This is a genomic window from Luteimonas abyssi, from assembly GCF_001482195.1.
In the GTDB taxonomy this organism is placed as follows: Bacteria; Pseudomonadota; Gammaproteobacteria; order Xanthomonadales; family Xanthomonadaceae; genus Luteimonas; species Luteimonas abyssi.
In genome coordinates, this window is sequence record NZ_KQ759763.1 from 559,105 (window position 1) to 616,775 (window position 57,671).

Here is a 57,671-nt window from a genome sequence, read left to right on the forward strand (position 1 = left end):
GCCGTGATTTCCGTGCGCCGGATGCTCGGTGCCGGGGACGGGAGCGTGTCGGTGTCGACGCGCCAGAACAGGCGTGTGCCTGTCCGGCTCAGCCCGACCAGCGCCAGCAGGCTGCTGCCCAGCACCGCGGCGAACACCCAGCCGGCATCGTCGAGCGGCGTGGCGTCCAGCAGCAGGAACTTGCCGATGAAGCCCGACAGCGGGGGCAGTCCGACCACTGCGATCGCGGCGATCATGTACAGCACCCCGGTCAACCGACGCAGCGGCTGGCCGGGTTCCAGCAGACGATCGCCCAGGCGTCCACGCTCGCGCTGGACGATGTGCGCGATCAGGAACAGTGCCGCGGCGGCGAAACAGCTGTGGGGCAGGTAGTACAGGCCGGCGGCGATGGTGCCCGGCTGGGCCAGCGCGAAGGCGACGAACAGTGTGCCGGACGACATCAGCACCAGATAGGCAGCGCCGATGCGCAGACGTGTCGCGCCCACTACGCCCAGGCCGGCCAAGGCGAGGGTGACCAGGCCGAAGGTGAGCAGGGTGTCCTGCGCGAATCCTGCCATCTCGCCTGCGCCTTCGCCGAAGACGAGGGTGGTCAGCCGCAGCACCGTGTACAGGCCGACCTTGGTCATGATGGTGAAGAGTGCGGCGACCGCGGCCGGCGCGCGTGAATAGGTTTCCGGCAGCCACAGGTACATGGGCAGCAGTGCGGCCTTGGCACAGAAGACCACCAGCATCAGCCCGGCGGCAGCGCGGACCATGGCCAGGCTCTCCTCCGGGACTTCGGCGATACGGACGGCGATCTCGGCCATGTTCAGCGTACCGAGCATGCCGTACAGCAGTCCCAGTGCGATCAGGAACAGCGTCGAGGCGACGATGTTGAACACGACGTAATGCATGCCGGCGCCGATCCGTGCGCCGCGCCCGCCCGAAAGCAGCAGGCCGTAGGAGGCGATGAGCAGGACCTCGAAGAACACGAAGAGGTTGAACACATCCCCGGTCAGGAAGGCGCCGTTGAGACCGGCGAGCTGGATCTGGAACAGTGCGTGGAAGTGCAGGGCGCGCTGGTCCCAGCCTGCGCAGGCATAGAGCAGGCAGGGAATGGCCAGCAGCACGGTCGTCAGGACCATCAGTGCGCTCAGGCGGTCGGCCATCAGCACGATGCCCAGCCGCGAGGGCCAGTCGCCGAGCAGGTAGACGGTGATGTCGCCGCCGTAACTCTGCGCGAACATCAGGACCGACGCCGCCAGCAGGACCGCGATGCCGATCCAGGCGCCGGTCCGGAGCACCGTGGTGCTGTGGGTCCGCTCGAGCAGCAGCAGGATCGCGCCGGTGACGAGGGGGATGAGAATGGGAGCGAGCAGGAGATGCGTCATTGCGGTCGACCCGGCTCCTGTCCGTCGACGTGGTCGCTGTGGAGGTCGCTGTGGTGACGCATCGCGACCACCACGGTGACCGCGGTCATCGCGAAGGCGATCACGATCGCGGTCAGCACCAGGGCCTGGGGCAGCGGGTCTGAGTAGTTGCTCAGCAGCGCGTCACGGCCTTCCTTGAGCACGGGCGGCATGCCGACCACCGGGCGTCCGGCAGCGAAGATCAGCAGATTGGTGGCATACGAGAGCAGGGTCAGCCCGAGGATGATGTCGAAGGTCCGGGTCCGCAGCAGCAGATAGACGCCGGCCGCGGTGAGTACGCCGATGGCGCTGGCGATCGCGAATTCCATCAGGGTGCTCCTTCCATTGCCCGCAGGCGGTGTTTGACCGTACCCATCGTCGACAGGATCAGCAGTGCGCCGGAGAACACGACCACATAGACGCCGATGTCGAAGACCAGAGCGCTGGCGATCGGAAGTTCACCGATGATCGGAAGGTCGAGGTCGATATGGCCGCTGGTCAGGAACGGCAAGCCGAACGCCAACGATCCAAGGCCACCGACGATCGCCACCAGCAGACCGATGCCGACGCCGCGCAGGTAGTCGAAACCGAAGGTCGCTTCCACCGCGCGCGCGCTTTGCAGGACGTACTTGATCAGCATCGGTACCGCGATGGCCAGGCCGGCGATGAAGCCACCGCCGGGCGCGTTGTGGCCGCGCAGGAAGAGGTAGATCGACACGGTGAGCGCGAGCGGGAACAGCAACTGAGTGAGATCGGCGGCGATCGGCATCTGTGCCGGCGGCCCGGGGATCACCTCGTCGGGTTGCAGGCGCGCCCAGCGCAACAGCGCATGCACGACCAGCGCGGCCGCCGCGAAGACCACGATTTCGCCGAACGTATCGAAGCCGCGGAAGTCGACCAGGATCACGTTCACCACATTGGCGCCATAGGCTTCGGGCAGCGACCGCGCGAGCAGCTCGCCGGCCACGGTCTGGGACGGCGTCATCAGCATCGTGTACGCCAGCAGGGCGACACCGATGCCGGCTGCAATCGAAAGGCTGGCGTCGCGCCAGCGACGGAATGGTGTCCGGCTCTGCTTCGACTGTTTGGGCAGATAGTTCAGCGCCATCATCAGCATCGCGATGGTGACCATTTCAACCAGGATCTGGGTGAGTGCGAGGTCGGGCGCGGACAGCAACACGAACGCGACGCTGACCATCAGTCCCACGGCGCCGATCACGATCAGCGCGGTCAGCCTGCGCCCGTGCACGACCACGGTGCCGACAGTCGCGGCCACGAGCACCGCCCACACCAGCCAGCCCACGATGGGCATCGACGTCGGCGCCTGCAGGGTCTCGGCGGTGCCGCCCAGGTGCGGAACGAAGGGCACCGCACCGACCGCAAGGACGACCACCACGAGCCAGAACAGGCTGCGTCGGATGCCGCCGGCCGCCACGCGCTCCGTGAAGCGGCCGGCCATGCCGAACAGCGCATCGATCTTGCCTTCGAAGAACTGCTTGCCCCAGGAGCGCAGGATGGCGTCGTGCAGGGCGAACAGCCGGCGCAGGCCGAAGTAAAGGAGCAGGCCGCCGACGACGCCACCGATGCTCATCGCCAGCGGCAGATTCCAGCCGTGCCAGATCGAGATGCTGAATTCCGGTGCGGCCGGCCCGAGGGTGCCCAGGACCGCCGTGCGCAGGGCCGGCTCGACCACGAGCGCCGGCAGGATGCCGACGGCCAGGCACAGCACCACCAGCACCGCCACCGGGATGCGCATCCAGCGCACCGGCTCATGCGGCTCGGTGTCCAGATCACGGGGGCCGTGGCCGAAGAACGTGTCGTGGACGAAGCGCAGGCTGTAGGCGACGCCCAGCACGCCGGCCAGGCCGGCGGCGATGCTGACGAACACGCCGAAGTGGCCGACGCCTTCGAGCTCCACCGCCTCGGCGAAGAACATTTCCTTGGACAGGAAGCCGTTGAGCAGGGGGATGCCGGCCATCGCCAGCGAGGCGATGATCGCCAGGGCGCTGGTCCAGGGCAGGAACCGCCTGAGATTGCCCAGCCTGCGCATGTCGCGGGTGCCGCATTCGTGGTCGATGATGCCCGCGGCCATGAACAGCGACGCCTTGAACGTGGCGTGGTTGAGGATGTGGAAGACGCCGGCCACCACCGCCATCGGCGTGGACAGGCCGAACAGCATCGTGATCAGGCCCAGGTGCGAGATCGTCGAGTACGCCAGCAGGCCCTTGAGATCGTGCTGGAAGATCGCGTACCACGCGCCGACCAGCAGGGTGATCGCGCCGATGGTGGTGACCACGTAGAAGAACAGTTCGGTGCCGGCGAGTGCCGGATGCAGGCGCGCCAGCAGGAACACGCCGGCCTTCACCATCGTGGCCGAATGCAGGTAGGCCGACACCGGCGTCGGTGCGGCCATGGCCTGCGGCAGCCAGAAGTGGAACGGGAACTGCGCGCTCTTGGTGAAGATGCCGCCGAGCACCAGCGCCAGGATCGCCGGGTAGAGGGCGCTGTCGCGGATCAGGTCACCCGAGGCCAGCACCACGTCGAGATCGAAGCTGCCGACCACGCGGCCGATCAGCAGTGCGCCGCCGAGCAGCGCCAGGCCGCCCATGCCGGTGATGGTCAGTGCCATGCGTGCGCCCTGGCGGGCATCCTCGCGGTGGGTCCAGAAGCCGATCAGCAGGAACGAGCTGATCGAGGTGAGCTCCCAGAACACCACCAGCAGCAACAGGTTGCCGGCCAGCACCATGCCGAGCATGGCGCCCATGAACAACAACAGATAGGAGAAGAAGCGCGGCGCGCAATCCTCGGCGCTGAGGTAGTACCGCGCGTACATCACGACCAGCGCGCCGATGCCCAGCACCAGCCCGGCGAACATCCAGGCCAGGCCGTCCAGACGCAAGGCGATATCGAGCCCGACCGATGGAATCCAGGGCAATACCGACCGGACGATCTCGCCTCCCATCACGGTGGGCGTCAGCGTGGCCAGGGCGGCCAGGCCGAGGAGGGGGCCGAGCGCGGCGACCCATGCAATCGTGCCTCGCGACAGCGTGCGCGGCAGTGCCGCCACCGCTGCCGCGGCCAGAAAGGGCAGCGTCAGGAGGATATCGAGCGTCAGGGGCATGCAGGGAATACGTGATTCGCGAGCAAGGCATCGGATTCTAGCAGGCACATGGTGACCGGCCATTCATCAATTCGGGTGTGGGGATGGCGTACACCGGCTCGGTGTCGGGAGGGGCGCACCCGTGTCGCGTCGCGATCAAGGATGCCGCCCGGACGGCTATGCTGTAGGGATGTCCGCTCCGTTGCAGCCCGCTTTCCCTTCGACAGGCGCCGCGCGCCGATGAGCGACGCCTCGGGAAGCGGCGGCGCGGGCAGGCGTGCGCTGGTGTTCGGCGCCAGCGGGCAGATCGGTGCTGCGGTGTGCCGTCGCCTGCTGGCTGCAGGATGGTCGGTGGACGCGGTATCGCGGACGCCGCCGCCGCGGCAGGCACAGGCCCCCGTGGGTCTGCGCTGGCGTGGCGGGGGCTTTCCCGAGTTCGTCGCGGACGCCGCATGCGATGCGGTCTTCAGTTGCGGCCCGCTGGACCTCTTCGCCGATTGGTACGCCGGCTGCGATCTGGCGCACGCGCGCGTGGTGGTGTTCGGGTCGACCAGTGCGGACACCAAACAGACCGCCGCGGATGCCGGCGAGCGAGCGTTGTCCGCCACGTTGCTCGAAGCGGAAGCGAAGGTCTTCGACGCCGCGCGCCGTCGTGGCGCTGGGGCCACTGTCCTGCGGCCCACTCTCGTGTACGGCGTCGCACGCGATGCCAATCTCAGCCGCATCGCCGCGTTGGCCGAGAAGACCGGTGTGTTCGTTCTGCCGCGGAGTGCGACCGGCCTGAGGCAGCCGGTCCATGTGGACGATCTGGCCACGGCGGCTTGCGCGGCCGTCGATGCGGCCGAGGCAGCGGGTCGTGTCTATGCCCTGCCCGGTGGCGAAACCCTCCCCTATCGGGAGATGGTCGCCCGGATGCTTGACGTGTTGCCGCGGCGGCCGCGCCTGTGGCTGCTGCCGGCGCCGCTTTTCCGTATGGCGCTGACGGCTGCACATGCCACCGGGCGCCTGCGCGGTCTGCCGGCTGGAGCGGTAGCCCGGCTGGGCGACGATCTGGCCTTCGATGCCGAGCCGGCGACGCGCGATCTCGGCTACGCGCCGCGTCCGTTCCGGCCCGAAGCGGGCCAGTTCATTCCTGTGCGATAGGGTGCGTCGCACGGCCGCCGTGGCGGCGAGAGTCCACTGACGACTTCACGAGCCTCGGTATGGAGACGGGCCGCTCGAGCCTGTCGGGTGCCCAGGCGTCGCCGAACCATTCGTGTGATCCGCGTCGTCGTGCCGGAGGACCGTGCAGCGGGCCATCCTGCCACTCGGTCGCAAAATCGAGAAAGTTTCAACTCCGTGCAGGCAGTGTGAAATTTTCGTGTTAGGTTCCCATTCAGGCTTTGGATGAAGCCGCGTCATGGAGACCCCAGCCAGGGATCGGGGGGAGGGGGTGGTCTTTCCGCAACGTTCTTCAAACGTAGGGGAGAGAGTGATGACGCATTTCCGCAACAGTATTTCTGTACGTCGCAACCGGCTGTTCGCCGCCATGGCCACCGCCGTGTGCTGTTCCACCAGTTTTGCGGTATTGGCGCAGGACGCCGAGGTACCGGCCCCGACCGAGGGCCAGACCGCGGCGACCCTGGATACGGTGACGGTCACCGGCACCCGCCTGCGCAGCCAGACCATGACCGCATCGAGTCCGGTCGCCGAGATCCAGGCCGAGGAGTTCCAGTACTCGGGCGCGACCAAGGTCGAGGATCTGGTCAACCAGTATCCGCAGCTCGGCCTGTCGTTCGACAACTTCCAGAACAACCCGTCCCAGGGCTATGCCACGGTCTCGCTGCGCGACCTCGGCGCAAATCGCACATTGAGCCTGGTCAACGGACGCCGCATTCCCAAGGGCACCGGGGAGACACCGGATCTGAGCATCGTGCCGTCCGCGCTGGTGCAGCGGGTGGACGTGCTGACCGGCGGTGCCTCGGCGGTCTACGGGTCCGACGCCATTGCCGGCGTGGTGAACTTCGTGCTCGACGACCAGTTCGAGGGCGTCAACATCAACTTCGGTTACTCGGCCTACCAGCACGACAACGACAACCGCTACATGCAGGAACTGATGGATGCGGCCGGTTACGACTATCCGACCGGCGGCTCCGGCTTCGACGGCATTTCGCGCAACATCGATCTGTCCATCGGCGGGCGGTTCGGCGAAAGCGGTCACGCGATCGCGTGGGCGACCTGGCGCAAGAACGAAGCCCTGTACCAGGGCGAGCGCGATTACTCCGCGTGCGCGCTGTCGAATGCGGGCACCGCGTGCGGTGGCTCATCGGCTGCGGATCCCGCCAACTTCACCGTACTGGCGCCATCGCTCACCGGCGGCAATACGGCGGCCTACCTGGGCGACGACGGCGGTTGGGTCGCAGGCACCGGTGCGCTGTACAACTTCGCGCCGGTCAATTTCTATCAGCGGCCCGACACCCGCTACACCGCGGGCACCCGCGTCCAGTACGAGATCAACGACCACTTCCGGCCGTACCTGGAGGCGATGCTGGTCAACCGGCGCAGTTCCACCCAGATCGCACCGACCGGCACCTTCAACACCGACGTCGATGTGGCTTGCGACGACGAACTCATCGGAACGCTCTGTGGGGATCTCGGCATCACCGACGACACGGTCACCGTGCTGGTCAACAAGCGCAATGTCGAAGGCGGCCCCCGGTCGACCAGCCGCGAAACCACCAGTTACAGCATCACCAGCGGCCTGGCCGGGCTGATCAGCGACAACTGGAGCTACGACGCCTCGTTCATGTACAACCGTAGTTCGGTCACCGCGGAGAGCCGCGGCGACTTCGTGACCGACCGCGTGCGTTCCGCATTGCTGGGCTGTCCGGCAGGCGCGTTCTCGGGATGCCAGTTCTACGACGTCTGGAACGACGCGGTCACGGTGGAGGCCGCGGAGGCGCTGCAGGGCGTGGGGATCGTCAACTACGTCACCTCGATGAAGGTCTTCAACGCATACGCCTCGGGCGACCTCGGATTCGGCCTGCCGTCGGCCAAGGGCCGTCCGATCGGCCTGGTGGCCGGCTACGAGTGGCGCGAGGAGACCTACAGCCGCACGCCGGACACGAACATGCAGACCGGCAACTTCACCGGCCTGGGCGGTCCGACCACTGAGGTCTCGGGCGACATGTCGGTGGACGAGCTGTTCCTGGAAAGCGCGGTGCCGCTGCTGGTCGATGCCGGCGCGCTGAGCAGCCTGGAGATGCAACTGGGCTACCGCTACTCGGACTACGACACCTCGGGCGGCGTGAACACCTACAAGCTCGGCCTGGGCGCGAGCTTCGACGATGGCCGCTACCTGGCCCGCGCGGGCTGGAACCGGGCGATCCGCGCGCCCAGCATCACCGAGCTCTACAACGAGCAGAGCATCGCGCTGTGGGGCGGCGCCGACCCCTGCGCGGGCGCGTCGCCCACCTGGACCCGGGAGCAGTGCGCGCTCACCGGTGTGGCGGCTGGGCAGTATGGGTTCGTGCCGGCCAATCCGGCCAACCAGTACAACCAGATTTCCGGCGGCAACGAGGATCTGCAGCCCGAGACCGCACGCACGTGGACGGTCGGCTTCGCCGCCAACCCCATCCGCGATCTGAACCTGAGCCTGGACTACTACCGGATCGAGGTGACCGATGCGATCAGGAGCATCGGTTCGCCGGTCATCCTGAACCTGTGCGCGCAGGGTCAGGACGCGATGTGCGGCCTGATTCGTCGCAACCCGACCACCGGCGACCTCTGGTTGGGCAGCAACCCGGAGACCTCCGGAGTCATCGTCAACACGCTGGGCAATTTCGGCAGCTTCGACTACCGGGGCCTGGACTTGACCGCGTCGTACGCGTGGACTCTGGGCCCCGGGCGGCTGACCACATCGCTGACGGGCTCGTATCTGCTCGAACAGACGGTGCAGCCGGTGCCGGGCGACGAATCCAGTGCGTACGACTGCGCGGGGATCATCAATCCCTCCTGCAGCGCACCGGAATGGCGGCACGTGTTGAGTGCCCGGTACGGGTTCGACCGCTACACCATCGGCATGCGCTGGCGCTACATCGGCGGGATGGACTACGAGGAAATCGACGGCCGGCCCGGCACCACCGACCAGCTGCTGGTCGGCAACGGCGGCCAGCTGGGCAGCTACAGCTTCTTCGACCTGTCCGGTTCGGTAGACCTGTGGGACCTGGCCACCTGGACGATGGGCGTCAACAACGTGTTCGACAAGGCGCCGCCGCTGGTCGGCGGGGCGCTGTCGTTGAACGGCAACTCGCTGGGCGGCTACGACCAGGCCGGACGCTTCATCTTCACCAGCCTGACCTTCCGGTTCTGATCGCCCCTGATCGTCGATAGGCCGATTACCGGCACGCCGTGGACGTCTGTCCTCGGCGTGCCGGACCGCCGGCTGCCCGGCTCCGTTCGCGCATCTGCCCGGCAGTGTGGAGCGTTTGCCGTGTGCGGCGAGCCGTTGAACTGCGTGCGAGACGCGAAGACTGTCAACGCCCTCCACGCGAGGGTTCGTCGACACCGCCTCGCCCTGCGCCGGGTTCGACCCCGGCCGCGACGCAGGCACCCGGCGCGGTGTCGTTGAGCGGCGTGCGCGCCTTCCGCCGCGTGCGCAATGCGATCGTCAGGACGCCACCGAGCACCATGGCGCCGCCCACCCACATCGCCGGCCCGGGCCGATCGCCCCAGAACACGATACCGAGGGCCACCGCGAGCACCGGGGTGAACAGCAGGTACGGGGTGACGTCGGCCACCGGGTGACGTTGCACCAGGACGAAGAACAGCCCGTGTCCCAGCAAGGAGCCGAACACCGCCGCGTAGACGGCGCCGCCCCATCCGATCCAGCTCGCCTCGCGGAGTGCGCCAAGGGGGTCGGGTTCGAACATCAGGCTGATCGCGAACAGCGGCAGCACGCTGAGCACCGCGATCCAGCCCTGCTGGTTGACCATGTCGAAGCCGCGCAACCTGCGCATCAGCACCGTGCCCAAGGCCAGCAGCGCGGCCGACACCAGCATCACCATCAGCGCGAGCGGCGACCGCAGGACCAGCGGGTCGAACCCGAGGACCAGCACGCCGGCGAAGCTGATCGCGATCGCCAGGCCGGTCCGCCACGCGAAGCGCTCGCCCAGCATCCACCACGCGAGCAGTGCCGCCATCGGCACATAACTCTGCATCACGATGGCCGGCGACGACAGATTGCCGGCCAGGTGCAGCGCCAGAAAGCTGGAGCCGAAATGCAGGACACCGACCAGCATCGCCACCGTCAGCAGGCGCGGCCATTGCCCGGGCGGCGGCCGGCGCAACCACCAGACCAGCAGTGCGACCAGGATCGCCATGCGCACCGCGGTGAACAGGAACGGCGGCAGTTCCTGCAAGGCATGCGCCGAGGTGAGGAAGTTGATCGCCCAGCACAGACAGATCAGCAGGAGCAGGCCGATGTCGCGCGGGCCGAGCCCGGGGTTCACCGCCTACCGCCGGTGGTGGGCAGCGGATGGGCGCACCGGACGCCATCCGCGCGCGCGGTGCCCCGGCCAGTCATGGCCCCGCTTCGCCGCACGATGCCGCACGGGGCCGCCGCCACGCTCATGCGATCACCAGCGCAGTCCCAATCGCCGGTAGCCCTTGGCGAGCACCCAGGCAGGTCCGATCAGCAGGTAGCGCAGGTCGGTGAGGAAGCTGGGCTTCTTGCCCTCGTACAACCTGCTGTGACCGACGAACTGGGCGATCCAGGCCACGACGAACACGCCGATGGCGAGCCACAACAGTTGACCGGCACCGATGCGCGCGTGGAGGGCCTGGGTGAGCATCGCCATCGCCAGGAACACCACGGCCATGCCCAGGCCAAGTGCGCGCGAGGCGCGGAAGTAGAACAGCCAGGCGGCGAACATCGCCATCGCCGCCCAGATGCCAGGCCGGAACAGGCCGCCTTCGGCGACGGGGATGCACCACAGCAGGGCGATCACGCTCCACAGGATCATCGGCACCGCGAACACGTGGATGATCTGGTTGGTGTCGTTGCGGTGATCGGCGGAGTAGCTGGCGAACCAGCGGTCGATCGGGCGTGCGCCCACGTCGTCGTGTGTCGCGTCCATCGTGCCCTCCGGGGATCAGTGCGCGCCGGTTTTGGAGAATAGCTGCAAAACCAGTACACCGCTGGCCAGGTCCCGGCCGTGTGCGCAGCCATCAGGGCCTGTCCCCCGGAGTCCGTCGGACGTGCCGCGCTCCGCGCCGTCCGGTTGGAACGGCGCGGGTCCGGCGCGACCGATCAGTCGACCGAAATGCCGGCCAGCCGCTGCAGTGCCTCGGCATAGCGGGCGCGGGTGCGTGCGATGACTTCGGCCGGCAGGTTCGGGCCGGGCGCGGTCTTGTCCCAGTCCAGCGTTTCGAGGTGGTCGCGCACGATCTGCTTGTCGTAGCTCGGCGGACTGGTGCCCACCTCGTATTCGTCGGCCGGCCAGTACCGCGAGGAGTCGGGGGTGAGCATTTCGTCCATCACGTACAGCCGGCCGTCGGCGTCGGTGCCGAACTCGAACTTGGTGTCGGCCAGCAGGATGCCGCGCTCGGCCGCGTACTCGGCGGCATAGCGGTACAGGCGTAGGGTGGCGTCGCGGATCTGCTCGGCCAGCTCTGCTCCGATACGGTGCACCATGGTGTCGAAATCGATGTTCTCGTCGTGCTCGCCCACCGCGGCCTTGGTCGACGGGGTGAAGATCGGCTCGGCGAGTTGCTCGGCCTGGCGCAAGCCATCGGGCAGGCGAATGCCGCTGACCCGCCCGGTCCGCTGGTAGTCCTTCCAGCCGCTGCCGATCAGGTAGCCACGGGCGATGGCCTCCACCGGCACCGGGCGCAGGCGGCGGGTCACCACCGCGCGCTGGGCGTACAGGGCCGGATCCGCGCCGTCCGGGAGCACACTCGACACCGAGATCCCGGTGAGGTGGTTGGGCATCAGGTGGGCGGTCTTGGCGAACCAGAAGTTGCTGATCTGGCACAGCATCTCGCCCTTGCCCGGGATGGGGTCGGGGAGCACCACGTCGAACGCGGACAGGCGGTCGGTGGCCACGATGAGCAGATGGTCGCCGTCGCCTTGGGCATCGGGCGGCAGCCGTGCGTCGGGCACGTCGAAGACGTCGCGCACCTTGCCGCGGTGGCGCAGGGGCAGGGTGGGCAGGTCGGCTTGGATCAGCGTGGTGGACAAGGGCGTGGGCCCGGGTCTTGAAGGTCGGCCAGTGTAGTGCGGTTATCGCGCGCGTGCATGCACGTCATGTGGAGGGTCAAGCCGCCCGCGCGACGCCGCCGCGATTACACTTGGCGGCCATGAAACGCTACTACGGCAAATTGCTGGGCTTCGTCGCCGGATGGTTGCTGATGCGCCATCCCGCCGGCGGCGTGCTCGGCCTGGCGATCGGGCACGCGTTCGATGCGGACTGGCTGCTGCCGCAGCGCGCGGCGCCCTACAAGGTGCTCGGCCTGACCCGCGACGCCAGCGATGAGGACGTGGACCGGACCTACCGCAAGCTGATGTCCCAGTACCACCCCGACCGGGTGGCGAACGCGGCACCGGAACTGCGCGAACAGGCCGCGCAGCGCGCAGCGGAAATCAACGCCGCCTACACCCGCATCCGGGGCAAGCGCAGGCGGCGCTGAACAGGGGCCGGCGCGGGGTCAGAAGCGCAGGCTGAGGGTGGCGCGCACCGTGTCGAAGTCGAAATCGGTGTCGCTGCGGCGCATGTCGGTGCCGCGCGGATCGACGATCAGGAAGGGGTTGGTCGCGGGGGCGCTGCCGGGGCCGGTGCGCACGCGATAGTCGTCGTCGTCGAGGCTCGTCATCAGGTATTCCAGGCCGAGCGACAGGTTCTCGGTGAGCAGACGCTCGTAACCGATGCCGTACTGGTAGCCGTTCGCGTTGTGACTGCCATTGCCGTCGAAGCTGTTGGCGGCGTTGCTGGTGGCGAAGCGGTTCTGCACCCGCGCCCGTGCGAAGCCCGCCGTCAGGTAGACCAGGTTCTCCGATTCCGCGCCGAAGGCGAAGCCGGCGCGGCCGCGGATCGCGCCCATGGTGTCGATCTTGCGGGTCATCGTGTAGAACGCCGGCGTGGTGCTGTAGGCCGACACCGCATCACGGATGTCGACCTTGCCGATCTCGCCCAGCACGCCGAACACCCACTGGCCCGCCTGCCAGTCGTAGCCGCCCCGCAGGCCCCACTCGGCGCCGCCGAAATTGCTGCTGCAGCCGGTGTCTGGGGTCGGACCCTGCGCGGCACCATTGCAGAACCCCGGCGAGAAGGCGTCGGCCCCGGCCGCGGTCCGGACCGTGTCGTCGTAGGTGCCGTCCAGGTTGGTGTCGAACAGGAAGCGGTCGCCTCCATCGTCCGGGGACGAGGCGCGACCCAGGTAGACACCCACGTGGCCGCCGGTCCAGGCGTCTGTCGATTGCGCGAAGGCGGGCGCGGCCGCGGCGGGTGCGGCGATCACGCACACGGCGAGGGCGAGACGGGCGATCTTGTTGTGATGGTGCATCGGGGAGCTCTCCTGAGTCTGGCCCTGGGGTCGGGCCGGTCCGGACCGGCGGGTCTGCCGGTCGCGCGCCGAGGGAAGGCGCGCTTGCAGGGGTACGCGACGCGATGTGTTCAGGATGCAGACGGGTATCGCATCGCGCATGGCCGCAGGCAGCGGAGGTTCATGGATGCAACGGCGGCGTGACGATCGCCGACCGCTAGAATGGGCGGTCCGGCGCCCGCGCCGGTCTCCCGTCTTCTCCTCGCGGACCCGCCATGCAGCCTGCCGTCATCGCTCCTTCCATCCTCTCTGCCGATTTCGCCCGTCTGGGCCAGGAGGTCGACACCGTGCTCGCCTCCGGGGCCGACTGGGTCCACTTCGACGTGATGGACAATCACTACGTGCCGAACCTGACCATCGGCCCGTTGGTGTGCGATGCGTTGCGCAAGCACGGCGTGACCGCACCGATCGATGTGCATCTGATGGTCGAACCGGTCGACCGGATCGTGCCCGACTTCGCCAGGGCCGGTGCCAGCCTGATCAGTTTCCATCCCGAGGCCAGCCGTCATGTGCACCGGACGATCCAGCTGATCAAGGCCGAAGGCTGCCAGGCCGGCCTCGTGCTCAACCCGGCCACGCCGGTCGAGGTGCTGGATTACGTGCTCGAAGAGCTCGATCTGGTGTTGCTGATGTCGGTCAATCCGGGCTTCGGCGGACAGGCGTTCATTCCGTCCACGCTCGACAAGCTGCGTCGTGTGCGCGAGCGCATCGGTGCCAGCGGCAAGCCGATCCGCCTGGAAATCGACGGCGGCGTGAAGCCCGACAACATCGGGGCGATCGCCGCGGCCGGCGCGGATACCTTCGTGGCAGGCTCGGCGATCTTCGGACAGCCGGACTACGCCGAGGTGATCGCCCGCATGCGCAACGAAATCGACGCCGTCAGCCGGTAGGCCAGGGCGCATCTCCTCTTGCGCCCGGGCGCCGATCCGCAGACCGTCTTTCGGCCGTCCCGGAGCCGGAATGCAGGCAAGGAAAAAGCCGGGAGCGCATCTGCGCTCCCGGCTGGAAGAGTTGGAGGCAATCCCGCCTCCGCCCGTCGTCCCTGAGATGGACTCCCATTCTCCGGACGCGGCATGACCGCGGTATGACAGGCGGCGCGGGCGGCCTCGCCGTTGTCGCCGGCGCAGGCATACACTGCCGCACGGCACTCCGCCGCCTACACGATCCAGCCCCCATGGTCGCCTCGCACTGGTTCCTGATCCTCAACGGGAAGTCCGCCGGAGACGACGATGTCCGCGCTGCGGTCGAGGTCCGTCGGGAGGCGGGCGAAACGCTCGATGTGCGGGTGACGTGGGAGGCCGGCGATGCGGCGCGCTACGTGCACGAAGCGATCGCGGCGCAGGCCACGCACGTGATCGCCGGCGGCGGCGACGGCACGCTCCGCGAGGTGGCCGCCGCACTGGCCTCGGCCGGTGACGATGCCGATGCACTGCCGGTGTTGGGCATCCTGCCCCTGGGGACGGCCAACGATTTCGCCACTGCGGCGGCGATTCCCGACCAGGCCGGCGACGCGCTGTCGCTGATCGCGATGGCGCGACCACGACCGGTCGACTTGCTGTGCGTGCGCGCCGACGGCGTCGATCATTGGTGCGCCAACCTCGCCAGCGGCGGATTCGGCACCAGGATCACGGTGGAAACGAACGAGGGTCTGAAGAAGATGCTCGGCGGCCTGGCGTATCTGATCACCGGCATTTCCCGGCTGGGCCGGATCGAGCCGACCCGGGCGCGGGTGCGTGGCCCGGATTTCGATTGGTCGGGCGCGTTCATCGCGCTGGGGGTCGGCAATGGTCGTCAGGCCGGCGGCGGCCAGGTCCTGTGCCCGGATGCGTTGATCGACGATGGCCTGCTCGATCTCACCCTCGTGCCCGAGCTCGACGGTGAGGTGGCCGGCACGCTGGGCTCGGTGATCAGCGAGGGCAAGGCGGCGGCGCTCGAGCGGGTGGCGGTGCGGGCGCAGTTGCCGTGGGTGGAGATCGAGGCGCCCGGATCGCTCACGCTGAACCTCGACGGCGAACCCGTCGATGCGCGGGCGATCCGGATCGACTGCGTCCCGGGGCGGCTGCGGATGGTCCTCCCCGACGACGCGCCGGTGCTCGGTGCCGCCGGTACGCCGGGTGCGTCGCCGGCCGGGGATTCCGGCGAATGACGGCGTGCGTCGCATGTCCGGTGGCGAGCCTTTAAAGTACGCGACATGCACCTGCCTCTTCCGATCGCGATGACCGGCCACGCTTGGCGATGGTGACGCGCCCGCGTCGTTGCCCGTCCGTCCATCGTGGAGCCCCCGCTTGATCACCCAGCAGCAGTTCGATCGTTTCGCCACCGAAGGCCACACCCGCATCCCCGTCGCGCGCGAGGTCCTGTCCGATCTCGATACGCCGCTGTCGGTCTATCTGAAGCTCGCCGACGGCCCGTACACCTATCTGTTCGAGTCGGTGGAGGGCGGTGAGCGGTTCGGCCGTTATTCGATCATCGGCCTGCCGGCGACGCGCGTGATCTGCTTCCGCGGGCACGAGATGACGGTCAGCGAGCATGGCGATGTCGTGGAGACGCGTCCGGTCGAAGACCCGTTCGCGGAAGTCGAGCGCCTGCGCACGGCGGAGTCGGTCCCGCAGGTCGAGGGCCTGCCGGCGTTCACGGGCGGTCTCGTCGGCTGGTTCGGATTCGAGTGCATCGGCTACGTGGAGTCGCGGCTGGCCGACGCCGCGGAGGCGCCCGCGCGCCGCGACGAGCTGGGCACGCCCGACATCCTGCTGATGCAGTCGGAAGAAGTGGCGGTGTTCGACAACCTGCGGGGTCGCCTGTACCTCGTGGTCCATGCCGATCCCCGGCAACCACAGGCCTGGGCACGCGCCAACCGCCGCCTGGATGCACTGGCGCATCGTCTGCGCCACGGCGGCGCAGGCTATCCGGAAACCCTGCAGCCGGCCGCGCTCGACGAGGGCGATTTCGTCTCGGGCTTCACCCGCGCGGGATTCATCGACGCGGTCGAGCGCTCGAAGGAGTACATCCGCGCCGGCGACATCTTCCAGGTGGTGCTGTCGCAGCGATTGTCGGTGCCTTTCCATGCGCGGCCGGTGGATGTCTATCGCGCCCTGCGTGCGCTCAACCCATCGCCCTACATGTATTTCCTCGACGTGGGCGGGACCCAGGTGGTCGGCTCCTCGCCCGAGATTCTGGTCCGGCAGCAGGGCGGCACCGTGACCGTGCGGCCGATCGCCGGCACGCGTCCGCGCGGCGCCACGCCCGAGGCCGACGCGGCGCTGGAGGCGGAGCTGCTGGCCGATCCCAAGGAGCGCGCCGAGCACCTGATGCTGATCGACCTCGGTCGCAACGACGTGGGGCGCGTTTCGGAGGCGGGCAGCGTGGAGGTCGGCGAGCGCTTCACCATCGAGCGCTACAGCCACGTCATGCACATCGTCAGCGAGGTCACCGGGCGCCTGCGCGCGGGGATGTCGTACGCCGATGTCCTGCGGGCGACGTTCCCCGCCGGTACGGTGAGCGGGGCACCGAAGATCCGTGCGCTGGAGATCATCCGCGACCTGGAGCCGATCCGCCGCAACGTCTACTCCGGTGCCGTCGGCTACATCGGTTGGCATGGCGACGCCGACACCGCCATCGCCATCCGCACCGCGGTGATCCAGGACGGGCGCCTGCACGTGCAGGCCGGTGCCGGCATCGTCTACGACTCCGACCCCGAGAAGGAGTGGGAGGAGACCATGAACAAGGGACGCGCGCTGTTCCGCGCCGTGGCGCAGGCGGCGCGGGGACTCTAGGGCGCCCTGCGCGGGCGTACCCGCGGCCGGACGGCGAATTCCGCCCGGCCCGCGTCCCTGTCGCCGAGTCCGCAATCCGCACCGCCGTCGGCTACGGTGCCGGCACGCCTTCGACGGGCGGCGGGCAGATGCCGCTCGAGGTCCTGCCCACGCTGCACCGCACCCGGTGCGTCAGGGCGAAGCGCCAGACCGCGGACCGTCCTGCGCCTGCCGGACACCGGGCGCCAGGCCTCGTTGCACCTCAGCCCTTTGCCCCTGCGCGCGCCCGAGCCAGACGGCGAGTGCGGCCCAGGCCAGCGCGAGCGGGACGACGACGCTGACCAGGCCGCCGAGGGCGAGGCCGAGGCGTCCGAGAGCGCCTTCGGTCTGCGCGCCGACGACGTCGCCCGCGCGGTAGACGAAGGTGTCGATGAAGGCCTTGGCCTTGTACTTGTCCTCGCGGTCGACGACGGTGAATAGCGCCTCGCGGGCGGGCCGGGTGATGCCGCGCTGGACGGCGCGGTTGGTGGCCTCGAGCAGCACCAGGACGACGAAGGAGCCGTAGATGGCCAGGCCGACGAAGCCGATCGCGGTGGCGATGGGCAGGATGGCCAGGGCCACGCCGAGACCGAAGCGCTTGACGATCTGCCCGGTGAGGGTGAGCTGGAGCACGAGCACGGCGACCTGGGTCCACATGTCGATGTTGCCGAGGATGGCGGCGCGGGTATCGGTGTCGTCGGCGACGGCGGCGACCATCTGCAGGCGGGTGAAGTAGATGAAGGTGGCGACCACGGTCATGAGCAGGACGTAGCCGGCGATGCCGCTGAGGTAGGGGGAGCGGAACACGGCGCGGATGCCGGCCCAGGCGCTGCCGCCGATGCGTTCGGACGGGTCGCGTGCGGAGGCGACGCTGCCGGCCTGGCTGGCGCGATCGGTGGCGACGCGCATCAGCGCCCAGGCGGCGAGGACGGCGATCAGCAGGAAACCGCCGGCGACGAGCAGCAGGCTGGGGGTGCCCAGGGGCTCGGCCAGGCGCGAGGTGAGCCAGGGTCCGAAGATGGCGCCGAGGGTACCGCCGACGGAGATGAGGGCGAAGAAGCGCTTGCCCTGGTCGGGTGTGAAGCGGTCGGCGAGCAGTGCCCAGAAGACCATGGTGACGAAGAGGTTGAAGACGCTGAACCAGACGTAGAAGACCTGGCCGCTGCGTTGTCCGATGGCGCCGGGCGCGAAGACGAGCAGGGCCCAGAAGCCGACGAGGCTGGCGACGAAGAAGCCGTAGGTGGTGCCGATGAACTGGAGGCGTCTGAGGCGACTGACGATGAGACCGAAGAGCGGATTGACGGCGAGGGTGACGAGCGCGGTGCCGATGAAGAGCCAGCGGACGCTGTCGATGCCGCGCTCCATGCCGAGGGCGTCGCGGGCGGGCCGCAGGAGCATGAGTGCGGTGAGGACGCAGAAGAAGAACAGCGCGGCGATCAGCACCGGGGCGAGTTCGCCGGGCTGCAGGTTGAACAGGCGGTGCAGCGCACGGGGGGCAGGCGGCGTGCGGCCGTCGGCAGGCAGGGACATCGGGATCGGCTCCAATCGGTTCGAAACGGGAGGCGCTCTGTCGTGGCTGCCCCAGTATGCCGCGACGAAGCGGACGCGCGGCGGCGAACTGTCCCGGCTCGCCGCTTCGTCGGATAATGCCGGCTAGGCTGCTTGACGGCTGCCGATGTGCATGAGTCCACGTGTCCAAGAGCCGTCGAAATCCTGACCTGTCACTTGCAATCAACGGGATGACGAACACGTGCTCTTGATGATCGACAACTACGACAGCTTCACCTGGAACCTCGTGCAGTACATGCAGGCGCTCGGCGCCGAGGTCCGGGTGGAGCGCAACGATGCGCTGAGTGTCGACGAGATCGTCCGCCTCGCGCCCGAGCGCATCGTCATCTCGCCCGGGCCGTGCACGCCCAACGAGGCCGGGGTCTCGCTGGACCTGATCGATCGGCTCGGCCCGACCACGCCGATCCTCGGCGTATGCCTCGGGCACCAGGCCATCGGGCAGGCCTACGGCGGAAACGTGATCCGTGCCGGACGCATCATGCACGGCAAGACCTCGCCGATCCGGCACGAGGGGCGCGGCGTGTTCGCGGCGCTGCCCGACCGCTACGAGGCCACGCGGTACCACTCGCTGGTGGTGGAGCGGGGCAGTTTGCCGGATTGCCTGGAGATCACCGCCTGGACCGAGCACGACGACGGCGGCTTCGAGGAGATCATGGGGCTGCGCCACCGCGAGCATCCCGTGGAAGGCGTGCAGTTCCATCCCGAGTCGATCCTGACCGAACACGGCCATGCGTTGCTGAAGAACTTCCTGGAACGCTGATCGCAGGCGGCGTGTCCGGGCTCCGGCCGCGCGAGGGCTGAAACGCCCGCGCGTGGGCGCAAGCGCCATCGAGATGGGCGCGATCGGATCGGCGGAAACGTGCGTGCGCGCGTCCCGAGGGCATCGATGCGATGCGCGGCCGTCGCCTCGCGGTGGCCGGCGCGGCGCGAAGGCCGCAGGTGGATGGCACACTAGGCGGCCTCGTCGCAGGCCCCTGTGGCGAAGCGTCCCTTCCGTCCCACGGTGCCCGCCATGCCCATCACCCCCCAGGAAGCGCTGCAGCGCACGATCGAGCACCGCGAGATCTTCCACGACGAAATGGTCGATCTGATGCGCCAGATCATGCGCGGCGAGGTCTCGCCGACGATGACCGCGGCGATCCTCACCGGGTTGCGGGTCAAGAAGGAAACCATCGGCGAGATCGCCGGCGCGGCGGCGGTGATGCGGGAGTTCTCGCGCCCGGTGGCGATCGCCGACCGCACGCACCTGGTGGACATCGTCGGCACCGGTGGCGATGGCGCGCACACCTTCAACATCTCCACCTGCTCGATGTTCGTGGCGGCGGCGGCCGGCGCGAAGATCGCCAAGCACGGCAACCGCAGCGTGTCGTCGAAGTCGGGGGCCGCCGATGTCCTCGAGGCGCTGGGGGCGTCGATCGAGCTGCAGCCCGAGCAAGTGGCCGCGTCGATCGAACAGATCGGCATCGGCTTCATGTTCGCGCCGGTGCACCATCCGGCGATGAAGGTGGTCGCGCCGGTGCGCCGAGAGATGGGCGTGCGTACGCTCTTCAACATCCTCGGGCCGCTCACCAATCCGGCTGCGGCGCCGTCGATCCTGATGGGGGTCTTCCACCCCGACCTGGTCGGCATCCAGGCGCGCGCGCTGCAGCGCCTGGGCGCGGAGCGGGCCCTGGTCGTCTGGGGTCGCGACGGCATGGACGAGCTTTCTCTCGGTGCCGCGACGCTGGTCGGCGAACTGCGCGATGGCGAGGTGCGCGAGTACGAGGTACATCCGGAGGACTTCGGCATCGCCATGTCGCACAGCCGTAACCTGCGCGTCGAGGACGCGGCCGAGTCGAAGGCGATCCTGCTGGACGTGCTCGATGGCGTGGCGGGGCCGGCGCAGGACATCGTCGTGTTCAATGCCGGCGCCGCGCTGTATGTGGCTGGCGTGGCCGAATCGTTGGCCGACGGCATCGCACGCGCGCGCGCCGCGATCGCAGGCGGACAGGCGCGTCGACGCCTGGACGATTTCGTCGCCACCACCCGGGCGCTGGCCGCGGCGCCGCCGGCGTCGACCTGACGGGTCGCGTGCGATCCGCGCCGTGTCTGCCGCACGCGCCGGGCCTGTTGGCATCGCCCGGCCATCGCGGCATCCGTCGCGGTGCCACCAGGAGGGCGCCATCCGGAGATCGACGACGGCCCGTCCCGGCCGGGTGGGGGCGGGCGGCTGCGTCGGGGTTCGCGCGTGACGGCGCGAACGGGGACAATGGTCGACCGCGCTACTGCCTGCCCGACCCGATCGCCGATGACCGACATCCTTCAACGCATCTTGGCGCGCAAGCGCGACGAGATCGCCGAACGCCGTGCCGCACGCCCGCTCGATGAACTGCGCACGCGCGCTGCCGACGCGCCGGCCACGCGTGGCTTCGCGGCCGCGATGGACGCGGCGATCGGCGCCGGGCGCGCTGCGGTCATCGCCGAGGTCAAGAAGGCGAGCCCCTCCAAGGGCGTGATCCGTCCCGACTTCCGGCCCGCGTCGATCGCGCGCAGCTACGCCACGGGCGGGGCAACCTGCCTGTCGGTCCTGACCGACCGCGATTTCTTCCAGGGCGCCGATGAGTATCTGGTGGCCGCGCGCGAGGCCTGCGACCTGCCGGTGCTGCGCAAGGACTTCACCGTGGACCCCTACCAGGTCTACGAAGCGCGCGTGCTCGGTGCCGACTGCATCCTGCTCATCGTCGCCGCACTGGACGACGATACGCTGGCCGCGCTGGCCGCGCTCGCGCTCGACCTGGGGATGGACGTGCTGGTGGAGGTGCACGATGCGGACGAACTCGCGCGTGCCTTGCGGTTGCCGTCGTCGGGGGGGCGGCAACCGCTGCTCGGCGTGAACAACCGCAACCTGCGCACGTTCGAGGTGTCGCTCGACACCACGCTCGCGTTGCGTGGCCAGGCGCCCGGCGGCCGTGCGCTGGTGGCCGAAAGCGGCATCCACGCGCGCGCCGACGTCGAGCGTCTTCGCGCGGGCGGGGTGCATGCCTTCCTGGTCGGCGAGGCGTTCATGCGTGCCGAGGATCCCGGACAGGCGCTGCGCGCGCTGTTTCCCGATGCACGGGGCGCCGCGGCATGAGTGTCGGGCAGGCGTTCCCGCCCGAGCGTGCCGATGCGCCGACCGTGGTGTTCGATTTCGACCACACCCTCTACGACGGCGATTCCGGCAGTCACCTGTTCGCCTGGTTGATCCGGCGAAGCGCCTGGCGTCTTGTGCTGGCCGCCCTGGCCGCGCCCGTGCTCGGACCGATGATCGCTTGGCTGCCGACCCGGCGCCGCGGTATTTCCGGGTTCGTCTGGATCGGGACGGTCGGCCTGCATCGTCCGACGACGCTCGACGCGATGATCGACCGCTACGTCGCCGGGCACACCCAGATCCTGCGTGACCGTCTGCTGCCCACCGCGCTGGAGGTGCTGCACCGTCACCGGATGGCCGGCGATCGGGTCGTGGTCGCGACCGGCGCGCCGCCGGAACTGGCGCGCGCGATCCTGGCCTTCGTGGCCCACGAGACGGTGCCGGTCATCGGCAGCCTGACCGGGCCGCGCGCCGGCGCGATCCTCGTCACCCGTCACTGTCACGCCGAAGAAAAGATGCGCATGCTGCGCGACGCGGGCTATCCGGGCGTGGATGTGGCGTATTCCGACAGCAGCGCCGATCTGCCGCTACTGCGCGCCGCGCACACGCCGGTGGTGGTCAACCCCAAGCACGGGGCGGTGGACCTGTTCCGGCGGGTGTTGCCCGCCGGCACGCCGATCCTCAACTGGGGCTGTCGCGACCGGGGGGGAGCGCCGGCTGCGCCGGGCGACGAGACTCGCTGAGGCAGGTCTATCCACACAAGGTGTGGATCGTGGCTGGGCAAACCTGTGGACAAGTGACGCAAACGATTGACCGCGAAGCCCTGCGGGTCAGTGTGGCGAGGAAATGACCAGACCGTTGCCGGACGCACCTTCGCTGCCGCGTTCGCGCTCGGGGCGGCTGCTGGAGACGCGGCCGGGCCGGAGATCGCTGGCCAGCCAGCGGGCGTCGTGCGTGGGCGAGGCGGCCCTCGGCCGCGGATGTGGTCGTCGCGGGAGTGGGCGTGGTCGCTGAGGGGCGCGCGTCTTGCGGTCTCGCTCAGGCGTCGCCGAGTCGTTTGATGAAGCGCAGGGTGCCGTCGCTGTAGCCGCAGGCCTTGTAGAAGGCATGGGCGTCGGTGCGCTGCGAGCCGCTGGTGATCTCGAGCCGCGCCGCGCCACCGAAGCGGGCCCGCCGCTCGGCTTCCTTCAGCAGTTGCCGGCCCAGTCCACGTCCCTGGGCGTCGTTGCGCACGACCAGGGCGGTGATCCGGCAGGTGGTGGTGCCCAAGGGCAGGTAGTACATGAAGTCCAGTGCGAGCAGCCCGCAGACCTCGCCGCCGCAGCGCGCGACCACCAGGGCCTGGCGATCGTTGTCGATGATGCTGCGGATGCGTCGTGCGGCGTCGTCGACATCGCACGGATAGCCCATTTCCGACAGCAGGGTGGCCACGTCGTCGGCGTCGATCAACGACGCGCTGCGCAGATCGGCACCGGGCAGCGCGTCGAGACCCACCGCGGACATGTGCTCAGCGTGTCCCGTAGAGGACGATGGTCTTGCCGCGGGCGTGCAGCTTGCCGTCGACCTGGAGCTTCTTCAGCACCCGGCCCGCCATTTCGCGCGAGCAGCCCACCAGCCGGGCGAGCTCCTGGCGGGAAATCCGCAACTGGGTGCCCTGCGGATGGCTCATCGCTTCCGGCTCCTTGGTCAGGTCGTGCAGGGTCCGGGTGATGCGGTCGGTGACGTCCAGGAACGCCAGCCGCCCGGCCTTGCGGCTGGTGTCGATGAGGCGCCGGGACAACTGGGCGCCGATCGAATACAGGATGCGGGTGGCGTCGTGGGCCAGCGGCCCTTCCAGCAAGGCCTGGAGGCGCTCGTAGCTGATCTCGGCCAGTTCGCACTGCACACGAGTGCGCAGGATCACCTCGCGGCTGTCGGAATCGATGAACAGCCCCATTTCGCCGACGAACTCGCCGTTGCCGAAGTAGCCCAGCACGAGCTCGCGACCGTCATCTTCCTCGGCGATGATGCTGACCGAGCCGCTGACCACGAAGTAGAGGGTGCCCGCGGGGTCGCCGGGGCGGAAGACGTCCGTGCGTGCCGGATAGCGGCGACGATGGCAGTGGGCGAGAAAACGCTCGATCGTTGCCGGTGTGGGCATGAGGGGATGAACCGGTCTCTGGAGTGTCGGAATGACGGCCACGTTGAGTGCGCTCATTTCCTGAACGGATGGGGGAAGATTGCGAGAGTAGGCGGTTGGGGCGCTTCCGGCAAACCCCCGCCTGCGAAGTTCGGACGATTGCCCCATAATTCGTGTTTTCGCCGTTCCGCCAGTGAGGGTCGCCCACAGTGGTCAAGCCGCTGCCCCGTCTGAAGCTCCAGGGCTTCAACAATCTGACGAAGGCCCTGTCCTTCAACATCTACGACGTCTGCTACGCCGCGTCCGAGGACGAGCGCCGCCGGTACATCGAGTACATCGACGAGGTCTACAACGCCGATCGGCTGACGCAGATCCTGACCGATGTGGCCGAGATCATCGGTGCCAACATCCTCAACATCGCGCGGCAGGACTACGACCCGCAGGGCGCGTCGGTGACCATCCTGATCTCCGAGGAGCCGGTGATCGACAGGAAGGACGCCAAGGGCGTGATCTCCGATGCGGTGGTCGCGCACATGGACAAGTCGCACATCACGGTGCACACGTATCCGGAAACCCATCCGGACAACGGCATCGCGACCTTCCGCGCCGACATCGATGTGGCGACCTGCGGGGTGATCTCGCCGCTGAAGGCGTTGAATTATCTGATCGAAAGCCTCGAGTCCGACATCGTCATCATGGATTACCGGGTGCGTGGCTTCACCCGCGACATCAAGGGCAAGAAGCACTACATCGATCACAAGATCAATTCGATCCAGGATTATCTGGCGAAGAACATCCGCGCGCGCTACGAAATGCTCGACGTGAACGTCTACCAGGAGAATATCTTCCACACGAAGATGCACCTGAAGGACTTCGACCTCGACCAGTACCTGTTCGAGGAAAAGGCGCGCAACCTGTCGTTCAAGGAGCGGATGAAGATCGAGGCGCGGCTCAAGCGCGAGATCGAGGAGCTCTATCACGGCCGCAACCTGGCCGACTGATCGCCCGCGCCGATTCCGCCCGAGGTTGCGCAAGGCCCCGCTCAGGCGGGGCCTTGCCGTTTCCGGTGCCCGCGCCCAGCAAGGGCGGACGCCGGGCGGCAGCGATGCCCGGATCGCGGCCCGGGCGGCGCTACAGACGGTAGGCGACCGCCTTCATCAGCTTCGATGCGCCGGCCATCAGCGTCGGGATCGGCTGCGGCAGGATCCTCGCGCCGGCCTGCTCGGCCTCGTCGGCGTGCCGGGCCTCGTCGGCCTTCATGGTCTCGAGGATGGCGCGGCTGCGCAGGTCGGCCGGCGGCAAGGTCTGCAGATGCTCGTCGAGGTGTGCTTCCACCTGGCGCTCGGTCTCCACCACGAAGCCCAGGTTCCAGCCGTCCCCGCGCAGCCCGGCCGCCACGCCGATGGCGTAGCTGCCGGCGTACCACAGCGGATTGAGCAGGCTCGGGCGGTCGTCGAGTTCGCGCAGCCGCTCGGCGCACCAGGCGAGATGATCGGTTTCCTCCTGCGCGGCATGCATCAGGTGGTCTCGGGTCGCGGCGTCGCGGGCCACCGCCGCCTGTCCGACGTACAGCGCCTGCGCGCAGATCTCGCCGACGTGATTGATCCGCATCAGCCCGGCCGCGTGACGTCGTTCGCCGGGGTCGAGCGCGACATCGGGCGTGTCGGCGGCCGGGTTGGCGCGTGTGGCCGCAGGGTCGCCGAACAGGGTATCCAGCGCATGCTGGGACTGGGCCAGGAGGCGATCGAGCGGGCTGAGGCGGCGGTGGGTCATCGGCAGGCGGTGGGGCGATGCGAGGCATATCATGTTCGCCCTCCGTCGGCCTCGCGCCAAGCCCGGCGAGCCGGGGCGGAGGACGTGTTGACCGTGGGAGGACGGGGTCGGGTTGCGGTGAGTCCGCCGGCCGGCTATGATTCCGCTCCTGTTTCGCCCTCACAACGCGTGGCGACGTTCCGCCGGCCGCAATGGCCGCCACCGGAACCAGCCCGACCAGTGACCCCTTCGAGTATCCAAAACTCCGTCATGAAGACTTTCAGCGCCAAGTCCGAGACCGTCCAGCGCGACTGGTACGTGGTCGATGCCACCGGCAAGACCCTCGGCCGCCTCAGCAGCGAAATCGCCCGCCGCCTGCGCGGCAAGCACAAGCCCGTCTACACCCCGCATGTCGACACCGGCGACTACATCATCGTGGTCAATGCCGAGAAGGTCGCGGTGACCGGCAAGAAGCTGACCGACAAGAAGTACCATCGCTTCACCGGCTACATCGGCAACCTCAAGACCGAGTCGCTGGGTCAGGCGCTGGAGCGCCACCCGGAGCGCGTGATCGAGATCGCGGTCAAGGGCATGCTGCCGAAGAACACGCTGGGCCGCGCGATGTACCGCAAGCTCAAGGTGTACAAGGGTGCCGAGCATCCGCACACCGCCCAGCAGCCGCAGATCCTGGAACTCTAAGTCATGGCTATTTCCCAGAATTACGGCACCGGCCGTCGCAAGTCCTCCGTCGCCCGCGTGTTCCTGCGCAAGGGTTCGGGCAACATCACCGTCAACGACCGTCCGCTCGACGAGTTCTTCGGCCGTGAGACCGCGCGCATGATCGTGCGCCAGCCGCTCGAGCTGACCCAGAACACCGACAAGTTCGACATCTTCGTCACCGCCAGCGGCGGCGGCACCACCGGTCAGGCCGGTGCGATCCGCCTGGGCATCGCCCGTGCGCTGGTGGAGTACGACGAAGCGCTGAAGGTGGACCTGCGCAAGGCGGGCTTCGTGACCCGCGACGCCCGCGAGGTCGAGCGCAAGAAGGTCGGTCTGCACAAGGCCCGCCGCGCGACCCAGTTCTCCAAGCGTTAATGCGTTCCGTCGTCTTCGCGCTGCCGGCGCGGAGACGACAGGCGTCGGGTCTTGCGGACATCCGTGGATTCGACGTTACAATGCACCCATAGCCCCGTCGCCAAGCGGTAAGGCACCTGACTCTGACTCAGGCATTCGGAGGTTCGAATCCTTCCGGGGCTGCCATCTTCCGATCTGGTCCGCCAGATCCAGAAAAACCCGCCGCTCGGCGGGTTTTTTTCGTTCGGCCCCGGCGGTCTGTGCTCTGCGGGTTCGGCCGTCGCGTCCGGGTGCGGTTTCAGTCATGCCGACGACGCATGGATGAATGTGCCCGCGTCTTCGACGTGGCGCTGGCGCCCGTGCACGGCGACGCGGAAAATGCGTGCATGGCCGGCACGGCTGCCGGCGGTACGCGCCCATGACCCAGATGCTCGCTCCCCCCCTGACTGCCCTGGCCGACGTGCCGGGCGCGCTCGCTGCAGATGGATTCGCCGTGCTCGGGCCGGCGGCGGCCGCGCACCTGGCCGGCGTGGACATCGCCGCGTTCGAGGCGATGCGTGAAAGCTGGGACCGCCTTCCACCCGATACGTATCTGATGGACGGCGGCCGGTATCGGCGCCGCCGGCATTCCTGTTGGGAAGTCAGCGGAGGTGTGCTGGCGCTCGCGCCACATCGAGCGCACTGGCAGCCGCGCGATTACAACGCCCTGCATGGCGGCATGCGGCGCTGGTTCGAGCCGGTGGAGCCGTCGGTGCAGGCGCTGGCCGGTTGGCAGGGCCTCATCGTCGGCCTGGCGGGCCTGGCCGACGGTTTGCGCGGCCCGCGCGCCTGGTATGTGGAAGCGCACCAGTTCCGTATCGACACCAGCGATGGCATCGGCCGGCCGACACCGGAAGGCGCGCATCGAGACGGCGTCGATCTGGTGGCGGTCTGCGTGGTCGGCCGGCATGCCATCAAGGGCGGCGAGACGCGCGTGTTCGAGGCGGACGGGCCGCGGGGACAGCGGTTCACGCTGGCCGAGCCGTGGTCCTTGTTGTTGCTCGACGACACCCGCGTGATTCACGAGTCGACGCCGATCCAGCCGCTGGCCGGTCATGGCCATCGCGATACGCTGGTGATGACGCTGCGGGCAGGCGGATTCCAGGGAGACGACTGAGCCGCGCCTCGCGGAGGTCCGGTCGACGATCGGGCGCCGGGTGGGAGCGGGCGCTTCCAGCTTCGCGCGATACCCATCGGCGCGGTGTCCGCGGAAGGGCGCTGACGGCGTTCAGGACCGCACGGCGCCACTCCTGCGAAAAAATGCCGTACGTCGGCGGCGAGGCATGGCGGTGTCGGCGCCCCGCCGCAACTGGTTACAATTGAAATCAATTCGTCCGGAGATATCCATGAAGCTCGGTTCCCTGAAGGAAGGCGGTCGCGACGGTACGCTGATCGTGGTGTCCCGCGACCTCACGCGTGCAGTGCGTGCCACCGGCATCGCGCCCACGCTGCAGCGCGCGCTGGAGGACTGGTCGAACCTGGCGCCGCGCCTCAACGCGCTGGCCGAGCAGCTCGAAGTGGGCGAGGCGGAAGGTGCGTTCGATGTCGACATGGCGGCATTGGCGTCGCCATTGCCGCGTGCGTACGAGTTCGTCGACGGCAGTGCCTATCTTCCGCATGTCGAGCGCGTACGGCGCGCGCGTGGTGCCGAGGTGCCGGAGAGCTTCTACACCGATCCGCTGATGTATCAGGCCACCAGCGCCGGGTTCCTGGGTCCCCGCGACCCGGTGCGCGTGGTCAGCGAGGATTACGGCATCGACCTCGAGGCCGAGATCGTGGTGATCACCGACGACGTGCCGATGGCGGCGTCGCCCGAGGACGCCGCGGGGCACATCCAGCTGATCGGCCTGGTCAACGATGTGAGCCTGCGCAACCTGATCCCCGGCGAGCTGGCCAAGGGCTTCGGCTTCCTGCAATCGAAGCCGCGTTCGGCATTGTCGCCGGTGTTCGTCACCCCGGACGAACTGGGCGACGCCTGGCGCGACAACAAGCTGCACCTGCCGCTGGTCACCCACGTCAACGACGCATGGTTCGGCGCGCCGGAGGCGGGTGTGGACATGCAGTTCGATTTCGCCCAGTTGGTGGCGCATGCGGCGAAGACGCGGCCCCTGTCGGCGGGCGCCATCGTCGGCTCGGGCACGATCGCCAATCAGGACACCGCCAAGGGCGCCTCGTGCTTCGCCGAGAAGCGCACGGTGGAGACCCTCGAGCACGGCAAGCCGCAGACGCCGTTCCTGGCGTTCGGCGACAGGGTGCGCATCGAGATGCTCGACGCCGAGGGACGTTCGATTTTCGGCGCGATCGAACAACGCATCGAACGGCAGGACTGACGAAGCCGCGCTCGGGTGGGATCGGCGGCACGCCGTACGCATGCCCGACACGCTAAGGTGCTGCGGCGGCCGCATGGTCTTGAGCGAGGGGGGTGACATGAGCGAGCGCCTGGCGCTGTATTCCTATTGGCGATCGAGTGCCGCATACCGGGTGCGCATCGCGCTCAATCTCAAGCAGCTCGCCTACGACACGCTGCCGGTGCATCTGGTGCGCGACGGCGGCGAGCAGCACAAGCCCGACTACACCGCCCACGCGCCTCAGGCGCTGGTGCCGATGCTGGTGCACGGCGAGCGCCGCATGCGGCAGTCCATGGCGATCATCGAGTACATCGACGAAACCTGGCCGCAGATGCCGTTGCTCCCGTCGACCGCCGCGGCGCGGCAGCGGGTGCGCGAACTGGCGCAACTGGTCGCCTGCGAGATCCATCCCCTGAACAACCTGCGGGTGCTGCGCTTCCTGGAACACGAATGGCGTGTGCCGCAGCCCGAGCGCGAAAGCTGGATCGCGCACTGGGTGCAAAGCGGGCTCGGGGCGTTCGAAGCGCTGCTGGCGGTGGAGGGCGCGCTCCTGGGGCCGTTCGCCTCGGGCGATCGGCCCGGGCTCGCCGACTGCTGCCTGGTGCCGCAGCTCTACAATGCGCGCCGGTTCGGCGTGGACCTGTCGCCGTATCCCGGCCTGCTGCGCATCGAGACCGCCTGCCTGGCCCTGGACGCATTCGACCGGGCGCGGCCGGAGCAGCAGCCCGACGCGCCCTGACGTGTCGCGAGGCCTGGGCCGGATGGCCAGGGGCTGGCTGGGCGGCTCGAATCGGATGGCGGATCCGGCATCCGATTCGGGAGGCGGGCCGCGACGACAGCATCGACGTGCGCCGCCAGGAGCGGCGTCACGTCTCCGGACGGCGGTCAGCCGCGCACCGGGTCGTCCGCGGCGAACACGTCCGCGTAGGGGTCGTGCACGTCGCCGCCTTCGGACAGGCGGAATTTCAGCGCGAGGCCGTCGCGGGAGTCCGCCGCCTTGAGTGCTTCTTCCATCTCGATCCTGCCTTCCTTGTGCAGGCGGAACAGGCACTGGTCGAACGTCTCCATGCCTTCTTCCAGCGTGTCTTCCATCGCCGGCTTGATCTCGTGCACCTGGCCGCGGCGCAGCAGGTCGCGAATCATCGGCGTATTGATCAGCACTTCCGCCGCCGGCAGCCGGCGTCCGTCGGTGCCGACCACCAGGCGCTGGCTGACCACCGCCTTGAGGTTGAGCGCCAGGTTCATCAGCACGTTCTTGTGCGCGGCCTCGTTGAAGAAGTTGAGGATGCGCTCGATGGTCTGGTCGGCGTTGTTGGAATGCAGCGTCGCCAGGCACAGATGGCCGGTTTCGGCGAACGCGATCGCGGCCTCCATCGTGGTCGCGTCGAGGATCTCGCCGATCAGGATGACGTCGGGCGCCTCGCGCATCGCGTTCTTCAGCGCGTTGTGGAAGGTGTGGGTGTCGAGCCCGACCTCGCGCTGGTTGACGATGGATTTCTTGTGCCGGTGCAGATACTCGATGGGATCCTCGATGGTGAGGATGTGCCCGGAGGTGTGCGCGTTGCGGTAGTCGATCATCGACGCCAGCGTGGTCGACTTGCCCGAGCCGGTGGAGCCGACGATCAGCACCAGGCCGCGCGGGGCCATGATGATCTGCTTGAGCACCTGCGGCAGTTGCAGCTCCTCGATCGACGGGATCGCGCTGCGGATCGAGCGGATCACCATGCCGATCTCGCCGCGCTGCTTGAACACGTTGACGCGGAAGCGGCCGGAATCCTGCAGCGACAGGGCCATGTTGAGCTCGAGTTCGCGCTCGAACATCGGCACCTGGCCCTCGTCCATCAGGGAGTAGGCGATCTTCTTGACCATCCCCGGCGGCAGGCCCGTGTTGCCCAGGGGATGGAGCTTGCCCTCGACCTTGATGTAGACCGGTGCGCCGGTGGTCAGGAACATGTCCGACGCGTTCTTTTCCGTCATCAGCTTCAGGAAATAGCCGATGTCCATGAATCATCCCCCCCGGGAGCCCGGCCGGTCATTGCGCGGCGGGCATATGCTGTCGACAATTGGCCGCATGTTCCCCATGAGGTGCGGCCCGATGACGCCCACTTTCGCACAGTTCCAGCGGCTTCTGCAGGCTTGCGCCCTCGCAAGCGTGCTCGTGCTCACAGCTTGCGCCACCCGCCTGCCGCCGCCGACCACCGAGGTCGCCACGGCCCAGCAGTCCGTGACGCGCGCGGCTGCGGCGGATGCCGACCAGTACGCATTCGACGAGCTCGAGCAGGCGCGCACGTTGCTGGGCCAGGCGCAGGCGGCGCTGTCGGCAGGGCGCGACGACGAGGCCCGTGGGGCCGCGCTGTCGTCCGCCGCGCTGGCCGATCTCGCGCTCGCGCGCAGCCGCGAGGCCGCCGCGCAGTCCGAGCTCGCGCAGCATCGGGCGCAGATCACCGATCTGCGTCGTCGTATCGGCATGGAGGGGGAATGATCATGATGACCGCCGGAATCCGACGCTACCTCCTGATCGCGGGGATGGCTTGCGCCGTGGTGCTGCCGCTGGGCGTGCAGGCCCAGCAGCGTGGAGGCGCCGATGCCGAAATGCTGTCGCAACGCCTGCGTGCCCTGGAAGCCGATCCTGCGACCGCCAGTGTCGCCATGCTCGAGCGCCTGCAGGCGCGGCAGGCGATCGACGCCTATCTCGCGGCCGGCTCGCGCCAGCGCGACGTGCTCGGCCAGGTGGCGGGCTGGCGGGTCGAGACGGCCGAGATCGCCGCACGGACGGAGACCGTCCGGCGCGAGGTCGATCGTCTCGATCGCACCCGCGCGGATCTGCTGGTCGAGGCCAGCCGGCAGGAGGCCGCGCGTGCGCGGGCCGAGGCCGAGCGGCTGCGCATCGAGGCGCAGATCCAGGCCGAGGAAACCGCGCGGCTGCGGGCTGCGGCCGATTACGAGCTCACCGCGCGCCAGCAGGCGGAAACGGCCCTGGAAGGGGTCGCCAGCGGCGAGGCGGCCCGGTTGCGGGCCGCTCGGGCGCGTGAGGCCGAGCTCGCACGCCGCGAGGCCGAGTTGATGCGTGAGCTCGAAGTCGATCTGGGCGACGATTGACCCCTCAGTTGGGCAACGGTTCAAGGAAATCAACGGCTTGGGTGAATGGGGCGTCGCCGCATCATGCTGCGCTCGCGGCGTTTGCCGCGCCTCGCCAGGCCCCGGCGCGGCGCGTTGCCGAAGTGGAAAATCGGCTCTTGTCGGTCCGAAGGGCGAGGAGTAGGGTCGAGGTCGAAGCGGTGCCGTCCGGCCCGCTCCGACCAGGCCAATGACGACGACGTACCCGCCCATTGCCCAGGAATACCGTCATCCTCGTCGGGAGGTGTTGCTGGTACCGATGGCGGGTTCTTCGTCCGAGTTCCACACGAACGCCCCGGCTCCGGTCGGGGCGTTCGTGTGTGCGGCCCGGCCGCAGGTCCTGCCCATGTCCCATTGACCGAGGAGGCGATCCACATGTTCGAAGCGCAACCCCACGCGGAAATGGAAGCGGTGTTCCAGGCCAATCCGGATTTCCGGCGCCTGTATCACCACCATCAGGAGCTCGACAAGAAGGTCATGGATGCCGAACTCGGCGTATTGCCGATCGACGAGACGACGCTTGCGCAAATGAAGCGCGAGAAGCTCCAGGCCAAGGACCGGCTGATCAAGATGTTCGACGACATCCAGCAGCACTGACGCCCCTGGCGCCTCGGGGGGGCTGACGCTCCCTTTCCATCCGCGGATGTCGCCGGCCTCCTCGTCGGCCGGCGGCATCCGCGGGGAATCCGGCGGGCTGGGATGCGATAATCGCGGGTCCGATCGAACACCGGTTGCCCCATGCCGATCCACGACTCCGTCCTCGACCTCATTGCCGACACCCCGATCGTGCGCGCGCAGCGCCTGGACACCGGGGTGTGCGAGCTCTATCTCAAGCTGGAGAGCCAGAATCCGGGCGGGTCGATCAAGGATCGCATCGGTCTGTCGATGATCGAGGCAGCGGAGGCGCGCGGCGACATCCGTCCCGGCGACACCCTGATCGAGGGCACGGCCGGCAATACTGGTATCGGGTTGGCGCTGGTCGCGCAGCAGAAGGGCTATCGCCTGATGCTGGTGGTGCCCGACAAGATGAGTCGGGAGAAGATCTTCAACCTGAAGGCGATGGGGGCCGAGGTCGTGTTGACCCGTTCCGATGTCGCCAAGGGACACCCCGAGTACTACCAGGACCTGGCGGCCCGGCTCGCCGACGAGACCCCTGGCGCGTACTTCATCAACCAGTTCGGCAACCCCGACAACCCGGCCGCGCACGAGCACGGCACCGGCCCGGAGATCCTGCGGCAGATGGCCGAGGCGGGCGGGCTCGATGCGATCGTGTTCGGTTGCGGCAGCTCCGGCACGATGACCGGGCTGTCGCGGCACTTCGCCGAGCACGCGCCGGACGTGGAGTTGATCCTGGCCGACCCGGTCGGGTCGATCCTGACCGAGTACATCAACGAGGGCACGCTCAGCGACAAGTCCGCGAGCTGGATGGTCGAGGGAATCGGCGAGGACTTCCTGCCGTCGATCTCCGACTTCTCGCGGGTGAAGAAGGCCTACGCCATCCCCGACCAGGAGAGTTTCCTCGCCGCGCGCGAACTGCTGCGCACCGAGGGCGTGCTCGGCGGATCCTCGACCGGGACGCTGCTGGCCGCGGCGTTGCGCTACTGCCGCGAGCAGACCACGCCGAAGAAGGTGCTGGTGTTCGTGTGCGACACCGGCAACAAGTACCTGTCGAAGATGTACAACGACTACTGGATGCTGGACAACGGCTTCCTCGAGCGTGAGCAGCACGGCGACCTGCGCGACCTGATCCTGCGCCCGTACAGCCTGCGCGACACCGTGGTGGTCGCCCCCGGCGATGCGCTGATCACCGCGTACCAGCGCATGAAGCTCTACGATGTGTCGCAGCTGCCGGTGATGGAAGACGAGCGCCTGGTCGGCATCGTCGATGAATCCGACGTGCTGCTGCACGTGTATGGCGACGAGGCCCGTTTCCGCGACCCGGTCTCCACCGCGATGGTGAGCAAGCTGGATCGGCTGGACGTCAAATCGCCGATCGAGGCGCTGCTGCCGGTGTTCGACCGGGGCCAGGTCGCGATCGTCGTCGACGGCGAGCGGTTCCTGGGCCTGATCACCCGGATCGACCTCCTCAATTACCTGCGGCGAAGGGTGCAGTGACGGCGGGCCCGGCCTGTCGGGCGCAGCGCTGCTGAAGCGGCGCTCGGTCCAACGGCTCGTTCATTCGCCACTGCTAGAATCCCGCCACTTTTCCGGAGCTTCCATGTCCGCTTCCTCCCCCGCACGCGGCGATCGCGCGCTGTCGCTGGCGACCCTGGCCATTCACGGCGGCCAGCGCCCAGACCCCTCGACGGGGGCCGTGATGCCGCCGATCTATGCGACGTCCACCTACGCCCAGTCGAGCCCCGGCGAGCACCAGGGCTTCGAGTACTCGCGGACCCACAACCCGACCCGCTTCGCCTACGAGCGCTGCGTGGCGGCGCTGGAGGGCGGCAGCCGCGGCTTCGCCTTCGCTTCGGGCATGGCCGCGACCGCCACCGTGCTGGAACTGCTGGACGCCGGTAGCCACGTGATCGCGATGGACGACGTCTACGGCGGTACTTACCGCCTGTTCGAGCGCGTCCGCCGCCGCACCGCCGGCTTGCAGGTGAGCTGGGTGGACCTGAGCGACCCGGCCGCGTTCGAGGCCGCGATCCGCCCCGATACCCGGATGGTCTGGATCGAGACCCCGACCAACCCGATGCTCAAGCTGGTCGACATCGCCCGGATCGCGGAGATCGCCCGCAAGCATGGCCTGCTGGTCCTGGTCGACAACACCTTCGCCTCGCCGATCCTGCAGCGCCCGCTGGATCTCGGCGCGCACCTGGTGCTGCACTCGGCGACCAAATACCTCAATGGCCACTCCGACATGGTCGGCGGCATGGTCGTCGCCGGCGACGACGCCGAGCTCGGCGAGCAGCTCGCCTTCCTGCAGAACTCCGCCGGGGCCGTGCAGGGGCCGTTCGACAGCTTCCTGGCCCTGCGCGGGCTCAAGACCCTGCCGTTGCGCATGCGCGCCCATTGCGAGAACGCCCAGGCCATCGCCGAGTTCCTGGCCGGACACGACGCGGTGGAGCGGGTGATTTACCCCGGCCTGGCCTCCCATCCCCAGCACGATCTGGCGAAGCGGCAGATGTCCGGCTTCGGCGGCATCGTCTCGGTGCGGATCAAGGGCGGCTACGAGGCCGCGAAGCGCTTCTGCGAGCGCACCGAATTGTTCACCCTGGCCGAATCGCTGGGCGGCGTGGAGAGCCTGGTCAACCACCCCGCGGTGATGACGCACGCGTCGGTGCCGGTGGAGCGGCGGGCGGCGTTGGGGATCGCGGACGACTTGGTGCGGTTGAGTGTTGGGGTGGAGGATGTTGGGGATCTCCAGAGCGATGTAGCGTCCGCGCTTTCGACTCGTAACTGACCGCCCTCGCCCCCTGTCTGCCCTGGAAGTTGTCGCCGTGACCCGCAAGTCATCTTTCAAGCTCACCGCCATGGCGTGGCTGGGCCGGGCACGTCGAATGCCTGGGCTGTCATGGATGGCTGCGCGGCTCCCGAGTGTCGTACGCCGACGCCTCGCTTCGGGGCGCCTTGCTTGGGTGAGGGACTTGGTCGCGTTTCCTCCATTACCTCCGGCTGCGTCGAGGCTACTTGTTCCTCAGCCCGGTTCGGCACTAAACCCTTTGGGTGGGGGCAAGGTCGGGGCAAACGCGTTTGCGTTTCTGCGTGGGCAGTTTGGGCTCGGCGAAAGTGCGAGGCTCTATGTCGAGGCCTTGTTGGCGTCCGGCATGCCTTTGACGTTGCATGATGTCGGTCTGCAGATTCCGCATGAGCAGGAGGACAGACAATTCGAGCATCTACTGGCACTTACGGCACCGTCTCCGGTCGATATCGTTTTCGTCAATCCCGATCTTTTCGAACAGGCTCTGAGGAATGTGGCCAAACTTCGCAAGGAGCCGGCCTCGCGCTATATCGTGGCGGTCTGGTTCTGGGAGTTGGAGACGGTCCCAGAGGCATGGCGGCATGTGATCCAGCAGGTAGACGAGATCGTAGTCGCTTCTTCATTCGTGGAACGTGCATTTCGTGGCGCTACCGACAAGCCCGTTACACGCGTACCACTTCCGCTAGGCGTTGTGGCTGATAGCGGACTGGGGCGCGATGCTTTCGGGATCGCACCGGATGCTTTCGTTTTTCTTACCAGTTTCGATTTCAACTCATCCATAGACCGGAAGAATCCAGCCGATGTAATTGCTGCATTTCGGCGTGCGTTCCCGGAGGAGCGGCGGGATGTCAGATTGCTCATCAAGACGAGTAACGGCCAGCGCCATGAGGAAAAACTCGTCGAGCTGCTAGAGTGCACCAAGCAAGATTCGCGCATTATTGTCCGCGATGGCGTGCTGGAACGAGATCACATGCACGCGCTGCAACGTTGCTGTGACGCCTATGTCTCGCTTCATCGAGCGGAGGGATTTGGTCTCGGGATGGCGGAAAGCATGGCGATCGGCAAGCCTGTGATCGCCACCGGATGGTCTGGGAATCTCGAATTCATGACCTCCGAGAACAGTTGGTTGGTTGGCTACGACCTGGTTCCGGTCCCTTCGGGCGCTTATCCCTCCGCAGAGGGGCAGCGATGGGCACAGCCCTCGATCGAGCAAGCGAGCCGCTGTATGCAGGAGGTCGCAGACGATGCCGCGTTGAGAGCGTATCGAAGTGCGCGCGGCAAAGACGACGTGCTTCGATCCCTCTGTCCGAAGACGGCAGCGGCAATCTTCAATGCTCGGATCTTCGCTGCCTCCGCACATGTTACGGATCGGCCGAATGACAAAGCGGGCATGCTCGAAAACGCGGCCTCGAATAGCTGATGTTGAGCGGCTTACTTAGTTACCTTATCTGGGTCAAATTATGAATTCATGGGCGATCGCGCTTTATCGGTATCGGCACTTCGTGACGTCTTCTATCGTGAATGACATCAAGAGCCGATTTGCCCGCAGCCGGCTGGGTGCACTCTGGGTCATTCTGCAGCCGCTTGCGCAGGTGGCGATCTTCGCGATCGTACTCTCGGAGGTGCTCATGGCCAGGTTGCCAGGCATCGAGAGTAAATTCGGATTCGCGATCTATCTGACAGCAGGCCTGATGGCGTGGTCGTTGTTCTCCGAAATTGTGTTGCGATCATCCACGGTGTTCATCGACAACGCCAACCTGCTCAAGAAGATCTCGTTCCCACGCATCTGTCTACCCGTCGTTGTAGCGGGGACGGCATTGGTGAACAACGCCATGTTGTTCTTGGCGATTCTGGTTGTGTTCGCGCTGCTCGGCCACTGGGCTGGCGTCGCCATCGCATACCTGCCTCTGCTGGTTCTCGTCACCACTCTGTTCGCAGTGGGTTTGGGATTGTTTCTGGGTGTTCTCAACGTCTTCGTACGTGATGTCGGCCAAGTGACCGGCGTTGTAATCCAACTGTGGTTCTGGCTGACTCCGATTGTCTATCCTGCAAACATCATTCCGGAGCAGTTTCGTGCAATCGTGGCGCTTAATCCAATGACTCACGTCGTGGCTGGCTATCAGAACGTCCTTCTCAGAAACGAGGCGCCCGATCTTCAGAGTCTTCTCGTGCCGCTTGGACTTTCATTTGTATTGATGTTTGTAGCGTTTTTACTATTTAGGCGTGCTTCGGCGGAAATGGTGGACGTACTATGAGCGAGGTCATTCTGAGTGTGGAGTCCGTTGGAAAGTCGTTCCGCCAGTATGGATCCGAGCTTCAACGCATGGCGAACTGGTTCGGCCTGCGGATAGGTCAGGTGGATGAGCACTGGGTGTTGCGACATATCTCGTTCCAACTGCGCCGGGGCGAGGCTGTTGGAATCGTCGGGGAAAACGGCGCGGGAAAGAGCACGCTGTTGAAGCTCATCGTCGGTACGATGCGGCCGACGGAAGGCCGCGTGTCCAGTCAGTGCCGCATCAGCGCAATTCTAGAGCTGGGTATGGGGTTCAATCCAGACCTCAGCGGGAGGGAGAACGTACGGCATTCCGCGGGGCTCATGGGCTACCAACCCGCTCAGATCGATGGCGCCATGGCGGGAATCGAGGAATTTGCCGAGATCGGCGAATACTTCGATGAGCCCGTGCGTATCTATTCGACAGGTATGCAGATGCGGGTCGCATTTGCGGTGGCCACAGCGTTTCGCCCCGATGTCCTGATCGTCGACGAGGCGCTGTCCGTGGGCGACGCCTACTTTCAGCACAAGAGTTTCGACCGGATCAGGCAGTTCCAGCGCGAAGGCACATCTTTACTGATTGTGTCCCATGACAAGGCAGCGGTGCAGGGGTTGTGCAGTCGGGCGATCCTGCTCGACGGCGGGCACATCGTGAAGGATGGGTCGCCGGAAGAGGTCATGGATCTCTACAACGCACTCATCGCCGAGCATGAGAACAGGACCATCCGTGTGGAGAACGCAGGTGGGCGCGTGCAGACGAGGTCCGGTACCGGTGAGGTGGTGGTTGACCGCATCGAGCTGCTCAACGGCGCAGGCGAACCGGTTGAATTTGTAGGCGTGGGCGACAAAGTGCGCCTACGTGTGCGCGCGGTGGCAAATTCCTCGATTCCTCGACTCGTATTCGGCTACATGATCAAGGATCGGCTGGGTCAGTCGATCTACGGGACCAACACCCATCATACCGAGCAGGCGATCGAGGGGCTGCCGGAGGGCGCGGCGGTCGAGTTCCTAGTCGACTTCGATGTGATCATCGGACCGGGTAGCTATTCCGTCTCCACGGCGCTTGTGAGCACCGAGACCCATCTCGTGAACAATTACGAGTGGCGCGATCTCGCGTTGGTGTTCACCGTCGTCAACATGAACCATCCATTTTTCATCGGCAGCACATGGATGCAGCCGCGCATCTCGGTGCAGAGATCATGAGTTTCATCAGCTATGCGCAGAATTTCGAAGACGTGATGTTGCACCGCGCTCTCGGTCACATCGAGAGCGGTTTCTACGTCGATGTGGGCGCGCAGCATGCGGTGCGCGACTCCGTGACCGCCGCGTTCTACGAGCGTGGTTGGCAGGGCATCAACATCGAGCCTGTGCCTAAGTGGGCTCGAATGCTGCGTCGACTGCGTCCTCGGGATATCAATCTTGAGTTGGCCATCCATCCCACGGCGGACGCCATCGAAATCCACGAAGTGCCCGGCGGCCTGTCGACCAGCGTCACGCGTTACGCGGAGAGGTATCGCGACGAGGGCCTCCCTGTCCGTCCGCGGCAGGTGGCGGCCCGGCGGCTGGACGACGTGCTAGCGGCGCATGCCGGGAAGGACATCCATTTCCTGAAGATCGACGTGGAAGGTGCGGAACCGCAAGTGCTGGAAAGCCTCTCGCTGGAGGTGCACCGACCTTGGATCCTGGTCATCGAGGCCACGCGACCCGGGACACCAGATGTCGTCGCCGGGGAGTGGGAGCACCTGGTGACGCAAGCGCGCTACCGCCGTGTGTACTGGGACGGCCTCAACGTGTTCTACGTGGCCGAGGAGCGTATGGCACTGGCACCTGCATTCTCGCGCCCGCCCAATGTTTTCGACCAGGTGCAGCTGGCCGAGACGGTGCGCACGATCACCCGCTTCGCCCGCCGCGCCCACATCGTCCATCGGCGGGCGCACGAGGCCGCGCAGCGGCTGTTCGAGTCGGAGCAGCAGCGCGGTGACATGGCCTCGCGCGTCGCGGCGCTCGAGCAGGCGGCTTCGCGCGTCCCTGCGCTGGAGCGCGACGTCGCGCGGATCGCCGGGCTGGAGCAGGAGGTCGCCCGGATCCCCGGACTCGAGCAGGACGTGGCGAAGATCGCTGGACTGGAACAGGAGGCTGCACGGATTCCGGGACTGGAGCAGGAGCTCGCGCGGATCCCGGGGCTGGAACGGGAGGTCGCGCGGATCGCGGGACTCGAACAGGACGTGGCGCGGATCAAGGGGCTCGAAGACGAGATTGCGCGTCTGCAGGCGGTGGAGCTTCAAGCGCGGCAGACGCTGGACCGGATGGCCGTGCGCGAGGAGCAGAACCGTGTGCTTGAGGCGTGGGCGTTCGAACTTGAGCAGCAGGGACGGCGTGGCGTCGCGATGCGTCGCCAGCTCAATGGCGAGCTTGGGCCTCTGCGGGCCCAGGCCGCGCGTGCCGGCGAACTCGAGCAAGAACTGGCGGCGATCCGCGGCTCGTCCTCATGGCTGGTCACCGCGCCGCTGCGACTGGCGACCAGCGTCGCCCGCCACGAGATTCCGCCGCGCGAGGCCGCCAGGCGGATCGCGCGTGGCAGCGTGCGCGCGCTCTGGGTGCGCATTCGCCACCGGACCCAGCTCGCGCAGCGCCTGCAGCGCATCGTCGCGGTCCAACCGCGGCTGCACGCGTGGCTGCAGCGAGCGGCGACACACGGTGAGCCGACGCCTGTCGACGTGCCGGCGCCGGCGATGATGGGCGTCCGGGCACGCGCGGTCTTCGATGCGCTCTCGGGCAAGCGCGCGTCGGAGCAGCCCTGATGCGCATCGTCGTCGACCTCCAGGCCTGCCAGTTCAACGGCCGCTTCCGCGGTATCGGCCGGTACTCGCTCAACCTATTCGAGCACATGCTCGATGTCGCGGGGTCGCACGAGATCATCGTGTGCCTCAACGAGATCGCCGGCGACGGCGGGGTCTATCCGCTGGTCGAGCGCCTGAGCCGGCGCATGCCGCGCGAGCACATCCGGACGTGGGCGTCGATGCCCGGCATCGCGACGACCCACGATCGGAAGGAGGCGCGTGTCCGGCAACGCCACGCCTGCCTGTTGCGCGATGCCTACCTGGCCAGCTTGAAACCGGACGTCATCCACACGGCGAGCCTGTTCGAGGGCTTCGGCGACGACACCGCGGTGCGCATCGCCAGTCCCGAAGGGCTGGCATCGCGTACCGCGGTGACGCTCTACGATCTGATCCCGCTGGTGAGACCGGCGGAGTATCTGCAGCATCCCCTGATCGAACGCTGGTACCGCGAGCGGATCGAGGATCTCCGTGCGGCGGGCATGCTGCTGGCGATCAGCGAGGCGTCGCGCAACGAAGCGATCGAGCACCTCGGTGCCGCACCCGACGACGTCGCCATGATCTCCTCGGGCGTGGACCCCGTGTTCTCGCCCTGGCGGGGGACCGTGTCGGAGGTCGCCGCGTTCCGGCGGAGATTCGGGCTCAGCGAGTGTTTCGCGCTCTACACCGGCGGATTCGACTCGCGCAAGAACCTGGCGCGCCTGGTGCGCGCGTGGGCGAAGGTCACGCGGCCGGAAGGCGCACAGTTGGTCTTCGCCGGCCTCGGTGAGCCGACGGCCGTCGGCGAGCTGAAGGCCATCGCTGCGGCCGCAGGCTTGCCGGAAGGGGCCCTGAACTTCGTCGGGTACGTGTCCGACGAGGATCTGGTCCGGCTCTACAGCGTGACGTCGGTCTTCGCCTTTCCCTCGTTCCACGAAGGCTTTGGCCTGCCGATCCTGGAGGCGATGGCCTGCGGCGCGCCCGTCGTCGCGGCGAACGCGACATCCCTGCCGGAGGTGGTCGGCCTGGATGAGGCGCTGTTCGATCCGATGTCCGAGGCGTCGATCGCGGAAAAACTCGACCGCGTGCTCAACGATCCGGCCATGGCTGAGCGTCTGCGCCGCCATGCCGGCACGCAGAGCCGCAGGTTTTCCTGGGAACGCAGCGCACGCAGCACCCTCACGGCACTGGAGGCCCTGCATGCCCGGCAGGCGCCCAGGCGCTTCCGGGTGACCCGTATCGAGCACGCCGCCGATGCAGACACGGCGCGGTTGGACGCGCTCGCGCGCGCTTCGTCCGTGCAGCCCGCCGTGGCCGATGCACACGGCAGCGGCGAGATCGCACTGGTCATCGCCGAGGAGGGGGCAGACGACACCACCAGCACGACGCTCGTCGTCGACGGTGCGCGCTGGGAAGAGCCGCCGGCCGATCCCGCCGCGCTCTACGCGACCCACGGCTATGCGTTCGCCCTCGCACGGCATGCCGGCAAACGCCTCGATCCCGCGCCGCCGGCGGCCTGGGTGCCGCCGCCGGGCACGGCGGGGGTGGGCGTGGACGCGATCGCGGCGCGCAGGATCGCGCTTTCGCGCGACGACATCCGCTGGCCGAGCGACTGGCGCATCCTGCCCACCGGGACAGCTGATGCGTTCGCCACCGGTGCGCTCGCGCTGGCGTTCGAGGCGCACGCGTCCGGATCGGCCGTGCTGCTGCAGCGACTCGTCGCGCGGGTGAATGCACTGCCCGACGAGGCGCAATGCGATGAAGCCGATCTCCAGGTCTTCGCCAAGGCTGCGGCGAACAATCACGCCACCAGCCTGCACGCCAGGCAGATCCTGGTCGACGTGTCCGAACTGGTGCACCAGGACCAGGCCACCGGTATCCAGCGCGTGGTGCGCCGTGTGCTGTCGGCGCTGCTCGACCGGCGCATGCCGGGCACGCGGGTCGAGCCGGTGTACTTCGCCGCCGACGGGCAGTACCGCTATGCCGCCGCATTCACCGCCCGCTTCCTCGGGTTTGAAGGTCCATTGCGCGGCGATGATCCGATCGACTACGCGCGCGGCGATCTCTTCCTCGGCCTGGACCTGGCGCAGCAGTGCGTCATCCGTTCCGCCGCGTGGTTCGAGCGCCTGCGGGCGGGCGGGGTCGAGGTCCACTTCGTCATCTACGACCTGCTGCCCTGGCTGCGTTCGGAGTTCTTCCATCCCGGCGCCCGGCCCAATTTCGAGGGCTGGTTGCGCGCGCTGGCCGCGGTCGCCGACGGCGTGATCTGCATCTCGCGCGCGGTGGCCGACGAGTTCATCGCGAACCTCGAAGCCCTGGTCGAGCCCTCGGCACCGAACAGGACGCCGCTCAAGATCGGTTTCTTCCACCTCGGCGCCGACCTCGATGCGGACGTGTCGCGCAGGGCGATCACGGCCGCCGAATCGGAGATGGCCGCCGCGATCCCCGGCGAGGTGCCGGTCGTGCTGATGGTGTCCACGCTGGAGCCGCGAAAGGGCTACCAGCAGGCGCTGGACGCGTTCGACGTGCTGTGGCGGGACGGCGAGGACGTGGTGCTGACCATCGTCGGCAAGCGCGGCTGGATGTTCGATGCGTTCGCCGAGAGGCTGCGCTCGCACCCGCAATGGATGCGCCGCCTGTTCTGGTTCGAGGCGGCGAGCGACGGCCTGCTGCAGTCCCTGTACGTGCGTGCGGACGTCCTGCTCGCGGCGTCGGAAGGCGAGGGCTTCGGCCTGCCGCTGATCGAGGCCGCGCAGCTGGGCGTGCCGCTGTTGTGCCGCGACATTCCCGTGTTCCGGGAAGTGGCGGGGGCGCACGCGGCCTACTTCACCGCCGATTCCGGGGCGCAGATGGCCCGCGCCATCCACGAATGGCTGGGCGCATCGACCCGAGGCGAGGTTCCGCTGGCCAGCGGCCTGCCGTGGGAGACCTGGCAGTCCAGCACGCAGCAGTTGCTCGACGTGGTGCTGCACGGGAACTGGTATGCGCACTGGAACGCGGGCAATCGCTGGGTCCTGCCCGCGTTCTGCACGCGGTTCGGCACCCAGGTCGGTGCGTTGCAGCGGTCGGGCCTCGGCACCACGGGCGAAGCCGGGCTGTTGCTGCACGGGCCCTACATCCGCGTCGTGGAAGGGCGGCACCGGCTGCTGATGGACGGCCGGCACGTCACCGCGCACGGCTCGTCGGCCTGGGCCGAGGTCGTGCACAGCCGGGGACAGGCGCAGGTCGCCCGGTTCGACCTCGCCGGGCAGACGGTCGAAGGGCCGCTGCTGGACGTGGAGTTCGTGCTCGACGACGACGTGCACGACTTGGAAGTGAGGATCTGGGTGGGCGAGGGCGATGCGTTGTGGATGTCCCGGATCGTGATCGAGCGATGCGACGCGACCGTCGTCGCGTCGGTGCGCTACGGCGAGGACCGGCGCTGGCGTCCCTCGACGACGCTCGAACGGCCCGTGACCGCAGGAGCGTCGTGATGGATGTGTTGATCAGCGTGCGTCGCGCGGGTGCCGACGTGGACCAGGGTGCGATGGCGCGCGCCGGCGAGATCGTCTCGCGCGTGTACGAGACTTTCGCCGGACAGGGATCACGCCTGGGCGCGGTCTTCGATGCGTCGCTCGGTGCGGACATCGAACGCCTGCGCCTGATGCTGGCCGCCGTTCCGGCATCCAGGACCCGGGTCTGGGGACGCGATGCGGGGGAGGGCGGCGACGATGCGTCCACCGGCCCGGAGATCCGGCGGCTGCGCTGGCAACGCTGCGTGGCGGAACGCGAACCGCAGGTCGTGGTCGACGTGTGCCTCGGAGCGTGCGACGAGACGCAGCAAGACGGCGCGCTCGGCGGCCTGTCCACCCTGCTGCCCTTCGCCGCGATGCATCCCCGCGAGGCGATGGCGGGGGTGGACGTGACCGCGCATGCGGTGTCCCGGGAGGGGCTGGCTGTACTGGTGGCCAACGGTTGGGCGACGCTGGCGCAGCCGTCGGACGCGTCGGTCGAGTCGCTGCGGGCAGCGACGGGGCCCGACGGAGCCCTGCCCGCGCCGAGGTCGGCGCGAGGCGATGCCGTGTACCGCATCGGTGGATCGGACGCCGCCGGTCTCGACGCCACGATGCGTCAGCTGCTCCGGGGCGGGGGGCACGTCGTCGACGAGGGCGCGGACCTGGGCGCCTTGATGTCCGAGCTTTCGCTCGAGACGACCCTGCGGCTCGCGCACGCCGCCGGCGGCTACGGCCTCTTGCGGCGGGTCCAGCAGGGCGAACCGTTGCCGCACCCGGATGTCCTGGGATGGCTTCACGGCGTCGCACGTGGTGGACGCGTGGTGACCGACGCCGATCCCTGGTACGTCGTGCGTCGCGACCTCGATGCGCAGGTCGATCGCCTGTGCGCGTCCGGTGCCGGCGCGCCGGACGATCGCGACCTGCGCGACGATGTCGCGCAGGTCGGGGCCGGTGAGAGCCGGATCCTGGTCGACATCTCCGCACTGGCCAAGTTCGACGCGAAGAGCGGGATCCAGCGCGTCGTCCGCAACGTGCTCAGGCATCTGGAGACGCTGCTGGCGGCCGAGGCCCAGGCCCGGATCGTGCCGATTGCCTTCCTTGACGACGGCCGTTGCCGCCAGGCGGCGAGATTCTACGCGCGCTTCATGGACCTGCCCTACGACATTCCCGACGACGACGTCGTTGTGCCGCGTCCGGGTGACGTGTTCCTCGGCCTGGACCTCTCAGCGCACATCGTGCCCCGCTACCGTGAACGGTTCGAATGGATGCGCCGGCTGGGCATTCCGATCCACTTCGTCGTGTACGACCTGCTGCCGCTGCAGCGGCCGGAAGCCTTCGACCCCCGTGTCGTCGATCTGTTCCGGGCGTGGTACGCGGCGGTCGCCGACCTGGCCGACGGGGTGTTGTGCATCTCCAGGGCCGTGGCCGACGAGTTCGTCACGTGGCTGGACGAGTACGCGCCCAGGCGCGCGACGCCGATCGATGTCGGTTACTTCCACCTGGGCGCGGACATCCTGTCCGGCGACGCGCCGGCCGAGGCCGGGCCAGCCCCCTTCGACGGCCGCGACTACGCGCTGATGGTGTCCACACTCGAACCTAGGAAGGGCTACGTCCAGGCCCTCGACGCGTTCGAGCTGCTGTGGGCCGACGGCGAGGACCTCGCCTTGGTGATCGTGGGCAAGCAGGGCTGGCTCATGGCGGGCTTCGTCGAGCGCCTGAACACCCATCCCGAGCTGGGACGCCGCCTGCACTGGTTCGCGGGCATCGACGATGCGGCGCTGGTGAACCTCTACCGGCATGCATCGTTCCTGTTGTCCGCCTCGGAAGGCGAGGGGTTCGGCCTGCCGCTGATAGAGGCGTCCCAATACGGCGTGCCGGTGGTGTGCCGGGATCTTCCGGTCTTCAAGGAGATCGCGGGTGATGCCGCTTTCTACTTCTCCGGGTACACGCCCGAAGCGCTGGCCGATGCCCTGCGCGCCTGGCGCTCGGGTGGCGACACCCGCGGCACCGGCACGATCGCCTGGAAAACGTGGTCCGAATCCAGCGCCGAGTTCGTGGCCGCGTTGATCGCGCACCGACCGTACCGACGCTGGACGCGGACGAGCGACCGTCGCATCTTCAGCGGCTACAATGCTCGCCTCATCACCGTCGCAGGCGAGCGCTCGCGGGGCGACATCGTCACCGCCGGGCGAGCGGGCATTCTGCTGTACGGACCGTACGAGCCGCTCCACGCCGGCCGTCACCGGCTCCGGGTGTCGGGCGACATGGACGCCTGCCCGGCGCAGGGTGTGGGATTCGACATCGTCGCCGACCAGGGGCGGCTCGAGATAGCCGTTTGGTCGGTGTCCGCCTCGCACGACGGCGTCCTCTCGGACACCCTGTTCGACGTGCCCCGCGACGTGAGCGATCTCGAAGTGAGGATCGTGGTGGACGCCAGCCACCGCGTTCGTGTATCGAAGCTGGAAATCATTCCCGACGCGGTGCCCGCACCGGTCGAAAGCCATTCAATTTCAGGGAATTCTGAGGAGCCCAATCGATGAAGACCGCGGTAATCACCGGAATTTCCGGCCAGGACGGCGCCTACCTTGCCCAGCTGCTGCTGGACAAGGGCTACCGCGTCTACGGCACCTACCGACGCACGAGTTCCGTCAACTTCTGGCGGATCGAGGAACTCGGCGTCGCGCAGGCCGAGAACCTTCACCTCGTGGAGTACGACCTGACCGACCTGGGCTCGGCGATCCGCCTTCTCGAGAGCACCGGTGCGACCGAGGTCTACAACCTCGCCGCCCAGAGCTTCGTCGGCGTCTCGTTCGACCAGCCGGCGACGACGGCGCAGATCACCGGCATCGGTGCGGTGCACCTGCTCGAGGCGATCCGGATCGTCAATCCCAAGATCCGTTTCTACCAGGCGTCGACGTCGGAGATGTTCGGCAAGGTGCAGGCGGTGCCGCAGGTCGAGGACACGCCGTTCTATCCGCGCAGTCCGTACGGCGTCGCCAAGCTCTATGCCCACTGGATGACAGTGAACTACCGCGAGTCCTACGACATCTTCGGCAGCAGCGGCATCCTGTTCAACCACGAGAGCCCGCTGCGCGGCCGCGAGTTCGTCACCCGCAAAATCACCGACTCGGTGGCGAAGATCAAGCTCGGCCAGCTCGATGTTCTGGAGCTCGGCAACCTCGATGCCAAGCGCGACTGGGGCTTCGCCAAGGAGTACGTGGAGGGCATGTGGCGCATGCTGCAGGCCGACCAGCCGGACACGTTCGTGCTTGCGACAAACCGCACCGAGACCGTGCGCGACTTCGTGCAGATGGCGTTCCGCGGCGCCGGGATCGACGTCGAGTTCCGCGGCACGGATGTCGACGAGACCGCGGTCGATATCGGGACGGGCAAGACCGTCATGCGGATCAACCCGAAGTTCCATCGTCCGGCGGAGGTCGATCTCCTGATCGGCGACCCCGAGAAGGCGGGCCGCATCCTCGGCTGGAAGCCGGCCACCACGCTGGAGCAACTCTGCCAGATGATGGTCGAGGCCGACCTCGAGAGGAATGCGCGTGGCTTCTCCTTCTGACCTGACCGGCAAGCGCGTCCTGGTCACGGGCGCGTCCGGATTCACCGGGCGCTACGTGACTGCCGAGCTGAAGGCGCACGGCTGCCGAGTGATCGGCGTGGGTGGGCAGTCACCGCCGGCCCCCGATGCCGAGACGCCGGACGAGTTCAATGTCGTGGATCTTCGCGATCAGGCGGCGGTCGACCGCATGGTCGGCGAGGTCGCGGCGGACCACGTGGTGCATCTGGCCGCGGTGGCCTTCGTCGGGCACGGCAACGTGGACGATTTCTACCGCGTGAACTTGCTCGGCACGCGCAACCTGCTGCAGGCGCTCGCGGCTGCCGGGCACCGCCCCGAGCGGGTGCTGCTGGCGAGCAGTGCCAACGTCTACGGCAACCTCTCGTCGGGCGCCCTCGACGAATCCATGCCGCCTGCACCGGCCAACGACTACGCGGTGAGTAAGCTGGCCATGGAGCACATGGCCCACCTGTGGAGCGATCGGCTGCCGCTGACCATCACCCGTCCGTTCAACTACACGGGGGTGGGGCAGGCCGAGAACTTCCTCGTGCCGAAGATCGTCGCCCATTTCGCGCGCCGCGCACCGCAGATCGAATTGGGCAACCTGGAGGTCTCGCGCGACTTCGGCGACGTCCGGGCGGTGGCGCTCGCCTACCGCCAGTTGCTGCAGTCCGCCGACGCGGCCGGGAAGACGGTCAACGTCTGCACGGGGATCGGCCATTCGCTGGGCGACATCCTGGCGATGTGCAGTGCGTTGTCCGGGCACTCGCTCGAGGTCCGGGTGAACCCGGCCTTCGTGCGCGCCAACGAGGTGCGCGAGCTACTGGGCGACAACCGTCTGCTGCGCCGTCTCGTGTGCGACTGGGACGTGCCTCCGCTGGAAGAGACCCTGCGCTGGATGCTGACGGCCGCCGAGCGCGGCTAGGCCGCGCCGCCCGCGGCGCGCGGCAACCAGGCCGGGTCGCGGGATTCAGGTCGGGCGCATCGCATCCGACGGGCGGATCCGGGGGCTCGGCTCCGGGGCATCGATCAGCCCGACGCGGCACGCGACCGAACACCCGCGCCCGTCCTTCCACGGCACCACGCCGGCCGAGCCTGACCCTACAATACGACGCCCGCAGGTCCTGCGGGTTGCAGGCGCCGCGATCAGGCGCGTCCAACGAGATCCCGACCGATCATGTCGTCAACTGACCTACGCGTGCTAGTAACCGGCGGCGCCGGCTTCCTGGGCTCGCACCTGTGCGATCGCCTCATCGAGCAAGGGCACGACGTCCTCTGCGTGGACAATTTCTTTACCGGCGGCAAGGCCAACGTGGCCGGCCTGCTGGGGCACCCCCGGTTCGAACTGATGCGTCACGACGTGACGTTTCCGCTGTACGTGGAAGTGGACCGGATCTTCAATCTGGCGTGCCCGGCTTCGCCCGTGCACTACCAGCACGATCCGGTGCAGACTACCAAGACCAGCGTCCACGGTGCGATCAACATGCTCGGCCTGGCCAAGCGCGTGGGCGCGCGCATCCTGCAGGCGAGCACCAGCGAGATCTACGGTGATCCGGAGATCCATCCCCAGGTCGAGGGCTACTGGGGACGGGTGAACCCAATCGGCATCCGCAGCTGCTACGACGAAGGCAAGCGGTGCGCGGAGACGCTGTTCTTCGACTACTGGCGCCAGCACCAGCTGGAGATCAAGGTGATGCGTATCTTTAACACCTACGGCCCGCGCATGCACCCGAGCGACGGGCGCGTGGTCAGCAACTTCATCGTGCAGGCGCTGCAGGGCGAACCGATCACCATCTTCGGCGACGGCACCCAGACCCGCAGCTTCTGCTACGTGGATGACCTCATCGAGGGCATGCTGAAGTTCATGGATACGCCGGCCGACTTCACCGGTCCGGTGAACATCGGCAATCCGGGCGAGTTCACCATGCTGGAACTCGCCGAGACGGTGCTGCGCCTGGTCGGCGGGACGTCGAAGATCGTCTTCCACCCGCTGCCTTCCGACGACCCCAAGCAGCGCCAGCCCGATATCGGCCTCGCCAAGGCCACGTTCGACTGGGAACCCAAGATCGCCCTCGAGGACGGCCTGAAGGAGACCATCGCTTACTTCCGTCATCGCTTGAGCGCCTGAGGACGACGACGATGCGCAAGATCGTGGTGATGCCCGTATACGAGGACCTCGAAGCGTCCTCGAAGCTCTTCGTCGAACTGGCGCGTGCGCAGGGAGCCGAGACCTACATCGTCGCCGTCGACGACGGCTCGGTCCGCCAGCCACTCGATGCCTCGGCGATCGAGGCCGCCGGGCTCGAGGGCGTGGTGATCAAGCTTCGCCGCAACGTCGGGCACCAGCGCGCCATCGCCATTGGCCTGAGCTACGTTGCCGAACACTTCGGTGACGACGTCGTCGTGGTGGCCATGGATTCCGACGGCGAGGACACGCCCCACAGCATCACCGAGCTGCTGGACAGGCTGGCCCTGCCCGATGCCGACGTGGTGGTGGCCGCGCGCAGGACCCGGGTCGAGTCGCTGAAGTTCAAGGCGTTCTACGTGGTCTACAAGTTCCTGTTCTCGCTGCTCAGCGGCAGGAAGATCAGCTTCGGCAACTTCATGGCCGCCAAGATGCCGGCGGTGCGCCGACTGGCCGCGATGCAGGAACTGTGGACCCACGTGGCCGCGGCCGTGCTGGGATCCAAGCTGCGCGTGCAGGCGTGCGCGCTGGATCGCGGCCCGAGGTACGCCGGCCGCAGCAAGATGAACTTCGTCGGGCTCGCCCTGCACGGTTTCCGCGCGTTGATGGTGTTCGCCGAGGACGTGCTCGTCCGTGTCGGCATCGCCTGCATCATCGTCGCCGGCATGGCCGTGGCGGGCGGTGTCCTGGCGATGCTGCTCAAGGCATTCGGCTTCGCGACACCCGGCTGGTTCTCGCTCGCGTTCGGCATCCTCGTGCTGGTGTTCCTGCAGACCGCGGCGCTGACGCTGATCATCCTGATGCTGTCGGGCATGATCCGCAGCGGCGGCGTCCTCGTCGCCGGCACCTACCGGGATTTCATCGACGAGGTGTTGCATGCCCGCCGCGGTTGACAACGCGCTGAGGGGACAACTCGTCAGATACCTGATCAACGGCGTCGTCGCTACCGGGGTGCACTACGCCGTGCTGCGCTTCAACATCGAGGTGTTGCAGATTCCGCTGGCCGGCGTCGCCAATGCCATCGCGGCGGTCTTCGGCATCGCCGTGTCGTTTCTCGGCAGCCGCTACTTCGTGTTCCGGGGCAGCCAGGGCAGCATGGCCAGGCAGGGGACGATGTTCGTCCTCGTGTACGCGGCCATCGCCCTGCTGCATGCGCTGGTGATGTACGTCTGGGCGGACCGGCTCGGCGGCGACTACACCATCGGCTTCCTGCTGGCCACGGCCATGCAGATGGCCTTCAGCTTTCTCGCAAACAAATTCCTGGTATTCAAATGAACAAGTACTCGCGTGCATTCCTGGCCACGGTGGCGTTCGTCGTCGGACTGTTGCTGATCTACTACGTGCACATGCGCTATTTCAGGGTCGACGTCGTGCTGTACGCGAGCATGTTCGACGCGGTGCTCGCCGTGATCGTCGTGTTCGCGGCACTTCATCTTCTCAAGTGGTTCCGTGACTTCAGCCGTCTCGAGTTGATCCAGCTGGCGGCGATCTGGCTGCTCGGCGGCTACGCGTTCGCGATCTCCGTGCCCACGGTCATCGACCGGTCGCTGTCCTTCTACATCCTCGAGAAGCTCGATCAGCGCGGCGGCGGCATCCGCGAGGACGCATTCCGCGAGATCTTTACCGAGGAGTACGTGCGCGAGCATCGCCTGGTCGACGTGCGGCTGACCGAGCAGCTCGAATCCGGCACGGTCGAGCTCCAGAACGGCTGCGTGAAACTGACGGCGCGCGGCGAGCGGCTGGCGTCCTTCAGCCGGTTCTACCGGCAGAATCTCCTACCCACCCATCGTCTTCTGATGGGCGAGTACACCGACGACCTGACCGATCCCTTCCGGGACAGCAGGATGACGTCCGACTACCGCTGCCAGTAACCGGCCACCCCATGATCGGTTCCCTCAGCACTAGTGCCGGGTCGGCCACCGGCGACCGCGTACCGAACTGGCTGCCGCCGCTCGCGCTGTTCGTGATCGGCATGTGGCTGGTGCCGCTGGCGCAGACGTGCCAGCTGGCCTGCGTGCCCGGCGATCTCGGCGACGCCCGTTTCAACGGCATCGTGCTCGAACATTTCTACCGGTGGTTGACGGGCCAGGAAACCAGCCTGTTCAATCTGCCGTTCTACCATCCGATGCCCGGCACCCTGACGTTCTCCGACAATCATTGGGGAACGGCATGGATCTATTCGATCTATCGTGCCCTGGGCTGGGATCGCTACGGCGCGTTCAGTCTCTGGTACCTCACCGGTTTCGCCGCTAATTTCGTTGTCAGCCACGTGGTGTTCCGGAAGATGGGGTTCTCGTCGCTGGCCAGCGCCGTGGCTGCGTTCGCCTTCACTTTCGCCATGCCGGTGCTCGCCCGGCACGGGCACGCGCAGCTCACCTACCGGTTTCTGATTCCCGTTGGCCTGTTGCTCTGGCAGCGCTTCGCTGCCGATGGCGGCTGGCGCTGGCTGGCGGGGTTGGCACTGGCGGTGGCGGGGCAGTTCTACATCTCGATCTACCTGGGCTACTTCATGTTGCTGCTGCTAGCCGCCTGGGCGATCGCGCAGTGGCATCTCGAGGGCGTCGGTCCCCGTGCCTGGTTCGCGCAGTGGCGGCGCTGGCGGCAGCCTGACGATCGTCGCGAGCTGGTTGCCAGCGTCGTGGCCATCGCGCTGGCGGGCATAGCGCTGATGCTGTTGATGTATCCCTATCTGCACTACTCCGAGCTCTACGCGTTCCAGCGCAGCCTCGACGAGATCATGTCGATGACGCCGCGCCTGCGGAGCTACCTGCTGGCCGACGAGTCCGGGCTCTGGGAACCGCTCAGCAGCCGGATCGGCGCGGGGATGCCGGCGCGCGAGGAGCAGCAGATGTTCTTCGGCGTGGGCATCGTCGGCCTCGCCGTGCTGGGGCGCCTGTTCTCGCCGCTCGCCATGCGCCGGGTGGCGTCACGGAGCTTCGTGCTGCTGTTCATCCTGACCATCACCATCGGTGGCATTTCGCTGTACTCGCTGGTCGCGAACCTGCCGGGTGCGGATTCCGTGCGCGCGGTCGCGCGAATCGGGTTGGTGATGATCCTGCCGCTCTCGATCCTGGTCGCGATGGGCGTGGATGCGCTCCACCAGCGGAGCTCCGCGGCACGCTGGGCGATCGTCGTGCTGGCGGGGCTGATGGTGGTCGAGTCTGCGACGCTGCGTATCACGAACTACGACCCGGCGTACTCGCAGGCGCGCGTCGACCAGTTGCGTGCAGCGTTGCCCGATCCCTTGCCCGAAGACGCCGTGCTCTTCAACCAGATCCATCCGGGCGTGCCGTTCCACATCCCCGAGCTGGATACGGTGATCCTGGCGCAGGAGGTGGGGCGGCCCACGCTCAACGGCTACTCCGGCAACACGCCGTCCGGGTACGGGCCACGTTCGTTCGAGATCCCGTGCGCGCAGGCCCAGGCCCGCATGCGGGGGGCCCTGGACAGCGGCCTGGTGTCCGCCGAGACCGTGAAGGCACTCGAAGAGAGCACCTTGGTCGTGATCGGGAGCCCGCCGTGTGGCCCGATGTCCGCGCCGATCATGCGGATCTCGGACGCCGTCAGGCTGTCGCTCGACATCGCCTCGGTGGAGAAGCTGCCGAACGAACCGGGCTATCGTGTGCGCGTGGTGGCGTTGAACCCGACCGAGGCGCCCATGAACGTCGACGTCGATCTGCCGTATCCGGTGCGCCTATCGTGGCAGATCGTGAATGCCGGGGATGCGGTCACGCAGTCCGCCTGGACGCCGCGAGTCGATCTGTCCGGCGGCCCGAACTTGGCGCCGGGGGAGGTCCGTGAGATGGTGTTCACCGTCCCCGATCCCGGCCAGGCCGGCGCACGCGTCGTCGTCAGCGCCGTGCTCGAGGGCAGGGTATGGCTGCACGAGCATGGTCTCGCGATGGCCGAATCGGCGATCGGAGGGGGCCAGCCCTGATCGCGACACGAACCGGGGTGGTGCGGAAATGAGAGCGTCGAGATCCTTCTGGGAATGGGGCCTGATCGTGGTCGGCCTGATCGTGGTCGTCACCACGTTGTCGCCCTCGATCGGCGGGGACGGCAGCGTCAGGTTCCAGACCGTCGACGCTTGGTTGCGGGGCGAAGCGGCCTACTCCAAGTTCTCGCTGGTGATGCCGCTGCTGTCCATGCCGCTGGCGTGGGCGGCGGTCGTCGCGGGTGTGAATCCCGCCGAGTGGGTGGCCTACTTCAATTTCGCCGCGTTCGTCGTCCTGTCGGGCCTGGCCTACGTCGAGATCGCACGGCGGTACTCCCCTGCGGTAGGCCGGGCGTGGCTGTTGCTGATGCTGGGCGCGTCGATGTTCCCGCATCACCTGCAGCACTACTACGGCGAGGTGCTGTCCGGAATGTGCTTCTTCGTCGGCATCCTGTGGATGGACCGGTGCCGATGGCTGTCCGTTCTCCTCCTCGCGGCCGCGTGCGCGGCCACGCCGGCGCTTCTGGTTCCGTTCGCCGGGCTGGCAGCCGTCTGGTTCCTCGTCGACAGGAAGGTCGTGCCCCTGGTCGCGACCGTCGCCGCGGTGGCGGTCGCCTTGCTGGAGATGTGGCTGAAGGGCAGCGGCGTCGGAGGCGGGTATCTGTCGGCCGGCGAACGCGGGTTCCAGACGATCCTGCCCTACTCCGGGCTTCCGGGATTCAGCTATCCGATGGTGTTCGGCCTGCTGTCGATCCTGCTGTCGTTCGGCAAGGGTCTGGTGTTCTACATCCCCGCCCTCCTGCTCGCCGCGTCGGCGAGGAGCCGCGCCGCTCTGGGTCTCGACTCGCGGCTCCGGTGGATCGCCCTGGCGGCGTTCGTCGGACCGGTGCTGATCTACTCGAAGTGGTGGGCCTGGTACGGCGGTAGCTTCTGGGGTCCGAGGTTCTTCCTGTTCATGTGCGCGCCGGCGTGTCTATTGATGGCGAGCGCGCTGCAGGAGCGGGGCGTGTCCATCGCTCGCCTGGCTGCCGTCGTGTCGATCGTCGTGCTTTCGGTGTGGGTGGCCGTGAGCGGCTACGTCTTCGCGCAGTCCAACATGGACATGTGCTGGGTCGACAACTATGCCAGCGAGTTCCTCTGCTGGTACGTCCCGGAGTTCAGTGCGCTGTGGCGTCCCTTCGTGACGGGCAGCGTGTGGCAGCTGTTCGACGAGGCACGCTGGCCCTACGCGGTGTGGAGCGTGGCCGCGATCGCATGTCTGCTGGTCCCGTTCGTCCGCGCCAGGCTCGAACTGCCCGAAGACCACACCGCGCAAAGCGCCTCGGAGCGCGTCGGGCCGCCGATCGGTGCGAGGATCGACGCACCGGCCGGCGTCGCCATGCCGTGGTGGCGATCGCCTGGCGTGCCCGCAGCGGTCTCGGCCACCGACGGGGCCGGGCTGGCGGACGTCGTGCGGTTCCGTCCGGAACGGATGATCGCCACCGTTGTGGTGTTCCTGGTGTCGCTGGCGCTTCTCCATTACCGGGCGACGCCGACCGTCGCGCCGGACGAAGCCGGCGTGTACGCCATCGCCCAGTATCTCGTCGGCCGGCCGTTCATCGACATGTCGGCGGCCCCGTTTTACAGCCCGCTGGCGGCGATCTTCTATGCGCCGGCGCTCGCGCTGTTCGACGACCCTTACCTAGTCTATCGGGCGATCATCGTCATAAACTGCGCGCTGGTCGCGTCCTGCGTGCCGCTGCTGCTCGGCATCGCCGATGCGATCGGGCTGAGGCAGCGCAACCGGCTCGTCGTCTGGGGCGCCGTGCTGGTGGCGTTGTGGCCGTCCTATACCTACCCGGCCGCCATGGGATGGGCCGAGTCGGCGTTCCGCCCCGTGTTCCTTCTCGCGATGCTGGCGGCGCTCCGGCTGGCGGCGCAGGCGGGCTGGGGCTGGCTCCTGACGTTCTGCGCGGCGGTCGTCCTGGCGTTCCTCGCCCACGCCCGCGGGCTCCCGCTGGTGCCGCTCGCCGTCGTGTATCTGCTGGTCCTCTGGTGGTGGGGGGCGCAGTCCGCGCAGAAGAGCCTGGCGGGCTTGGCCCTTCTGGTCGCGTTCTTCATCCTCGCGACGATGCTAAACCGGCACTTGGTGGAGGCGGTCTGGGGCGGCAGCACGTCCAGAGGCATGGGGTATCTGATCGATCAGTTCACCGGCGCGCTGTCGGATGGCGACAAGACCGTGAACGCGTTCAACGTCCTGGTCGGCCAGGCCTGGTACCAGATCGTGTCGACGCTGGGCATCTTCGCCATCGGCTGCTACTGGATCGGCAAGAGGGTCCTTCTGCAGCGGGACGTGGGCCTTCTCTTCGTCGCCCTGAGCGTGGCCGCCGTGGCCGCCGCCTCGGTCGCCCAGATGTTGGGCGCCAGCCGGGTCGATCATCTGGTTTACGGTCGCTATCTCGACGGTGCGTCGATCGTGGTCTTCTGGTGCGGCCTCGTGGCGTTGCTCGGGCGAACCCTGAGCTGGAAGGAGACCGCGGTGACGTTCTTCGCGGCGCTCCTCTTCTCGTGCGTTGCGTTGCTGGTGTTCATCCAGTCGGCACCCGTCTCGGAACTGGCTGCGGCGCATCCCAACAACGTGGCCGGCATCGCCGCCTACTTCGATCATCCGAACACGGTGTGGATGGTCGTCGGCCGTCCGACGATCGGCCTGTTCGTGGCGGCGATCATGCTCCTTTGCGTGAGAAGCGGCATCGGCCGTGCGGCGGTGATCTCGCTCGCCTTGGTCGCGCAGATGGCGTTCCTGTTCCCCAAGGTGGCGAAGCAGTCCAGGGCCGTCGAGCGCAACATGGAGCGGGATGTTGGCGTCCTGCAGCAGTTCCCGAATCTGCACTGGACCGATGCCGACCGGCAGTCGCTGTGGCTGTACTCGGTGCAGATGATGATGGATGCGCCGTTCAAGACCATCGGCAATTCGGCGCCCGTTCCCGGCCCCGACGGGGCGCTCATCACCAACCACCCGCGAGACGGCGCCGCCTGCGAGACCCCGGTGCGCAGCAAGATGCGTGTCTACCACGACGCCTGCAACGACGCGTCCGGCCACTGACGAGCAGCGCGGGGCACGAATGGCCCTGCGCCGCCGCCTCCCGCGCGCGGGCCGCTTCAGGTGTGGGGATGGCCGCCGTGGATCGCGCCCGCCGGAGACGGCCGCAGGCCGAGCCCGCCGCGTGAGGGCGCGACGCCGTGAGGCGCACGCGGTATGGATGGCCAAGCTGCCGCCGACCAGGGGATCGGCGCACAGCCGGCGCGCCTCGGCGGCGCATGCATCACGGCCGGACCCGGTGGGCACCAAGCGGGCTGTGGCCCGGTCGGCACCACGGGAACGTCAATCGCCCCGACGGACGCCAGCGTCCTTTCGCTGCTCCGAGATGGCGTGTTCCACATGCTGTACTCGCAAATGGATGCGTTCCATCAGCTTGCGGTTCACCGCGATCAGGTCGGCCAAGAATCCCATCATGAGCGTGAGGGCGCCGAGAATCAGGCAAAGGGCCGCGAAGATGACGGATTGGACATGGCCGTCGCCGCTTCCGATGGCCACGAAGTAGAGATAGCGCAAGCCGGCCAGAAGCCCCGCGACCATCAGGATGGTGCCCGGCCAGAGCAGCAGGACGAACGGGCGATAGGTCGCGAAGACGCGCAGGATCGTGATCAGCGAGCGCTGCACGTAACTGCGGATGCTCTTCACGAGCCGTGAAGGCCGCAGGTCGGGATTGGTCCGGACGGGCACGGAGTGGACGCGCAGGTTGCTCAGCCCGGCCTGGATGATCGTCTCGAGCGTGTAGGTGTATGCGTTGAAGACGTTCAGACGCATCGCGCAGTCCCTCGAGATCGCGCGGAACCCGCTGGGCGCATCGGCGACCTCGGTCTTGCTGGCCACGCGCACTGCCCAGCTGCCGAGGCGTTGCAGTTTCTTCTTGACCCAGGAGAAATGGTCCGTTTCGTTGATGGGCCGT

Annotated in this window: 48 protein-coding genes and 1 tRNA gene (2 of these 49 only partly in view); 36 read left to right on the top strand and 13 right to left on the bottom strand. The window is 67.7% G+C overall.

Going from position 1 to position 57,671, the window contains the following annotated elements:
- The 3 genes in view from RG19_RS02190 to RG19_RS02200 are tightly spaced (each overlapping or abutting the next) and all read right to left on the bottom strand, a layout consistent with a single transcriptional unit that may run on beyond the window.
- Positions 1 to 1,370 carry the 5' portion of a monovalent cation/H+ antiporter subunit D gene (locus RG19_RS02190; protein WP_058833829.1) on the bottom strand. 151 nt of this gene lie to the left of the window's left edge, so only the first 1,370 of its 1,521 coding nucleotides appear in the window; the start codon lies at positions 1,368 to 1,370; the stop codon falls past the left edge of the window.
- Positions 1,367 to 1,717 (bottom strand): Na+/H+ antiporter subunit C, encoded by a 351-nt coding sequence (locus RG19_RS02195; protein ID WP_058833830.1) that lies wholly within the window; start codon positions 1,715 to 1,717, stop codon positions 1,367 to 1,369. Before RG19_RS02195 ends, RG19_RS02190 begins: the two co-directional genes overlap by 4 nt.
- Positions 1,717 to 4,509, bottom strand: a complete 2,793-nt coding sequence (locus RG19_RS02200) for a monovalent cation/H+ antiporter subunit A (protein ID WP_058833831.1) — start codon at positions 4,507 to 4,509, stop codon at positions 1,717 to 1,719. The genes RG19_RS02195 and RG19_RS02200 overlap by 1 nt, the downstream gene beginning before the upstream one ends.
- Before the next feature lie 219 nt (positions 4,510 to 4,728).
- Between RG19_RS02200 and RG19_RS02205 the strand changes: the two genes are divergently transcribed.
- Both RG19_RS02205 and RG19_RS02210 read left to right on the top strand, forming a co-directional pair.
- Entirely contained in the window at positions 4,729 to 5,631 is a 903-nt protein-coding gene (locus RG19_RS02205; RefSeq protein ID WP_058833832.1) for an NAD-dependent epimerase/dehydratase family protein, read from the top strand.
- A gap of 385 nt (positions 5,632 to 6,016) precedes the next feature.
- Complete coding sequence (locus RG19_RS02210; protein WP_157515334.1) at positions 6,017 to 8,839, top strand: TonB-dependent receptor domain-containing protein; 2,823 nt, start codon at positions 6,017 to 6,019, stop codon at positions 8,837 to 8,839.
- 163 nt (positions 8,840 to 9,002) lie between these two features.
- Here RG19_RS02210 and RG19_RS02215 read toward each other — a convergent pair whose 3' ends face one another.
- The 3 genes from RG19_RS02215 to RG19_RS02225 all read right to left on the bottom strand — a co-directional run bounded on the left by RG19_RS02215 (position 9,003) and on the right by RG19_RS02225 (position 11,707).
- Entirely contained in the window at positions 9,003 to 9,977 is a 975-nt protein-coding gene (locus RG19_RS02215) for a DMT family transporter (protein WP_058833834.1), read from the bottom strand.
- Positions 9,978 to 10,103: 126 nt separating this feature from the next.
- Complete coding sequence (locus RG19_RS02220; protein ID WP_058833835.1) at positions 10,104 to 10,604, bottom strand: Mpo1 family 2-hydroxy fatty acid dioxygenase; 501 nt, start codon at positions 10,602 to 10,604, stop codon at positions 10,104 to 10,106.
- A 173-nt stretch (positions 10,605 to 10,777) separates the two neighbouring features.
- Entirely contained in the window at positions 10,778 to 11,707 is a 930-nt protein-coding gene (locus tag RG19_RS02225) for a phosphoribosylaminoimidazolesuccinocarboxamide synthase (protein ID WP_058833836.1), read from the bottom strand.
- A 119-nt stretch (positions 11,708 to 11,826) separates the two neighbouring features.
- Here RG19_RS02225 and RG19_RS02230 point away from each other — a divergent pair, with 119 nt between their 5' ends.
- On the top strand, positions 11,827 to 12,156 hold the full coding sequence (locus RG19_RS02230; RefSeq protein WP_058833837.1) for a J domain-containing protein: 330 nt from the start codon (positions 11,827 to 11,829) through the stop codon (positions 12,154 to 12,156).
- 18 nt (positions 12,157 to 12,174) lie between these two features.
- Here RG19_RS02230 and RG19_RS02235 read toward each other — a convergent pair whose 3' ends face one another.
- On the bottom strand, positions 12,175 to 13,029 hold the full coding sequence (locus RG19_RS02235; RefSeq protein WP_058833838.1) for an outer membrane protein: 855 nt from the start codon (positions 13,027 to 13,029) through the stop codon (positions 12,175 to 12,177).
- Positions 13,030 to 13,283: 254 nt separating this feature from the next.
- On the opposite strand from RG19_RS02235, the gene rpe reads away from it, so the two are divergent.
- From rpe to trpE, 3 genes are all read left to right on the top strand, one after another.
- Complete coding sequence (gene rpe / locus RG19_RS02240) at positions 13,284 to 13,958, top strand: ribulose-phosphate 3-epimerase (protein ID WP_058833839.1); 675 nt, start codon at positions 13,284 to 13,286, stop codon at positions 13,956 to 13,958.
- Between the two features lie 284 nt (positions 13,959 to 14,242).
- Positions 14,243 to 15,214, top strand: coding sequence for a lipid kinase YegS (gene yegS, locus RG19_RS02245; RefSeq protein ID WP_058833840.1), 972 nt, complete (start codon positions 14,243 to 14,245; stop codon positions 15,212 to 15,214).
- Positions 15,215 to 15,353: 139 nt separating this feature from the next.
- A complete protein-coding gene (gene trpE, locus RG19_RS02250; protein WP_058833841.1) occupies positions 15,354 to 16,841 on the top strand; it encodes an anthranilate synthase component I in 1,488 nt (495 codons plus the stop codon).
- A 171-nt stretch (positions 16,842 to 17,012) separates the two neighbouring features.
- On the opposite strand, the gene RG19_RS02255 is transcribed toward trpE, so the two are convergent.
- The gene (locus tag RG19_RS02255; protein ID WP_058833842.1) at positions 17,013 to 18,389 is read right to left on the bottom strand and encodes an NTP/NDP exchange transporter; all 1,377 of its coding nucleotides are present in this window, start codon (positions 18,387 to 18,389) and stop codon (positions 17,013 to 17,015) included.
- Positions 18,390 to 18,609: 220 nt separating this feature from the next.
- Here RG19_RS02255 and RG19_RS02260 point away from each other — a divergent pair, with 220 nt between their 5' ends.
- The 4 genes from RG19_RS02260 to RG19_RS02275 all read left to right on the top strand — a co-directional run bounded on the left by RG19_RS02260 (position 18,610) and on the right by RG19_RS02275 (position 22,280).
- The gene (locus RG19_RS02260) at positions 18,610 to 19,188 is read left to right on the top strand and encodes an anthranilate synthase component II (protein ID WP_058833843.1); all 579 of its coding nucleotides are present in this window, start codon (positions 18,610 to 18,612) and stop codon (positions 19,186 to 19,188) included.
- Positions 19,189 to 19,440: 252 nt separating this feature from the next.
- On the top strand, positions 19,441 to 20,490 hold the full coding sequence (gene trpD, locus RG19_RS02265) for an anthranilate phosphoribosyltransferase (protein WP_058833844.1): 1,050 nt from the start codon (positions 19,441 to 19,443) through the stop codon (positions 20,488 to 20,490).
- A gap of 225 nt (positions 20,491 to 20,715) precedes the next feature.
- On the top strand, positions 20,716 to 21,540 hold the full coding sequence (gene trpC, locus RG19_RS02270; RefSeq protein ID WP_058833845.1) for an indole-3-glycerol phosphate synthase TrpC: 825 nt from the start codon (positions 20,716 to 20,718) through the stop codon (positions 21,538 to 21,540).
- Positions 21,537 to 22,280 carry a haloacid dehalogenase-like hydrolase gene (locus RG19_RS02275; RefSeq protein ID WP_058833846.1) on the top strand — a complete coding sequence of 248 codons (744 nt, stop codon included), beginning with the start codon at positions 21,537 to 21,539 and terminating at the stop codon, positions 22,278 to 22,280. Before trpC ends, RG19_RS02275 begins: the two co-directional genes overlap by 4 nt.
- Positions 22,281 to 22,575: 295 nt before the next feature.
- On the opposite strand, the gene RG19_RS02280 is transcribed toward RG19_RS02275, so the two are convergent.
- Positions 22,576 to 23,040: a GNAT family N-acetyltransferase gene (locus RG19_RS02280; RefSeq protein WP_058833847.1), complete on the bottom strand. Its 465-nt coding sequence runs from the start codon at positions 23,038 to 23,040 to the stop codon at positions 22,576 to 22,578.
- A gap of 4 nt (positions 23,041 to 23,044) precedes the next feature.
- Entirely contained in the window at positions 23,045 to 23,734 is a 690-nt protein-coding gene (gene crp, locus RG19_RS02285; RefSeq protein ID WP_058833848.1) for a cAMP-activated global transcriptional regulator CRP, read from the bottom strand.
- A 131-nt stretch (positions 23,735 to 23,865) separates the two neighbouring features.
- Here crp and speD point away from each other — a divergent pair, with 131 nt between their 5' ends.
- The gene (speD, locus tag RG19_RS02290; protein WP_058833849.1) at positions 23,866 to 24,657 is read left to right on the top strand and encodes an adenosylmethionine decarboxylase; all 792 of its coding nucleotides are present in this window, start codon (positions 23,866 to 23,868) and stop codon (positions 24,655 to 24,657) included.
- Between the two features lie 130 nt (positions 24,658 to 24,787).
- Here the strand turns inward: speD and coq7 are convergent, their stop codons facing one another.
- A complete protein-coding gene (coq7, locus tag RG19_RS02295) occupies positions 24,788 to 25,429 on the bottom strand; it encodes a 2-polyprenyl-3-methyl-6-methoxy-1,4-benzoquinone monooxygenase (RefSeq protein ID WP_058833850.1) in 642 nt (213 codons plus the stop codon).
- 249 nt (positions 25,430 to 25,678) lie between these two features.
- Between coq7 and rplM the strand changes: the two genes are divergently transcribed.
- From rplM to maiA, 6 genes are all read left to right on the top strand, one after another.
- A complete protein-coding gene (gene rplM / locus RG19_RS02300) occupies positions 25,679 to 26,107 on the top strand; it encodes a 50S ribosomal protein L13 (protein WP_058833851.1) in 429 nt (142 codons plus the stop codon).
- A gap of 3 nt (positions 26,108 to 26,110) precedes the next feature.
- Positions 26,111 to 26,503 carry a 30S ribosomal protein S9 gene (gene rpsI, locus RG19_RS02305; protein ID WP_058833852.1) on the top strand — a complete coding sequence of 131 codons (393 nt, stop codon included), beginning with the start codon at positions 26,111 to 26,113 and terminating at the stop codon, positions 26,501 to 26,503.
- Positions 26,504 to 26,593: 90 nt separating this feature from the next.
- Positions 26,594 to 26,668: transfer RNA gene (locus RG19_RS02310), tRNA-Gln, on the top strand.
- 232 nt (positions 26,669 to 26,900) lie between these two features.
- Positions 26,901 to 27,638, top strand: coding sequence for a 2OG-Fe dioxygenase family protein (locus RG19_RS02315; protein WP_082672428.1), 738 nt, complete (start codon positions 26,901 to 26,903; stop codon positions 27,636 to 27,638).
- Positions 27,639 to 27,867: 229 nt separating this feature from the next.
- A complete protein-coding gene (locus tag RG19_RS02320; protein ID WP_058833853.1) occupies positions 27,868 to 28,851 on the top strand; it encodes a fumarylacetoacetate hydrolase family protein in 984 nt (327 codons plus the stop codon).
- A gap of 97 nt (positions 28,852 to 28,948) precedes the next feature.
- Positions 28,949 to 29,608: a maleylacetoacetate isomerase gene (maiA, locus tag RG19_RS02325; protein ID WP_058833854.1), complete on the top strand. Its 660-nt coding sequence runs from the start codon at positions 28,949 to 28,951 to the stop codon at positions 29,606 to 29,608.
- Between the two features lie 146 nt (positions 29,609 to 29,754).
- On the opposite strand, the gene RG19_RS02330 is transcribed toward maiA, so the two are convergent.
- Positions 29,755 to 30,873 (bottom strand): PilT/PilU family type 4a pilus ATPase, encoded by a 1,119-nt coding sequence (locus tag RG19_RS02330; protein ID WP_058833855.1) that lies wholly within the window; start codon positions 30,871 to 30,873, stop codon positions 29,755 to 29,757.
- A 91-nt stretch (positions 30,874 to 30,964) separates the two neighbouring features.
- Between RG19_RS02330 and RG19_RS02335 the strand changes: the two genes are divergently transcribed.
- The 19 genes from RG19_RS02335 (at position 30,965) to RG19_RS02425 (ending at position 56,764) form a co-directional block, all read left to right on the top strand.
- Entirely contained in the window at positions 30,965 to 31,351 is a 387-nt protein-coding gene (locus tag RG19_RS02335; RefSeq protein WP_058833856.1) for a DUF4398 domain-containing protein, read from the top strand.
- A gap of 5 nt (positions 31,352 to 31,356) precedes the next feature.
- A complete protein-coding gene (locus RG19_RS02340; RefSeq protein ID WP_157515136.1) occupies positions 31,357 to 31,968 on the top strand; it encodes a hypothetical protein in 612 nt (203 codons plus the stop codon).
- 393 nt (positions 31,969 to 32,361) lie between these two features.
- Positions 32,362 to 32,583 carry an HP1242/YdcH family protein gene (locus RG19_RS02345; protein ID WP_058833858.1) on the top strand — a complete coding sequence of 74 codons (222 nt, stop codon included), beginning with the start codon at positions 32,362 to 32,364 and terminating at the stop codon, positions 32,581 to 32,583.
- Positions 32,584 to 32,724: 141 nt separating this feature from the next.
- Positions 32,725 to 34,101: a pyridoxal-phosphate dependent enzyme gene (locus RG19_RS02350; protein WP_058833859.1), complete on the top strand. Its 1,377-nt coding sequence runs from the start codon at positions 32,725 to 32,727 to the stop codon at positions 34,099 to 34,101.
- A 103-nt stretch (positions 34,102 to 34,204) separates the two neighbouring features.
- Positions 34,205 to 35,392, top strand: coding sequence for a cystathionine gamma-synthase (locus tag RG19_RS02355; RefSeq protein WP_058833860.1), 1,188 nt, complete (start codon positions 34,205 to 34,207; stop codon positions 35,390 to 35,392).
- Positions 35,393 to 35,756: 364 nt separating this feature from the next.
- Positions 35,757 to 36,830 (top strand): glycosyltransferase family 4 protein, encoded by a 1,074-nt coding sequence (locus tag RG19_RS02360; protein ID WP_162267042.1) that lies wholly within the window; start codon positions 35,757 to 35,759, stop codon positions 36,828 to 36,830.
- 40 nt (positions 36,831 to 36,870) lie between these two features.
- Positions 36,871 to 37,665, top strand: a complete 795-nt coding sequence (locus tag RG19_RS02365; RefSeq protein ID WP_058833862.1) for an ABC transporter permease — start codon at positions 36,871 to 36,873, stop codon at positions 37,663 to 37,665.
- Positions 37,666 to 37,733: 68 nt separating this feature from the next.
- Positions 37,734 to 38,885, top strand: a complete 1,152-nt coding sequence (locus RG19_RS02370) for an ABC transporter ATP-binding protein (RefSeq protein ID WP_425599681.1) — start codon at positions 37,734 to 37,736, stop codon at positions 38,883 to 38,885.
- Entirely contained in the window at positions 38,783 to 40,483 is a 1,701-nt protein-coding gene (locus RG19_RS02375) for an FkbM family methyltransferase (RefSeq protein ID WP_157515138.1), read from the top strand. Before RG19_RS02370 ends, RG19_RS02375 begins: the two co-directional genes overlap by 103 nt.
- On the top strand, positions 40,483 to 43,971 hold the full coding sequence (locus RG19_RS02380) for a glycosyltransferase family 4 protein (protein ID WP_058833865.1): 3,489 nt from the start codon (positions 40,483 to 40,485) through the stop codon (positions 43,969 to 43,971). Before RG19_RS02375 ends, RG19_RS02380 begins: the two co-directional genes overlap by 1 nt.
- On the top strand, positions 43,971 to 46,532 hold the full coding sequence (locus RG19_RS02385; protein WP_058833866.1) for a glycosyltransferase family 4 protein: 2,562 nt from the start codon (positions 43,971 to 43,973) through the stop codon (positions 46,530 to 46,532). The genes RG19_RS02380 and RG19_RS02385 overlap by 1 nt, the downstream gene beginning before the upstream one ends.
- Positions 46,529 to 47,563, top strand: a complete 1,035-nt coding sequence (gmd, locus tag RG19_RS02390) for a GDP-mannose 4,6-dehydratase (protein ID WP_058833867.1) — start codon at positions 46,529 to 46,531, stop codon at positions 47,561 to 47,563. Before RG19_RS02385 ends, gmd begins: the two co-directional genes overlap by 4 nt.
- Positions 47,541 to 48,485: an NAD-dependent epimerase/dehydratase family protein gene (locus tag RG19_RS02395; protein ID WP_202905309.1), complete on the top strand. Its 945-nt coding sequence runs from the start codon at positions 47,541 to 47,543 to the stop codon at positions 48,483 to 48,485. The genes gmd and RG19_RS02395 overlap by 23 nt, the downstream gene beginning before the upstream one ends.
- Positions 48,486 to 48,737: 252 nt before the next feature.
- Positions 48,738 to 49,688, top strand: coding sequence for a UDP-glucuronic acid decarboxylase family protein (locus RG19_RS02400; protein WP_058833868.1), 951 nt, complete (start codon positions 48,738 to 48,740; stop codon positions 49,686 to 49,688).
- A gap of 11 nt (positions 49,689 to 49,699) precedes the next feature.
- Entirely contained in the window at positions 49,700 to 50,638 is a 939-nt protein-coding gene (locus RG19_RS02405; RefSeq protein WP_058833869.1) for a glycosyltransferase, read from the top strand.
- Positions 50,622 to 51,020: a GtrA family protein gene (locus RG19_RS02410; protein ID WP_058833870.1), complete on the top strand. Its 399-nt coding sequence runs from the start codon at positions 50,622 to 50,624 to the stop codon at positions 51,018 to 51,020. Before RG19_RS02405 ends, RG19_RS02410 begins: the two co-directional genes overlap by 17 nt.
- Positions 51,017 to 51,616 carry a hypothetical protein gene (locus RG19_RS02415; protein ID WP_058833871.1) on the top strand — a complete coding sequence of 200 codons (600 nt, stop codon included), beginning with the start codon at positions 51,017 to 51,019 and terminating at the stop codon, positions 51,614 to 51,616. The genes RG19_RS02410 and RG19_RS02415 overlap by 4 nt, the downstream gene beginning before the upstream one ends.
- 11 nt (positions 51,617 to 51,627) lie before the next feature.
- Positions 51,628 to 53,682, top strand: coding sequence for a hypothetical protein (locus tag RG19_RS02420; RefSeq protein ID WP_058833872.1), 2,055 nt, complete (start codon positions 51,628 to 51,630; stop codon positions 53,680 to 53,682).
- A 28-nt stretch (positions 53,683 to 53,710) separates the two neighbouring features.
- Entirely contained in the window at positions 53,711 to 56,764 is a 3,054-nt protein-coding gene (locus RG19_RS02425; protein WP_058833873.1) for a hypothetical protein, read from the top strand.
- 279 nt (positions 56,765 to 57,043) lie between these two features.
- On the opposite strand, the gene RG19_RS02430 is transcribed toward RG19_RS02425, so the two are convergent.
- Positions 57,044 to 57,671, bottom strand: partial view of a glycosyltransferase family 2 protein gene (locus RG19_RS02430; RefSeq protein WP_058833874.1) — the 3' portion only. Its footprint extends 353 nt past the window's final position; only the last 628 of its 981 coding nucleotides appear in the window; its start codon lies beyond the right edge, outside the window; it ends in the stop codon at positions 57,044 to 57,046.

Coding starts and splice junctions, on each gene's coding strand:
- maiA (WP_058833854.1), top strand. CDS start 28,949: ATGAGCGAGCGCCTGGCGCTGTATTCCTATTGGCGATCGAGTGCCGCA.
- trpD (WP_058833844.1), top strand. CDS start 19,441: ATGCCCATCACCCCCCAGGAAGCGCTGCAGCGCACGATCGAGCACCGC.
- RG19_RS02350 (WP_058833859.1), top strand. CDS start 32,725: ATGCCGATCCACGACTCCGTCCTCGACCTCATTGCCGACACCCCGATC.
- RG19_RS02400 (WP_058833868.1), top strand. CDS start 48,738: ATGTCGTCAACTGACCTACGCGTGCTAGTAACCGGCGGCGCCGGCTTC.
- RG19_RS02330 (WP_058833855.1), bottom strand. CDS start 30,873: ATGGACATCGGCTATTTCCTGAAGCTGATGACGGAAAAGAACGCGTCG.
- RG19_RS02335 (WP_058833856.1), top strand. CDS start 30,965: ATGACGCCCACTTTCGCACAGTTCCAGCGGCTTCTGCAGGCTTGCGCC.
- trpC (WP_058833845.1), top strand. CDS start 20,716: ATGACCGACATCCTTCAACGCATCTTGGCGCGCAAGCGCGACGAGATC.
- RG19_RS02370 (WP_425599681.1), top strand. CDS start 37,734: ATGGCGAACTGGTTCGGCCTGCGGATAGGTCAGGTGGATGAGCACTGG.
- RG19_RS02210 (WP_157515334.1), top strand. CDS start 6,017: ATGGCCACCGCCGTGTGCTGTTCCACCAGTTTTGCGGTATTGGCGCAG.
- rplM (WP_058833851.1), top strand. CDS start 25,679: ATGAAGACTTTCAGCGCCAAGTCCGAGACCGTCCAGCGCGACTGGTAC.
- RG19_RS02320 (WP_058833853.1), top strand. CDS start 27,868: ATGAAGCTCGGTTCCCTGAAGGAAGGCGGTCGCGACGGTACGCTGATC.
- RG19_RS02405 (WP_058833869.1), top strand. CDS start 49,700: ATGCGCAAGATCGTGGTGATGCCCGTATACGAGGACCTCGAAGCGTCC.
- RG19_RS02315 (WP_082672428.1), top strand. CDS start 26,901: ATGACCCAGATGCTCGCTCCCCCCCTGACTGCCCTGGCCGACGTGCCG.
- gmd (WP_058833867.1), top strand. CDS start 46,529: ATGAAGACCGCGGTAATCACCGGAATTTCCGGCCAGGACGGCGCCTAC.
- RG19_RS02235 (WP_058833838.1), bottom strand. CDS start 13,029: ATGCACCATCACAACAAGATCGCCCGTCTCGCCCTCGCCGTGTGCGTG.
- RG19_RS02410 (WP_058833870.1), top strand. CDS start 50,622: ATGCCCGCCGCGGTTGACAACGCGCTGAGGGGACAACTCGTCAGATAC.
- RG19_RS02395 (WP_202905309.1), top strand. CDS start 47,541: ATGCGCGTGGCTTCTCCTTCTGACCTGACCGGCAAGCGCGTCCTGGTC.
- yegS (WP_058833840.1), top strand. CDS start 14,243: ATGGTCGCCTCGCACTGGTTCCTGATCCTCAACGGGAAGTCCGCCGGA.
- RG19_RS02205 (WP_058833832.1), top strand. CDS start 4,729: ATGAGCGACGCCTCGGGAAGCGGCGGCGCGGGCAGGCGTGCGCTGGTG.
- RG19_RS02195 (WP_058833830.1), bottom strand. CDS start 1,717: ATGGAATTCGCGATCGCCAGCGCCATCGGCGTACTCACCGCGGCCGGC.
- RG19_RS02415 (WP_058833871.1), top strand. CDS start 51,017: ATGAACAAGTACTCGCGTGCATTCCTGGCCACGGTGGCGTTCGTCGTC.
- RG19_RS02420 (WP_058833872.1), top strand. CDS start 51,628: ATGATCGGTTCCCTCAGCACTAGTGCCGGGTCGGCCACCGGCGACCGC.
- rpe (WP_058833839.1), top strand. CDS start 13,284: ATGCAGCCTGCCGTCATCGCTCCTTCCATCCTCTCTGCCGATTTCGCC.
- RG19_RS02340 (WP_157515136.1), top strand. CDS start 31,357: ATGACCGCCGGAATCCGACGCTACCTCCTGATCGCGGGGATGGCTTGC.
- RG19_RS02380 (WP_058833865.1), top strand. CDS start 40,483: ATGCGCATCGTCGTCGACCTCCAGGCCTGCCAGTTCAACGGCCGCTTC.
- RG19_RS02355 (WP_058833860.1), top strand. CDS start 34,205: ATGTCCGCTTCCTCCCCCGCACGCGGCGATCGCGCGCTGTCGCTGGCG.
- RG19_RS02220 (WP_058833835.1), bottom strand. CDS start 10,604: ATGGACGCGACACACGACGACGTGGGCGCACGCCCGATCGACCGCTGG.
- RG19_RS02230 (WP_058833837.1), top strand. CDS start 11,827: ATGAAACGCTACTACGGCAAATTGCTGGGCTTCGTCGCCGGATGGTTG.
- RG19_RS02200 (WP_058833831.1), bottom strand. CDS start 4,509: ATGCCCCTGACGCTCGATATCCTCCTGACGCTGCCCTTTCTGGCCGCG.
- RG19_RS02275 (WP_058833846.1), top strand. CDS start 21,537: ATGAGTGTCGGGCAGGCGTTCCCGCCCGAGCGTGCCGATGCGCCGACC.
- crp (WP_058833848.1), bottom strand. CDS start 23,734: ATGAGCGCACTCAACGTGGCCGTCATTCCGACACTCCAGAGACCGGTT.
- RG19_RS02280 (WP_058833847.1), bottom strand. CDS start 23,040: ATGTCCGCGGTGGGTCTCGACGCGCTGCCCGGTGCCGATCTGCGCAGC.
- RG19_RS02360 (WP_162267042.1), top strand. CDS start 35,757: ATGCCTTTGACGTTGCATGATGTCGGTCTGCAGATTCCGCATGAGCAG.
- RG19_RS02255 (WP_058833842.1), bottom strand. CDS start 18,389: ATGTCCCTGCCTGCCGACGGCCGCACGCCGCCTGCCCCCCGTGCGCTG.
- RG19_RS02345 (WP_058833858.1), top strand. CDS start 32,362: ATGTTCGAAGCGCAACCCCACGCGGAAATGGAAGCGGTGTTCCAGGCC.
- RG19_RS02365 (WP_058833862.1), top strand. CDS start 36,871: ATGAATTCATGGGCGATCGCGCTTTATCGGTATCGGCACTTCGTGACG.
- RG19_RS02385 (WP_058833866.1), top strand. CDS start 43,971: ATGGATGTGTTGATCAGCGTGCGTCGCGCGGGTGCCGACGTGGACCAG.
- rpsI (WP_058833852.1), top strand. CDS start 26,111: ATGGCTATTTCCCAGAATTACGGCACCGGCCGTCGCAAGTCCTCCGTC.
- coq7 (WP_058833850.1), bottom strand. CDS start 25,429: ATGACCCACCGCCGCCTCAGCCCGCTCGATCGCCTCCTGGCCCAGTCC.
- RG19_RS02425 (WP_058833873.1), top strand. CDS start 53,711: ATGAGAGCGTCGAGATCCTTCTGGGAATGGGGCCTGATCGTGGTCGGC.